The sequence below is a fragment of the Streptomyces sp. NPDC059355 genome (assembly GCF_042752335.1).
Lineage (GTDB): Bacteria > Actinomycetota > Actinomycetes > Streptomycetales > Streptomycetaceae > Streptomyces.
Genome location: NZ_JBHYXN010000052.1, coordinates 1 through 53,232, shown reverse-complemented (window position 1 = coordinate 53,232; position 53,232 = coordinate 1). Strand labels below are relative to the sequence as shown.

Genomic DNA, 53,232 nt, shown 5'->3' with positions numbered 1-53,232 from the left:
TGGCAGCAAGGCCACCGCCCCGAGCGCACCCGCACCACTCACTTACGCCGCCTCCTCGCACATCCCTCGAAATGAAAGATCAGCAACGGGGTCCTTCAGGACGGGGAGGTCTCAAAGCGACTGGAAGTCGATGCGTTCGGCGACGAGGTGGAGTTCCTCCATCGCGACCTCCCCGCCCCCCTTGCCCGTGAGGGTGGGGCCGACCCACTTCTTGGGCTGGGCGGCGCGCAGCACCCAGGCGCAGACCGGCTGGCGTCCCTCGTCGTGGAGGGTGACGGTGACGGTGCGGGCGTCGTACTCGCCCTCGCGGGTGGCCTTGATCCAGTTGAAGAGGCGCAGATCGCCGATGATGCCGCGCTTGAGGGTGACGTCGTTGGTCGTGTTGGTGTTGGCGATCTTGCGGACGTGGTTCTCGGGGTCGTTGCCGTTGCGGTACTCGGAGAACTTCACCTCGTTGCCGGCTCCGCTGAAGTCGGAGAAGCCCCCGGCGATCTGGTCCTCGCCGCCGGTGTCGCCGAGTTTGACGAGGAAGTTGAAGGCTCCGTAGGGGTTGTTGCGCGTGGCCATGGGTGGTGTCTCCCGTTCTGCGGGCGTCAGCCGCGCTGTGCGTCGGCCGTGAACTGTCCGATGCGGAACACGACGAACTCGGCCGGGTAGGTGGGGGCCACCCCGATCAGGCAGATCAACCGCCCGTTGTCGAGGTCGTTCTGGGTCATGGTGGTGCGGTCGCAGCGGACGAAGAAGGCCTCCTCGGGCTTGGTGCCGAGCAGGGCCCCGGTCCGCCAGACGGTGATCAGGAAGTCCTCGACGGTCTGCCGTACGGAGGCCCACAGCCGCTCGTTGTTCGGCTCGAACACCGCCCACTGGGTGGACTTCTCGATGGAGTGCTCCAGGTAGATGAAGAGCCTGCGCACGTTGACGTACTTCCACTCCGGGTCCGAGCTCATCGTCCGGGCGCCCCACACCCGCCGGGCCCGGCCCTCGAAGAAGCGCAGGGCGTTGACGCCCTCCGGGTTGAGCACGGACTGCCGGTCGTAGGTCACGTTGGCGGTGAAGTCGTTGATGCCGAGCAGGACTTCGTTGGCCGGGGCCTTGTGCACCCCGCGCTCCACGTCGCTGCGGGCGTAGACCCCGGCGACGTATCCGGAGGGCGGCACGTCGATCACGGGCGGCGGCGCTCCGGGGTCGGGGCGCCGGCTCGGATCGGTGATCCGTACCCAGGGGTAGTAGAGCGCGGCGTACTTGGTGTCGAACTGGGCCCGGAAGCGGCGCACTTCGGAGATCGAGCTGTCGCGGGGCGGATCGACGATCGCCATCCGGTAGCGCAGCCTCTCGCAGTGCCCGATGAGGAGGTCGACGGCGGTCTTCTGCTCGGCGGCGGGCAGGGTGACGGTGTCCGGGAGGGCGACGATGGCGATGTCGTCGATCTCGGCGAGCGCGCCGAGCCCGCGGGCGGGATCGGTGAGGCTGTCCGGATTGGCCTCCTTGCCGCCGAGGTCCTGCGCGGTCGGCTCCAGTCCGTCGCCGCCGCGGGTCAGGTGGACGCCGGGCTGCCCGAGGCCGAGCAGGGCGACGAGCCGGGCGCCGGGGAGCGTCGGCGGTGCTCCGGCCGCGGGCTTCACCGTCTCCAGCCAGACGAGGGAGAACTCGTCGGCCGGATCGGCGGCCTGCAGTACGTTGCCCACCGAGCGCGGGTGCCGGTCGTCGAGCTCCAGCTCGTTGTACACGTCGACGCGCTCGCCCAGGCGCACGGTGACGGCCAGCGTCAGGTGGAAGGCGGCGGTTCCGGCCTCGACGGGCTCGAAATCGCCCTGGCCCTTCAGGTATCCGAGGACCCCGTCGGCGCGGCGCACGACGGTCCTGACGGTGGTGGGCACCGGTGGCGTGACGTCGGACGGGGAGGGCGCGTTCCCGCCGCTCAGCGGGAGGACCTCCACGGCGGCGCCCGCCTGTACGCCGGTGAGCCGGGGCGCTCCGTCGGCGCCGGCGATCAGGATGTTCTTGCCGCGCCGGAAGGTCACCGCCACGGCGATCCGGGCACCGGCGGAGCCCGGCCAGCGAGCCCGCCAGTACAGCAGCGGGGTGCCCGCCGCCGGGACGGCCAGGGAGGCGAAGTTGGCGTCGACGGCGGGGGGCGCGTCCTCGGCGGCGCTCGTACGGACGAAGGGGAAGACCCGGGAGACGTAGAGGCGGCGCCCGCCGTTGGCGAAGAAGGCCCGGGCCGCCAGGGCGAGCTGGCAGTCCTCCTCGCCGATCTTCAGCCCGCCGAAGGCCCGTTCGTACTCGGTGTAGCTCGTCACCAGCGCCGGTCCCGGCAGCACGGTGGGGCCGCCCGGCAGGAGGTACGGCACCGGTCCGTACTCGGTGCGCCCCGCCATGCCGAACGTGCTGGTCGGCACTCCCTCGATGGACCGTGAACGGAAGCTGGTCTCCTCGACGTAGACGCCGGGGGTCAGGTACTCGGGCATGTACGGGTCTCCTCGGTCACGGGTCAGGCGGGTACGTGCGGCACGTCGGCGGCGTGGACCACCTGGCCGACGGTGAGGGCGCGGACGGTGTCGGCGGCGGCGGTGCGGTACCCGGCCGGGCGGGCGGTGCCGCGCAGCACCGCGTTGTCGAGGTCCTGCGGCCGGGGCGGGTTGGCGCTGCGCTCGACCGGCTCCGCGACGAGGTCGGCCGGCGGATCTGCCGACGCACCCGCCGGCGGGTCGGGGGCGTGGGTGCGCAGCGCGACGGCGAACCGGGAGGGCGGCGGGTACGGGAGCACCCCGACCCCGTCGATGAGCAGCAGCACCTGGCCGTGCTCGTCGCCGTGGGCCCAGCCGAGCGGGACTCCGCCCGGCCCGAAGGCGTCCACCCGCGGCCAGCGCACGGGGGTGGCGGCGGCGTCCGGGCGTACGACGCGCAGCCGCAGGCCGGTCGTGCCCTGTGGGACCGGGTAGGCGGGGCCGGGCAGCAGCCAGGGGACCAACAGCCGGGCGTCGGCGCGGACGTGGGGGGCGGTGGGCGGCCGCTCGTCGGCGCCGGAGACTTCGGCGCGGGTCCACAGCGGTACGGTGAAACGGCGCGGTATCCAGCGGCGGGCGGGATCTTCGATCCGTACGGTGACGGCGGCCGGGAGGACGCCCGCGGTGGTGTGGCGCAGGACGTACCCGGTGGCGCCGTGCCCTTCGAGCGGGCGGACCAGGTCCTGCGGGCGGCGCTGCCGGCGGCCCGGTACGGGCTCGCCCTCGCAGCCCACGCGCAGCCCCGGCCCGGCGGCGGCCCGGCTCCTGGCGTCCAGGGGCCGTACGGCCAGCGCGAGCCGGTGCAGTACGTCGACCGGACCGGCCTCCACGGCGATCCGCCGGTCCGCCCCGCCGGAGCCTCCCGTCCCCGGCGTCATCGGAGCGGCTCCGCCGACGATCCGGCCGACGACCCGGCGGTGACCACGGTGACCTCGCCCGCGGCGGGGCCGGCCGGCCCGTCGATCCGGACGACCCGGGCGACGTACGGCAGGCAGAGCCGGTAGTCGGTGGTCATCGCCTGGAAGGCCTCGCTCATCGAGTCCATCGCCAGCTCGTCGGGGACGATCTGCACCGAGTCCCCGGCGAGCCAGTCCCCGCTCGGGTGCAGCAGCGGCCCGGTGAGCACTCCCTCGCACTCCAGGATCCGGGCGGCCAGCCCCAGCCATTCGAGCTCCGCCTCCACGAACCGGTCCCAGGCGGCGATCATCAGGTGCATCCGCAGCGGCAGCCGGGGCAGCCCGTCCTGGGCGGCCATCGCCGCCAGCGCGGGCCGGGTCTCGCGGTCGATGCTCAGGCGGTAGCAGTAGACGGACACCGCCGGATTGCGGATGACGGAGCCCGGGGTGTCCACCTTGTCGAAGTCGACAGGTCCGGCGAGGACCGCCTCCGGGCGGCGCCCTGCCGGGATCTCCTCGGCGAAGCGCCGGTTGAGCAGCGCGACGACGCTGCGCCCCACGGCGGCGAGTGCCCGGTATCCAGCCATGGGCCGATGCTGCGGCCCCTCCCGTCACCGGCGCGTTGCGCGGGCGGCGGGCGGCGATGGCCGGGCGACGAACCGGTGACACCAACCGGCCCACACTCGGGTGCGCCTGCCCCCTCACCCAGGAGAGCCCACCATGAGCAGCACTGCGCACCACCCCCCGGCCGCCGGCACGGGCGGCTGCGATCCCGGCGCGATCGACGAGCTCGCCTGCGTCGCAGCGGGCATCCAGCGCCGGGCCGAGGTCACCCAGCAGCACCTGCCCCAACTACGCGAGTTCCAGGAGAAGTTCAACAGCGCGCGGACCGAGTACACCAAGGCCCGGCTGGCCGCGAAGACCGATCTGGACGAGGCGGCGGCGACACTCGCCAAGGTCCGCGAGCAGATCCGCTGCCGGGTCACCCACGAGCAGCGCCACTGCCTGCAGCAGGCCGTCGACAAGGTCTTCGACGAGATCCGCCGCTGCACGGGCGGCCGGGGCTGCTGCGTGGACGACTGCGGGTGCGATGTCGACGACACGGTCGGCCGGGAGGACACGGTCGCCACCCTGGCGGCGCGCATCGCCCGGTACACGGCGGACACCTCGAAGGCCGCGGCCTGCTTCACCGACCTGGACGGGGAGCTGACGGCGCTGCCGGAGCGCGCGGCGAAGATCAGGACGGACGCCGCCCAGCTGCTGGCGGACGTCTGCGACGCGGTCCTGGGCAAGGACGTCGTACGCCTCTACGCGCGCCTGCTGGTGCTGCTCCGCCGCAGCGCGGAGGCCTGGCGGGGCTTCACCACGGTCTCCGAGTTCGTCGACTGCCTCTGCAAGGCCCTGCTGTGCGTGTTCAAGGGCTGGCAGGCGATCGCCGTGCTGGAGGGGGCCCGCGCCGAGCTGCTGTGCAAGGAGGAGACGCGGAAGAAGGCGTGCGAGCGCAAGCAGAAGGAGACGGTCGAGGAGGTGATGGCGGAGTACACCCGGCTGTGCCCGCCGTGCGCCGCGCACTCCGACGAGGCCGAGGAGGAGGATCCGGACGAGGACCGCACCGCCGACGCGGCCTAGGTCGTGTCGTCAAAGTCCCGTCTGGCCGGCGGGGCCTGGCACGCACGCTCGCCGCGTTGTCGTCGGTCACCGACATCCCCCAGCTACCGCTGGGAGGTGCCCCCACCGCGTCGATTCCCTCCTCCGCCTTGCGATCGCACGCACCAGACCCCGCCGGCCCCGCCCTCCCGGGCGGCCGACGCCACTTTGACGACACTCCCTAGGCTCCCCTGACCCGGGGTCTCAGCCGTGCGGGCCCGCAGGCCCGGGCCCCGGTGCGGGGGCTGGGGCGGGGGCTGGGGCGGCCGCGGCCGCCAGCAGTTGGCGCAGCGCCGGTCCCGGAGGCCCCGGCAGCACCGCCAGGTACGTCGTCAGGGCCGGCCGGGTCAGCGGCCGGATCGCGGTGCGCGGCAGCCTCGGCAGCGGCCCCACCTCGTAGAACACCGTCCAGGACGGGGCCAGGGGGCTCTCGCCGATCGACGTCAGTGTGGCGAGCAGGTCGGTGAAGGGCGGCCCGGCCGGTGCCGCGGCCAGCGGGGCGACCAGGTCGTGGAAGGGCGGGTTGTCCTCGCGCGCGGCCAGCCGCAGCGGCAGGTGCGCCAGCTGCTCCGGGCCGAGCTCCTCGGCGGCGGCCAGCGGATGCCCGCCCGGCAGGGCCGCGTACAGCCGGTCCCGCCACAGCGGCAGCAGCTCCAGGCCGGGGGCGTCGGGCCGGGCCCGGACCAGCGCGGCGTCCAGCTCGCCCGAACGCACCGCCGCGAGCCGCTCGGTCACCGGCAGCCGGACCGGCCGCACCCGCAGCCCCGGTGCGCGGTCGGCGAGCTCCTCCAGCAGGCGGTAGACCCGGTCCCCCGGACCGTGCACCGTACCCAGCCTGAGCACTCCGGTCGCGCCCGCCGCGACCTCGGCGGCCACCTCCCGCGTGCGGGCGGCCGCGGCGAGCACCGCCCGCGCCTCCGGGAGCAGCCGCTCCCCGGCGCCGGTGAGGCCCACCCTGCGGGTGGTGCGGGTGAACAGGACCAGGCCCAGTTCCCGTTCCAGCAGGCCGATCTGACGGCTCACCGCCGACTGGACGGTGTGCAGCCGCTCGGCGGCCCGGCCGAAGCCCCCTTCCTCGGTGACGGCCACGAAGTACCGCAGCTGCCGTAGTTCCATCCGCGGTCCTCCCGGCGGCCCGACCCATCACGATCGGAGATGACTGTACGTGCGAAACGGCGCTGGTTCGGCGGCTGTCGCCCTGCTCGAATGGAGCGGTCGGTACGACGGACCGGAAGCGGCGGAAGGACACGGATGGGACACCAGGGACGGCTCGCGGGTACGGGCGGCGGCGCGACCGCGCTCGTCGTGCGGGCGGCGGACGCGGAGGAGGTGCCGCTGCCCCACTCGGGGGCCTTCCGGCTGCTGGCCGACGGCGGCGCGGCCGGGGTGAACCGGCTGAGCCTGGGCGCGGGTTCGGCCGGGGCGCCGAACCACTTCCACACCCGGTCCACCGAACTCTTCTACGTGCTCGGCGGCGCCGCCGACTTCCTCCTCGGCACGGAGGCAGTGCGGGTGGCCGAAGGCGGGCTGGTCCTCGTGCCGCCGGGGCTGACGCACGCGTTCGGCGCGGCCCCCGGCGGGGGCGCCGAACTCCTCGTCGTGCTGACCCCCGGGGTGGAGCGCTTCGGCTACTTCCGGACGCTGGGGCGCATCCAGCACGGGCTGGCGCCGTTCGAGGAGCTGCTGCCCCACCAGGACCGCTACGACGTCCACTTCCCCGGGGCCTGAGTGCCCGGCCCCGGGGTGGGCGCCGCGGGGGGGCGTACGGGCCGGCCTACTCCCAGTCGTCCCAGGGCGGGTCCGTGTCGTCGAAGTCGAAGGGCGGTTCCTCGTCGGCGTGCGGGGCCGGGGGCTCCGGGTCCGCAGCCCGGGGCGGGGACGCCGGGGACCCCAGGGACCCCGGGGGCGGGGAGGCCGGGCCGGCGGCGGCTCCGGTCCCGGCCAGCGCGGCCAGGATCCCCTCCGCGTACTTGGCCAGCTTCGCCTCGCCGACACCGCTGATCGTGCCGAGCTCCTCGGCCGTGCCGGGCAGCCGGGTCGCGATCTCCCGCAGTGTCGCGTCGTGGAAGACCACGTACGCCGGCACGCCCTGCTCCTTCGAGGTCGCGGCCCGCCAGGCGCGCAGGGCCTCGAAGACCGGCACGGCCGCCGCAGGCAGATCGACCGGGACCCGCCCGGCCTTCCCCGAGCCGGAGCCCGAGCCGGAGGACTTGCGGGCCGCGGGGGCCGGCGCGGCCTCCTTGCGCATCGGCACGCTGCGGCGCCCGCCCAGCACCTCACCGCTGGCGTCGGTCAGCACCAGCGTGCCGTAGTCCCCCTCGACCGCCAGCAGCCCCGAGGCCAGCAGCTGCCGTACGACCCCGCGCCATTCCGCGGTGCTCAGGTCCGCGCCGATCCCGAAGACCGACAGCGCGTCGTGGTCGAACTGGATGACCTTGGCCGTCTTCTTGCCCTGGAGGATGTCGATGATCTGGCCGGCGCCGAACTTCTGCCGCCGCTCCTTCGCCAGCCGCCACACCGTGGACATCAGCTTCTGCGCGGCGACCGTGCCGTCCCAGGACTCGGCGGGGGTCAGGCAGGTGTCGCAGTTGCCGCACGGCCCGGCCGCCGCCTGCCCGAAGTACGCCAGCAGCCGCACCCGGCGGCACTCGACCGTCTCGCACAGGGTGAGCATCGCGTCGAGGTGCGCGGCCAGGGAGCGGCGGTGCGTCTCGTCGCCCTCGGAGCCCTCGATCATCTTGCGCTGCTGCACCACGTCCTGAAGCCCGTACGCGAGCCAGGCCGTGGCCGGCTCCCCGTCGCGTCCGGCGCGGCCGGTCTCCTGGTAGTAGCCCTCGACCGACTTCGGCAGGTCCAGGTGCGCCACGAACCGCACGTCCGGCTTGTCGATGCCCATGCCGAACGCGATCGTGGCCACCACCACGACGCCGTCCTCCCGCAGGAAGCGCGCCTGGTTCGCAGCGCGCGTCCGGGAGTCCATGCCCGCGTGGTACGCGACCGCGTCGATGCCGTGCTCCACCAGGAACGCGGCGGTCTTCTCCACCGAGGCCCGCGACAGGCAGTAGACGACTCCGGCGTCCCCGGCGTGCTCGGTGCGGATCAGCTCCAGCAGCTGCCGGGTCGGGTTGTTCTTCGGGGCGATCCGGTACTGGATGTTGGGCCGGTCGAAGCTGGCGACGAAATGCCGGGCCCCGCCGTCCTCCGCCAGCCCCAGCCGGGCCGCGATCTCGGCGTGCGTGGCCTCGGTGGCCGTCGCGGTCAGCGCGATCCGCGGCACCGTCGGCCAGCGCTCGTGCAGCATCGACAGCGCCAGGTAGTCGGGCCGGAAGTCGTGGCCCCACTGGGCGACGCAGTGCGCCTCGTCGATCGCGAAGAGCGACACCGTGCCCCGGTCGAGCAGCCGCTGGGTGCCCTCGGTGCGCAGCCGCTCGGGGGCCAGGTACAGCAGGTCCAGCTCACCGGCGAGGAAGGCCTGCTCGACGGCCTGGCGCTCGTACGGGTCCTGCGTCGAATTCAGGAACCCGGCCCGCACCCCGAGCGCCGTCAGCGCGTCCACCTGGTCCTGCATGAGCGCGATCAGCGGTGAGACCACCACGCCCGTACCGGCTCTGACCAGCGCCGGGATCTGGTAGCAGAGCGATTTGCCGCCGCCCGTCGGCATCAGGACCAGCGCATCCCCGCCGCCGGCCACGTGCTCGATGATCTGCTGCTGCTCGCCGCGGAAGGAGTCGTATCCGAAGACGCGGTGCAGCACCTCGAGGGCATCGGGGGTCTCGGTGGGGGCGTCGACAAGGCTCATCCCAGAAGCCTATCGACCCCCACCGACACATCCGGACGCATCGGCCTCGTCCCCCGCCCCGGCGCTACCCCAGCGCCGTCGCGAAGACCGCGTACGCCTTCTCGTCGAAGAGGACGAAGCGGACTTCCTCCACGGGCTCCGCGGCGGCCGCGCGGACCGTTTCCACCGCGATCCGGGCGCCGTCGTCCATCGGCCAGCCGAAGATTCCGGTGGAGATCGCCGGGAAGGCGACCGTACGGGCCCCCAGCTCGGCCGCGACCCGCAGGGACTCGCGGTAGCAGGAGGCCAGCTGCGCCGAGCGGTCCTCGTCCCGGGACCACACCGGGCCCACCGTGTGGATCACCCAGTCGGCCGGGAGCCGGCCCGCCGTCGTGGCCACGGCCCGGCCCGTCGCGAGGCCCTTGCCGTACCGGGAGGCGCGCAGCGCCCGGCAGGCGTCCAGGATCTCGGGGCCGCCGCGCCGGTGGATGGCGCCGTCCACTCCCCCGCCGCCGAGCAGCGAGGAGTTCGCCGCATTGACGATCGCGTCCGCTTGCTCGGCCGTGATGTCGCCTTGCACGAGGGTGATGCGCACCATCAGGAGGCCCTTCTCAGATGGCGCCAGACCGCCTTGGCCGCGTTGTGCCCGGACATGCCGTGCACTCCCGGGCCGGGCGGTGTGGCGGAGGAGCAGAGGAACACGGCCGGGTGGGCCGTCGTGTACGGGAACAGGGACAGCTTGGGCCGCAGCAGCAGCTGGAGTCCGGAGGCCGCGCCGCACGCGATGTCGCCGCCGACGTAGTTGGGGTTGCGGGCGGCCAGTTCCGGCGGGCCGGCGGTGGCGCGGGCCAGCACCAGGTCGCGGAAGCCGGGGGCGAAGCGCTCGATCTGCCGCTCGACGGCTTCGGTGAGGCTGCCGCCCCAGCCTGCGGGGACGTGCCCGTACGCCCAGAACACGTGCTTGCCCTCGGGCGCCCGGCCGGGGTCCACCAGGCTGGGCTGGGCAGTGATCAGGAAGGGGTTGCGCGGGGCCCGCCCGCCGGTGGCCAGCTGGAGGGCGGCGTCGATGTCGCGGGCGCGCGGGCCGATCTGTACGGTGCCGGCCCGGCGGGGGGCCTCGGCGGTCCAGGGCACGGGGCCGGACAGGGCGTAGTCGAGCTTGAACGCGGCGGCGCCGTACTTGTAGCCGTCGTACGCGCGCCCCAGCCGGGCGATCCGGGCCAGCGCGGTCGGCGAGGTGTCGAAGACGTACGCCCGGGCGGGGGGCAGGTCGTCGAGGCGCTTGACCTCGAAGCCGGTGTGGACCACGCCGCCCAGGTCGCGCAGGTACCCGGCGAGGGCGTCCGAGATCGACTGCGAGCCGCCGCGCGGCACGGGCCAGCCGCCGGCGTGCGCGGCGAGGGCGAAGACGAGGCCGACGGCGCTCGTGCCGATCCCGCCCAGCGGGGCGATCACGTGCGCGACGAGCCCGGCGAACAGGGCCCGCGCCCGCTCCTCGTGGAAGCGGTTCAGCAGCCAGGTGGAGGGCGGCAGTCCGGCGAGCCCGAAACGGGCCAGGGTGACGGGGTCCCGGGGCAGGGCGGTCGAGGGCAGGGACATGAAGTCCCGGGCCAGGGTGTCCCATTTGCCGAGGAAGGGGGCCACCAGCCGCCGGTACGTGCCCGCGTCGCGCGGGCCGAGGGAGGCAGCCGTCTCGGAGACGGAGTGGGAGAGCACGGCGGCCGTGCCGTCGTCGAAGGGGTGCGCCATGGGCAGCGGGGCGTGCAGCCACTCCAGCCCGTACCGCTTCAGCGGCATGGTGGAGAACACCGGCGAGCCGATGCCGAGCGGGTGCACGGCCGAGCAGGGGTCGTGCCGGAAGCCCGGGAGCGTGAGCTCCTCGGTGCGGGCCCCGCCGCCGACCGTCTCCGCGGCCTCGAACACGGCCACCGAGAAGCCGCGCCGGGCCAGCTCGACGGCGGCGGTCAGCCCGTTGGGCCCCGCCCCCACCACGACCGCATCGAGAATCGACGGCACCTTGAGACTCCTTCGTCCGGCGGCGGCTGCGCTCCCAGGATATTCGCCCCGTCCACACCGGCCCCCGCCAGCGCCCGGTTCGACCGGACGGGGGCGCTCACGCGCCGCGCAGCAGCTCGCGGATCCGGACGGCCGTGGCCTCGTCGCGCCCCACGGCGAACGGCAGCTCGTTGTCCCGGTCCACCCGGAAGGGGACCCCGGCGACGGTGCTCTGCGCGCCGCCCGCCTCGGCGACGAGCAGCAGTCCGGCCGCGTGGTCCCACGCCGAGGGCCAGGTGAAGGCGAGCCCGTCCATCTCCCCGCGGGCCACCTTCAGGTACTCCAGGCCCGCCGAGCCGCAGGGCCGGGCCGCGACCCCGGGCACGTCGAGCCGGGACAGGGTCGCCTTGTCCTCGTCGGATGTGTACAGCGGGTGGGCCATGGCGACCCGCAGGTCGGCGCCGGGCTTCGGCGAACCGCTGCGGATCCGCTCGCCGTTGACGTACGCACCCTGCCCGCGCACGGCGGTCGCCAGCTCCTCCAGCGCCGGGGCGAAGGTCCAGGAGGCGAGGATCTCGCCGCGGTGGGCCAGGGCGACCAGGGTGCAGAACTCCGGGTCTCCGGCGACGAACTGCCGGGTGCCGTCCACCGGGTCGACGATCCACACCGGCGCGTCGGCGCGCAGTGCCCCGTACACGGCCGGGTCCGCGTGGACCGCCTCCTCGCCGACGACGGCGGAGCCGGGCAGCAGGTGGGTCAGGGAGGCCGTGAGGTGCTCCTCGGCCTTGCGGTCGGCGACGGTCACCAGATCGTGCGGACCGCTCTTCTGGTCCACCTCGTGGTCGGCGAGCTGCCGGAATCTCGGCATGATCTCGGCCGCCGCCGCCTTGCGGATCGCTTCTTCCACTGCGGACAGGTCTTGGGCCAGGAACTCTTCGATCATGCCCCCATCACACCACGCCCGGCTGACAAACCCCACCGCCCATCGCGTCCATTCGCCGACCTCCGGGTGGACTGCGGGTGCCGCCGGTCAGCGGGTGGGACGCCGGCGGATCATGAGGGCCGTGTACAGGAGGAAGGACGAGGCCACGCCGACCGCCCAGCCGTAGTCGGCGAGGGGCTTCAGGAAGGGGATCAGGCCCTCCTCCGGGAAGGGGCCCTGGCCGGGGGCCGAGTGGGAGCCGCCGATGGCCAGGACGCCGCCGACCACGAAGGCCGCCACCGCACTGATGTTCCAGCCGCCCGTGTACCAGTACGGGCCGCCCTCCCGGTACAGGTCGGGCAGTGACAGCCGGGTGCGCCGCACGACCCAGTAGTCCGCGATGAGGATGCCGGCGACCGTGCCGAGCAGTCCGCCGACCAGGCCGAGCCAGGTGTAGATGTACAGCTCGGGGGTGGAGGTCAGCTTCCACGGCATGATCAGGACGCCGACCACGCCCGTGATCAGCGCGCCCCGGCGGAAGTTGATCCTGCGGGGGGCCAGGTTGGCCAGGTCGTACGCCGGGGAGACGACGTTGGCCGCGATGTTCACCGAGATCGTCGCGACGAGCACCGTGACCAGGGCGTAGAGCAGCCCGAAGACGCTGTCGGTCTTGGAGACCAGCTCCACCGGGTCCCAGATCGGGGCGCCGTACACCGCTTCCGACCCGGAGGTGACGAACACCGACAGCAGCGCGAAGAGGGTCATCGTCGTCGGCAGCCCGAGTGTCTGTCCGAGGATCTGGCTGCGCTGGCCGGCGCCGAAGCGCGTGAAGTCGGGGATGTTGAGCGAGAGGGTGGACCAGAAGGCGATCATTCCCATCAGCGACGGGAAGAAGACCTGCCAGAAGTCTTCGCCCCAGCCGAGCTTGGACGGCTGGTCGAGCAGCTCGCCGAAGCCGCCCGCCTTGACCCCGATCCACACCAGCAGCGCCAGCGCGCCGACGATGACGAAGGGCGCGGCCCAGTTCTCGAAGCGCCGCAGGGCTTCCATCCCCCGGTAGATGATGGCGAGTTCGAGGGCCCAGAAGAGGATGAAGCACAGCCACAGCGGCCAGGGCTGGCCGGCGATCTCCGCGGCGTCCTCCCAGCCGCCGAAGACCTTGCCGAGCAGGACGAAGATCCCGGACCCGCCGATCCAGGTCTGGATCCCGAACCAGGCGCAGGCCACGGCCGCCCGGATCAGGGCGGCCAGGTTGGCTCCGCGCACCCCGAACGGGGCCCGGGCCAGCACCGGGAACGGGATTCCGTACTTGGGCCCGGCGTGCCCGATGAGCAGCATCGGCGCCAGCACGATGAGGTTGGCCAGCGCGATGGTCAAGACGGCCTGTTTCCAGTCCATCCCCAGGGCCACCAGCCCGGAGGCGAGCAGCCAGGAGGGGATGTTGTGCGCCATGCCGACCCACAGGGCCGTGAAATTGTACGTCGTCCAGCGCCTGGCCTCGACCGGTACGGGGAGGAGGTCGGGGTTGGCGAAGCGGCCGTCGGAGGGGACCTCGCCGGGAGCGAGCTCGACGCGGTCCCGGGTGTCGCCGATCGTGTGGTCCGGCATGTGCGCGCGTTCCTTCGGGTCGGTGGGGGGCTCGGTCAGGCTCTGAGCGCCGGGATCACGTGCTGCCCGTACGCGTCGATGGTGGCTTCCTGCGCGTCGTGCATGTCGTACACGGCGAACTGGTCGACGCCCAGGTCGCGCAGGGCCCGCAGCTTCTCGATGTGGGCCTCGGGCGGGCCGAGCAGGCAGAAGCGGTCCACGATCTCGTCGGGCACGAAGTCGGCGGACGGGTTCCCGGCGCGGCCGTGGTGGCTGTAGTCGTAGCCCTCGCGGGCCTTGATGTATTCGGTGAGGGCGTCCGGCACCATGCCGGAGTGCTCTCCGTAGCGGCCGACGAGGTCGGCGACGTGGTTGCCGACCATCCCGCCGAACCAGCGGCACTGGTCGCGGGCGTGGGCCAGGTCCTCGCCCACGTACGCCGGGGCCGCGACGCAGATGGTGACCGCGTCCGGATCGCGCCCGGCCTGTTCGGCGGCCTGCCGGACGGAGCCGACCATCCACTCGGTGAGGTAGGGGTCGGCGAGCTGGAGGATGAACCCGTCCGCCTTCTCCCCGGCCAGGGCCAGCGCCTTCGGCCCGTACGCGGCCATCCAGACGGGAAGTTTCCCGTCCCGGACCCACGGGAGCCGCAGCGCGTTCCCGTCGACCTCGGCCTCCCGGCCCTCGGCGAGGTCACGGATGACGTCGATGGCCTCGCCGAGGCGGGCCAGGGTGTTCGGTTTGCGTCCGGCGACCCGCATCGCCGAGTCCCCGCGGCCGATCCCGCACACCGTGCGGTTGCCGTACATGTCGTTGAGGGTGGCGAAGGTGGAGGCGGTGACCTCCCAGGTGCGGGTGCCGGGGTTGGTGACCATCGGCCCGATGTGCAGCTTCTGGGTGTTCGCGAGGATCTGGCTGTAGATGACGAAGGGTTCCTGCCACAGGACCGCCGAGTCGAAGGTCCAGCCGTAGCGGAAGCCGTTGCGCTCGGCGCGCGTCATGAGGCTGACGACCCGGGAGGCGGGCGGGTCGGTCTGGAGGACGAGGCCGAAGTCCATCACGGCTCCTTAGAGGTACTGGCAGGTGGAGCGGGGGATGAACACCCCGTGGCCGGCCCGGCCCGTGTACTCGCGCCGGTCGATGACGAGTTCGCCGCGGGAGAGCACGGTGTCGACGCGTCCGGTGATCCGCTTGCCCTCGTACGCCGAGTAGTCCACGTTCATGTGGTGCGTCTCGGCGGAGATGACCTGCTCGGCGTGCGGATCGTAGAGGACGATGTCGGCGTCGGAGCCCGGCGCGATGGTGCCCTTCTGCGGGTAGAGGCCGAACATCCGGGCCGGGCTCGCGCAGGCGATCTCGATCCAGCGGCGGCGGCTGATGTGCCCGTCCAGGACGGCCTGGTGGAGGAGATCCATCCGGTTCTCCACCCCCGGCAGCCCGTTCGGGATCTTGGAGAAGTCCCCGCGGCCGAGTTCCTTCTGGCCGCGGAAGCAGAACGGGCAGTGGTCGGTGGAGACCACCTGGAGGTCGTTGGTCCGCAGCCCCCGCCACAGCGCCGCCTGGTGCTCGCGCGGCCTCAGCGGGGTGGAGCAGACGTACTTGGCGCCCTGGAAATCGGGCTCTTCGAGGTTGTCGGTGGACAGGAAGAGGTACTGCGGGCAGGTCTCGCCGAACACCGGCAGGCCCTTGTCGCGGGCGGCGGCGAGCTCGGCCACCGCCTCGTCCGCCGAGACGTGGACCACGTACAGCGGGGAGCCGGCGACGCGCGCGAGCTGGATCGCCCGGTGGGTGGCCTCGGCTTCCAGGACGACCTTGCGGACCTCGCCGTGGTGGCGGGGGTCGGTCTCGCCCCGGGCCAGGGCCTGTTCGACGAGCACGTCGATGGCGATGCCGTTCTCGGCGTGCATCATGATCAGCCCGCCGTTGCCGGAGGCCCGCTGCATGGCGCGCAGGATCTGCCCGTCGTCGCTGTAGAACACCCCGGGGTAGGCCATGAACAGCTTGAAGGAGGTGACTCCCTCCCCGATCAGGTGGTCCATCTCCTTCAGGGTCCCCTCGTTGACGTCCGAGAGGATCATGTGGAAGGCGTAGTCGACGGAGCACTTGCCGTCGGCCTTGTCGTACCAGGTGTCGAGGCCCTGGCGCAGGGCCTGGCCCATGCTCTGGACGGCGAAGTCGACGATGGTGGTGGTGCCGCCCCAGGCGGCGGCCCGGGTCCCGGTCTCGAAGGTGTCCGAGGCGGCGGTCCCGCCGAAGGGCAGCTCCATGTGGGTGTGGGCGTCGACCCCGCCGGGGATGACGTACTTCCCGCTCGCGTCGATCGTGCGGTCGGCCGTCCAGGCCTCGGCGGCCGCCGAGCCGTGGGCCGCGAGGGCGGCGACGCGGCCGTCCTCGACCAGTACGTCGGCGTGGAGTTCGTCGGCGGCCGTGATGACGAGGCCGCCGCGGATGAGGGTGCGGATGGACATGTGCGGCGCCTCCCGGTCACGCGATGCTGTGCAGGGCCTTTGCGAGGATCTCGGCGCCCTCTTCCGCCTCGGCGACGGTGAGGGAGAGCGGCGGCGCGATGCGCAGCACGCTCGTGTCGTGTCCGCCGCCCTTGCCGAGCAGCAGGCCGCCTTCGCGGGCGGCCTCCAGGACGGCGGCGGCCGCGTCCGGGTCGGCCACGTCGGTGCCGGGCTTCGTCAGCTCCAGCGCGGCCATCAGGCCCCGGCCGCGGACCTCCCGTACGGCGGGCACGGTGGCGGCGATGGCGCGCAGCCGCTCCAGGAGCAGGCCGCCGACGCGGCGGGCGTTGCCCTGGAGGTCGTGCTCCAGCAGGTACGCGAGGTTGGCGACGCCGGCCGCCATGGTGACCGGGGAGCCGCCGAAGGTGGAGATGGAGTTGGTGTCGATGCAGTTCATGATCTCGGCGCGGGCCACGACCCCGCCGATGGACATGCCGTTGCCGATGCCCTTGGCGAAGGTGAGGATGTCCGGCGGCCCGTTCTGGGCGTGGGCCTGCCAGCCCCAGAAGTTGTCGCCGGTGCGGCCCCAGCCGGTCTGCACCTCGTCGCTGATCCAGAGGATGCCGTGCCGGTCGAGGACCTCGCGGAAGGCCCCGTACAGCCCGTCGGGCGGGGCGGTGAACCCGCCGACGCCCTGGATCGGCTCGGCGATGAGGGCGGCGACCCCGCCGCGGGCCTGGCCGAGCACGTCCTCCAGGTCGGCGACGGCGGCCGCGGTGAAGGCGGTGTCGTCGAGGTGCGCGAAGGGCCCGCGGGTGCGGACGGCGCCGTGGACGTAGTACGTCTGCAGCGGCGAGAGGCTCGTCGGGGACCAGCCGCGGTTGCCGGTGATGGAGACGGTCGAGAAGGACCGTCCGTGGTAGCTGTTGCGCATCGCCAGGATCTGGTTGGAGCGGCGGTACGCCGTAGCCAGCAGCAGGGCGGTGTCGTTGGCCTCGGTGCCGGAGGTGGTGAAGAAGACCCGCGCCTCGGGGATGCCGGACAGCGCGGCGACCCGCTCGGCGAGCTCGATCATCGGACGGTTGAGGTACAGCGTGGAGGAGTGGATGAGCCGGCCGGCCTGTTCGGAGACGGCCTTGGTGACCTCGGGCAGGGCGTGGGCGGTCATCGTGGTGAGGATGCCGCCGAAGAAGTCGAGGTAGCGGTTGCCGCCGGCGTCCCAGACGTGGCGGCCCTCGCCGTGCGTGAGCTCGATGGGGCGGCGGTAGTAGAGCGCGAGCCAGTCGGGCATGACGGCCTGGTGGCGGCTGTGCAGGGGAATCGGGTTGGTCACGGCTGAACGAGCCCTCCGTAGGCGTCGGGGCGGCGGTCGCGGTAGAAGGCCCACTGATCGCGGACCTCCTTGATCAGGTCGAAGTCGAGGTCCCGGACGAGGAGTTCCTCGTCCTTGCCGCTGGCGACCTCCCCGACGAACCGGCCGCGGGGGTCGACGAAGTAGCTGGTGCCGTAGAAGTCGTTGTCGCCGTACTCCTCCTGGCCGACGCGGTTGATCGCGGCGACGAAGTACTCGTTGGCGACGGCCGCGGCGGGCTGTTCCAGCTGCCAGAGGTAGGAGGACAGGCCCCGGTGGGTGGCGGAGGGGTTGTAGACCAGCTGGGCCCCGGCCAGGCCCAGGGCGCGCCAGCCCTCGGGGAAGTGGCGGTCGTAGCAGATGTAGACGCCCACCCTGCCGACGGCGGTGTCGAAGACGGGCCAGCCGAGATTGCCCGGGCGGAAGTAGTACTTCTCCCAGAAGCCCTTGACCTGGGGGATGTGGTGTTTGCGGTACTTGCCGAGGTAGCTGCCGTCGGCGTCGATGACGGCAGCGGTGTTGTAGTAGAAGCCCTCGGATTCGAGCTCGAAGACCGGTACGACGATGACCATGCCGGTCTCGCGGGCGAGCGCCTGCATCCGCTGGACGGTGGGGCCGTCGGGGACGGGTTCGGCCCAGCGGTAGTGCTCGGGCTCCTGGACCTGGCAGAAGTAGGGTGCGTTGAACACCTCTTGGAAGCCGATGATCTGTGCGCCGTCGGCGGCCGCCCGCCGGGCGTGCTCCTCGTGCTTGGTGATCATCGACTCGGTGTCTCCGGTCCAGGTGGCCTGGACGAGTGCGGCGCGGACGACTTGGGCCATGAGCTGCTCCTCGCGACGGGAACGCCGAGTTCTACGCACGTAGACAGTGTGCGTAGGGAGTAGAACGTAGGCCCCGTCACACCGTGGGGCAAGACCGCCGTGCGCGGTTGGGTGAGTCGATCAAGCTAGGGCAACGGATGATCGAATCCGCTCATTGGACGGGCGGTTTCGCAACCCGCAGGGCGTGTACGAGGTCACGGTGGTGCGTGTCGGAGAGCGCCTCGGCGGCCCGGAGGAGCCGGGGGGTGAACCACTGCGGATCGCGGCGGGCGAGGCGGACGGCCTCCTCGGCGGTGCGGACCTTGACGAAGGCGCCGAGCAGGGCGTCGGCCTCGCGGGTCCGGCCGGACCCGGCCAGGGCCAGGGCGGCCTCGGCGATCTCGGCGGCGGGGCGGGCCGCACCCTGGCGCAGCAGCGCCTCGCAGTCGGCGTACCGGCCGGCCTCGCCGAGGGCGGCCGCGGCCGCGGCGAGCCGCTCGGGCGGGAGCGAGGCCGCCTCCCAGAGCAGCGTGGCCCAGTCGGCGGCGAGCCCGGCCCGGACCAGCTCGTCGGCCAACCCTGGCAGCCGGCCGGCGGGCCAGGCCGCGGCCTCGCAGAGCAGCGCGTGGGCCTCGCCGCCGCGCCCCTGGGCCCGCAGCCCCAGCAACTCCCCGATCACCGCGGCGATCCCGCCCGGGACCGGCCCGGCCGCGAGGGGCGCGGCGCCCCGCGTGTCGGGCTCGGGGGCGGCGGGCATCTCCGGCGCCGGCGGGGCGAAGCGGGCGCGGCCGAGCGTTTCGGCGCGGGAACGGCGGGGGGCCCGGGGCTCGGGGCGGGTCTCCGCACGGGGCTCGGGGCGGGGCTCCGGGCGGGGCTCGGCGTGGGACTCGGCGTGCGGATCGGCGTGGGCGAAGCGGGCACCGCGGGGTGCGGCGGCCGCGTCCGGGTGTGCGGGCGGTGGGGTGAAGGGTGCGGGGGCCGCAGCCGCGGCGCCCGCGTACCGGGCCCCGCCGGCCCGCCGCGCACCGCGCAGCCACCGGCCCTCGGCCCGCCCCACGGGCGGCTCGGTCCGCTCCTCCCCCGCCTCACGCTGCCGCGGCACCCCGGACGCCGTCCCGCCCTCCTCCGCCCCGGCCCGCGCCCCGGCCCGCGCCCCGGCCGGGGTCTCTGCCGGGGTCTCTGCCCCGGCGGGCCCGGGCGCGGCGGACCACCCCGGCTCGGGCGGGGTGCCCAGGGCCCTGAGGCGGGACATGAGGTCTTCGTGGCGGGAGGCCGCCCTGGCGGTGTCGTCCTGGGTCCAGGCCAGTTCGCGGGTCAGGGTTTCCGCCACCGCCGGGTCCGGAGCCGAGCCGAGACGGGCCGCCAGCGTGCGGGTCGCCGCCTCCGATACGGAGCGCTGGTCGGCGGCCGCCGCCAGCAGGGTCCGGAGCTCCTCCGCCCCGCCCGGCAGCCGGTCCCACACCGCGACCGCCGCGGCCCGCAACCGGGCCGCGTACTCCCTCTCCCGCGCCGCGAGCTCCGTGCCCCGGGCCCCCGCGAGGTCCCCGAGCAGCGACTCCACCACGTCCCACGGCGGCATCGCGGCGCCGTCCAGGCAGGCCCGCAGGCCCTCCGGATCCCGGCGCAGGAACTCCCCGTACCAGCCCGTCCCCGGATCGAGTCTCTGCGCCAACCCGTGTAAGTAGCCCGAGAGTTGACCGATCGCCTGCGAAGTCGCGGTCTCCATGCCCGCATTGGATCCCACCGGTGTTACGGGCGGGCTACGGGAATCTCAAAGCTTGACGGCGATCGCGGTGTGCGGACGCTTCCCCCGCCGCACCAGGGCGGCCGGTACGTCCAAGGCCCAGAACTGCCACGTGTACTTCCGCGACATCAGCTTCCGCACCCGCGCCAGCCCCGCCTCGTCCAGCAGCCGCGCCTCGCCCTCCAGCACCTCCGCCCCTTCGGCGACCCGCCCCCGTACGTCGCAGGCACTGACCGCGACCCGCCCGTTGTTGCGGATCCGCTTCACCTTCCAGGAGTCGCTGCGCGTCCACACGTACAGCTCACCCCCGTCGGCAACCGCCCAGACCGGCGTCGCGACGGGGGTGCCGTCCTTGCGGAACGTGGTGAGGCTGACGTACTTGCCCTGGTTCAGCTCGTCGAGAGTCATCCCCGGAGCCTACGACGGCCCCCGGGGCGCGGCAGGCCGCGTACCCGGATCCCGGGCGGAGGCACGCCCGCCCGGCGCCGCGCACGCGGCAAGCAGCAGACCGGCCGCGAGCAGGGCGCCGAGGAGTGCGAAACCGAGTCGTTGGGAAGCGTTCGAGGTCGACACGCCTTCACGCCTGCCCCGCTCCCGGCCGCCCCCACCGCCGATTGGGCCGTTCGGCCCGCCGGCCCCGCCCGAAAGAAACCGCAGGTCCGCGGCCCCGACAGGACCTCGGCACAAAACTGCCGGAGCCTCAGGCCGGTACGAACACGCAGCGGCGCAGCACATCGTCCAGGGACAGTCCGAGCGCCTCGCTGAGGGCGGCCACCGTGAAGAAGGCCGGGGTCGGCGCGCGGCCGGTCTCGATCTTGCGGAGGGTTTCGGCGGACAGCCCGGCGCTCGCCGCGACCTCGACCATGCTGCGCCCGCCGCGGGCTTCGCGCAGCAGCGCGCCGAGCCGCTCGCCGCGCTCGCGCTCTTCGGGGGTGAGGGGGGTACGGACCATGGCCTCATCCTACCCCCTCCCCCAATAACTATCCCGTTAAAGTTATACCGGTATAGTTATTGGCATGGTGGAACTGAAGACAGAAGAGTCGATCAACGCGATGCGCGCCCCGGGCCGGGTCGTCGCCCATGCCCTGGCCGCCGCACGGGAAGCGGCGGCCGTCGGGGCGTCCCTGCTGGACCTGGACCGGGCGGCCCGCGCGGTACTGGCCGAAGCCGGAGCGAGCTCGCCGTTCCTCGGCTACCGGCCGCACTTCGCGCCGGTGCCCTTCCCGGGGGTCGTCTGCGCCTCGGTCAACGACGCGATCGTGCACGGCATCCCCGACGACTACCGGCTCCGCGACGGAGACCTGGTCAGCATCGACTGCGGGGCCGAGCTGGGCGGCTGGGTCGGGGACGCGGCGGTCAGCTTCACCGTCGGCCGCCCCCGCCCCGCCGACCTGCGGCTGATCGAGACCGCCGAGGCGGCCCTCGCGGCCGGCATCGCCGCCGCGCGGCCCGGCAACCGGATCGGCGACATCGCCTACGCCATCGGCACGGTCTGCCGCACCGCCGGGTACGGGATCATGGAGGACTTCGGCGGCCACGGCGTGGGCCGCACCATGCACGAGGACCCGGGCGTGCCCAACGAGGGCCGGCCGGGGCGGGGCATGCAGCTGCGCCCCGGCATGGTCCTCGCGATCGAGCCGATGCTGATCGCGGGCGGTACGGACGAGTACCGGTGCGACGGGGACGGCTGGACCCTGCGGACCGTCGACGGCAGCCGCGCCGCGCACGTGGAGCACACGGTCGCGATCACCGCCGACGGCCCGAGGATCCTCACCGCCCTCTGAACATCGGGAGCGGTCGTTCCCTACGGCTTTCCGTACGGGTGGACCACCATGGCCGATCCCCCGCCCCGCCGGGTCGTCTCGGCCGCGGCCAGCCAGCGCCCGTCCGGGAGCCTCTGGACCCCGGTCGCCGCGCCGATCTCCGGATTCTGCCGGAACCCCTGGCCCAGCGCCTCCAGTCGGCCGCGCAGCGGGCTGTTCCACAGACCCGGCTCCAGCTCGGTGGTGGTCTGGTTGCGCTGGCTGGCGCGCGGCGCCGCGATCGCGTCGACCAGCGGCAGCCCCCGGTCCAGGTGCCCGATCAGGGTCTGCAGGACGGTGGTGATGATGGTGGCTCCGCCCGGGGAGCCCACCGCGAGCACCGGGCGCCCGTGCTCCAGCACGATGGTCGGGGACATGGACGAGCGCGGCCGCTTGCCGGGGCCGGGCAGGTTCGGGTCCGGGACCCCGGGGGCCGCCGGCGCGAAGGAGAAGTCGGTCAGCTCGTTGTTGAGGAGGAACCCGCGGCCCGGGACGGTGATCGCGCTGCCGCCGGTGGACTCGATGGTCAGGGTGTACGAGACGACGTTGCCCCAGCGGTCGGCGACCGTCAGGTGCGTGGTGTTCTCCCCCTCGTACGTGGTCGGGGCGGCCTGCCCGGAGCCGCCGCAGGCCGCCGGGTGGCGCGGATCGCCGGGGGCCAGCGGGCTGGTCAGCGTACGGTCCGGGGCGATCAGGCAGCCGCGCGAGTCGGCGAACCGCTGCGAGAGCAGTTCCCGCGTGGGGACGTTCTGGGCGGCCGGGTCGCCGACCCAGCGGCCGCGGTCGGCGAAGGAGATCCGCGAGGCCTCGATGAACCGGTGGAGGTACTGGGTCTCGGACAGCTTCGACAGGTCGGTGCGCTCCAGGATGTTGAGCGCCTCGCCGACGGTGGTGCCGCCCGAGGAGGAGGGCGCCATGCTGTACACGTCGAGGCCGCGGTAGCCCACCTCGGTCGGGGCCTGGCGCTTGGCCCCGTACGCGTGCAGGTCGCCCGTGGTCAGGTCGCCGGAGCGGACGATCCGGGTGGCGGCCGGGTCCACGGGGGGCTTGCGGACGGCCCGGACGATGTCCTCGCCGATCGGGCCCCGGTAGAGCGCGCCGGTGCCCTTGCGGCCCAGCTCTGCGTAGGTGGCCGCCAGGTCGGGGTTCTTGAAGGTGGAGCCGACGACCGGCAGGGCCCCGCCCGGCAGGAACAGCTTCGCGGTGTCCGGGAAGTCCTTGAAGCGGTCCTGGTTGAGCTCGGTCTGGGCCCGGAACGTCGGGTCGACGGTGAATCCGTCGCGGGCCAGCTTCTCGGCGGGCTTCAGCATCTGGCCGAGCGACCGGGTGCCCCAGGCGTCCAGTGCGCTCTTCCAGGTGGCCGGGGTGCCGGGGACGCCGACGCCGCGGCCGCTGGTCTGGCCCTGCTCGAAGGGGATGGGGACGCCGTTCTCCTGGAACAGGGTTTCCGTCGCCGTGGCGGGCGCGGTCTCGCGGCCGTCGATGGTCTGCACCCGGCGGGACTGGGCGTCGTAGTAGACGAAGTAGCCGCCTCCGCCGATGCCGGCCGAGTACGGCTCGGTCACCCCGAGCGCGGCGGCCGTCGCGACGGCGGCGTCCACGGCGTTGCCGCCGGAGCGCAGCACCGCGATGCCGGCGGCCGAGGCGTCGGCGTCGACGCTGGCGACGGCCCCTCCGTACCCGGCGGCGACCGGAACCTTGGCGGCAGTGCCGGGGCCGCCGCCGGCCGCCTGTGACGGCGGGGCCGCCGCGCCGGTGGACACCAGCGCTCCGGCGAGGGCGGTGAGTACTAACTGACGTGCGGCCGAGCGACGCATCCGAACCTCCAGTCGACGGCCTGTCACACCCCACCGGACAGGCCTGAACCCTGAACTCGGCACTGTAACTTCACCGCACCCCCCGCGTCAGGAAGACGACGTGCGGGCTAGCATCCGGCGCATGAACGACGACGTGCGCAACATCGTGCTCGGGGTGGTGGCCACCGCGATCAGCGGCGGCTTCGGCTGGTTCTCCCGGACCTATCTGTGGCGCCGTACGCTGCGCCGCAAGCAGGCCTTCTTCGGTCTGCCCACCGGCTCCGACTGCCTGTTCGTGGTCAACCGGCAGATGGGCGGCACGGAAGGGTCGGTGCACCGCAACGACGCTTTCGCGCTGCTGGAGATATCCGCCCTGATCAAGGACTGCGGGGCCAACCTCCAGATCGTCTCCCACGACTCCGTCCGTCAAGGCTTCGGCGAGCGCGCCGAGTTCTGCGTGGGAGGGCCGGTGTCCAACGCGCGGACGGCGGCGCACCTGGCCTCCATGCTGCCGGGCGTCCGGGTCGACCTGTCGAGGGATCCGGGGCCGGACCGCGGGGCGATCCACGTCGGCGGGGAGACGTACCGCTGGGAGAAGGGCCAGATCGACCACGTACTGCTGGCCCGGCTGACGACCGGGCCGGGCAGCCGCCCGGTGTTCCTCGTCTCCGGGCAGACCGCGATCAGCAACCAGGCGGGCGCCCGCTACCTGGCGCGCCACCACAAGGACCTGGCGCGCCGCTACCGCGGGGACTCCTTCTGCGTGGTGCTGAAGGTCAACAACTCCGACGCCTACGGCCCGGACGTGGTCGACCTGCTGGCCGACGTCACCCGGCAGGCCCGGACACCCGCAGCGGCAGCCGTGTGATCCCGTTGATGAAGTTCGAGACCAACCGGCGTGGCGGGCCAGCGAGTTCGGGGGCCGGCATCGCCGCGCGCCACTCCTCGTGGAGCACGCGCAGCTGGAGCCGGGCGAAGTGGGCGCCGAGGCAGACGTGCGGACCGTCGCCGAAGGAGACGTGCGGGTTGGGCGTGCGGCCGAGGTCGAGGCGCCCGGGGTCGCAGAAGACGCGCTCGTCGTGGTTGGCGGAGGCGTGGAAGACCACCACCTTGTCCCCGGCGCGGATCGGCCGCCCGGCGAGCTCGGTGTCGACGGCGGCGGTGCGGCGGAAGCTGAGCACCGGCGGGTGGACGCGCAGGAGTTCGTCCACCGCGCGGTGCACCGGCACCCGGCCGTCGGCGAGCGCCCGGTACGCGTCCGGGTCGCGGGCCAGGGCCAGCAGGCCGCCGGGGGCCGCGCTGCGTACGGTGTCGTTGCCCGCGACGGTGAGCAGGAAGAAGAACATCTCCAGCTCGGCCGGTTCCAGTCCGGCCTCCGCGAGGGCGGTCATCACGTCGTCGCCGGGGTGCGCCCGCTTGTGGGCGGCCAGTTCGCAGGCATAGGCGAACATCTCGCCGAGCAGGGCCGGGGAGCGCGGGTTCAGGGGCTTGCCGTCGGGGCCGAGCAGGGGCGCGGGCGCGTCCTCGGGATCCTGGTAGCCGATGATCCGTACGGTCCACTCCAGCAGCAGGCCCCGGTCGGCGGCCGGAACGCCGAGCATGTCGGTGAGGTTGAGCAGCGCGTACTCGTCGGTGACCGCGGCGACCAGGTCGGCGGCGCCGTCCTCGGCTCCGTCCCGGGCGGCGGCCAGCAGCGTACGGGCGCGCTCGCGGACCCGGCCCGTGAAGGCGTCGACGCGGGCCGGGGTGAAGGCGCGGGAGACCAGCCGGCGCAGCCGCCCGTGGTCTCCCGCCGCTCGGCGCGGGTCCTGGTTGAGCATGGTGCGCCGCAGGAACGGCAGGTCGGCCGGGTCCGGATCGCGGATCTGGGTGGCGCCGAGCCAGGAGGAGTACGCGGCGTGGTCGCGCAGCACACGGACCACGTCGGCGTGCCGGGTGACCGCCCGGAATCCGGGGCCGGCGGGCCAGCCGGCGATCTCGGGCTCCTCCTGCCAGGCCACCGGGTGGTGGTCGCGCAGCATCCGGTAGCTCTCGTACGGGATCCCGGCCCCGTAGATCCGGGGGTCGAACACGTCGGGCACGTACGCGGCGGGGTCCATGGGGCCACGGTGGCCGGAGCCCCCGCCCCGCCGCAAGGGGACGATCAGTCGCCGAGTTCGCAGCGGGCGGGGCCGATGTCGGTGTCCGGGCCGAGCAGGACGACCCGGTACCGCGGTTCGGTGGAGGCCACCGTGCACACCAGCTGCTGGCGGGCCGTCTCGGACAGGGTGGCGACCTTGAACGGCACGCCGACCCCGATGGTGTCGGCCGAGATCATGGTCGTCCCGGCGCTGGCGCCCTGTTTCTTGATGTCCAGCACGGGCAGCCGGGTCTCCAGGCCCGCGGCCTTCTGCGCTTCGCTGGGGCCGACGAGCAGCCGCACGAGGAGCAAGGTCTCCGACACCGAGGGCTGATCCCTGTCGGGTATGGGGAAGAGCCGCCCGTCGGACGTCACGAGGTAGACCGTCCCCTTGGTCCCGGGCCCGGGCACGACGACCTTCGCGGCGGCTCCGCTCTCGATGACCCCGGTGGGCTTGATCCCGCAGCCGGTGAGCAGCGGTCCTCCCAGCAGCAGGGCGACGGCGGCAGCGGCCGCCCGTGTCCGGGTCATGCGTCGGCCTCCAGGGGCATGTCGAGGGTGAACACCGCTCCCCCGGCGGCGCCGTTCGCGGCGCGCAGGGTGCCGCCGTGCAGCCGGACGTTCTCCAGGGTGATGGCGAGCCCGAGGCCGCTGCCCGCTGAGCGGGTACGGGCGGCGTCGGCCTTGAAGAACCGGTCGAAGATGTGCGGCAGCACCTCGGGGGCGATGCCGGGCCCGCTGTCGGCGACTTCGATCAGCAGCCGGGGGCCGTCGGGCCGCGGCTGCGTGCGCACGCCGACGCGGACCGGGGCGCCGCCGTGCCGGAGGGCGTTGCCGACGAGGTTGGCGAGGACCACGTCGAAGCGGCGCGGGTCGAGCCGGGCGCGGACCTTCGACGGGAGGTCGGTGAGCACCCGCTCGTCGTCCCAGTGGCGGCGCTCGAGGGTCTTGCGCACCGCCTCGGCCACGTCCACGTCGTCGAGGTTGAGCTCGGCCGCGCGGGCGTCGAAGCGGGATATCTCCATGAGGTCCTCGACGAGGACGGCGAGCTTTCCGGTCTCGGCGCTGACCAGCCGCAGGGCGGCGGCCGTGTCGGGGTCGAGACGCTCGGCCTCCTCGTCCAGGACCTCGGTGACGGCGAGCATGCCGGCCAGCGGGGTGCGCAGTTCGTGGGAGACGTCGGAGGCGAAGCGGCGGGCCCGGGCCTCGGCCTCGCGCAGTTCGTCCACCGACTGTTCGAGGGCGCCTGCCGTCTCGTTGAAGGTGCGGGCGAGTCCGGCGAGCTCGTCGGAGCCGCGGACCTCGATCCGGGTGTCGAGGCGGCCGCTGCCGAGCCGCTGGGCGGCGCGGCGCATGTCCCGTACGGGGCGCAGCACGCTGCGCGCGGCGAGCAGGGCGGGGATGACGGCGATGGCGAGGCCCGGGACGGCGCCGCGCTTGGCGGCTTCGACCATCGCCTCGACCGTCTTGCCCTCGGTGGTCAGGGGCATCGTCGCGAAGAGGATCAGGCCGGTGGGTTCCCGGACGTCGTGGTGGAGCCAGACGGCGGGCATCCCGACGGCGAGGTACGGTCTGCCGGCCGGATCGGTCACCCGTTGGAAGGCGCCGTGCGGATGGGCCGTCACCTGGCGGCGGAGCTCCCCGGTGACCACGGTGGAGGTGGGCGCGCTGGTGCTGGAGGCCCGCAGGGTGCCGTACTCGCCGAAGACGTTCCAGGGGTTCGGCTTGCCCTTCTTCCCCAGCTCGGTGACGATCCGCTGGAGCTGTTCCTGGTCCAGCGGCAGGTCGAGCGGCTGGGTCTCGATCTGGTCGCGCAGGGTGCTGACCGCGGTGTCCTGGCTCTGCTTGAGCACCGCGGTGCGGGCCTGCTGGTAGGTCAGCGCGGCCGTGGTCACCGCGCTGATCGCGGCGACCAGCAGGAAGGCCGCGATCAGCCGGGTGCGCAGCCCGAGCGGCGCGATGCGCCTCACAGCGGGCCGAAGCGGTAGCCGAAACCGCGCACGGTCTGGATGTAGCGGGGGCTGCCGTCGGGGTCCTCGACCTTGGTGCGCAGGCGGCGTACGCAGGCGTCCACGAGCCGGGCGTCGGCGTGGTAGCTGTGCTCCCACACGTACTCCAGGAGCTGCTGGCGGGAGAAGACCTGCTCGGGCGAGCCGGACAGGTGGAGCAGGAGTTTGATCTCGCTGGGGGCGAGGGGGACGCGTTCGCCGTTCTTGGCGACGGCCAGCCCGGCCCGGTCGATGGCGAGCTCGCCGTGGAACTCGACCTCGGGGCGGCTGCCCGCGGGGGCGCCGAGGCGGCGGAGCACGGCCCTGATGCGGGCCTCGATGACCTCGGTGCGGGCGGGTTTGACGATGTAGTCGTCGGCGCCGGCTTCGAGGCCGACGACTATGTCGAAGTCGTCGCCGCGGGCGGTCAGCATGATGATCGGGAGCTGGCTGGTCTCGCGGATGCGGCGGCAGACCTGCACGCCGTTCATCCCGGGCAGCATGAGGTCGAGCAGGACCAGCTCCGGAAGGAAGGTTCCCATCAGCGCGAGGCCCGCCTCGCCGGTTTCGGCCGCGGCCACCTCGTGGCCGCGCCGGCGCAGGCCGAGGCCCACCCCTTCCCGGATGGAAGGGTCGTCCTCGATCAGCAGTACGCGTGGCATCCGGTCATTATCCAAGGTGCTCGAAGGCTTGTTCTCTCTCTAGCGGCTGATCTTGCGCCGCGCGGAGTCCAGCAGGTCGGTGATTTCCGTGAGGCCGAGCGGCCTGGCGAGGAGGACGACGACGAGCGCGAGCGCCGCGGTTCCCGCGGCGACGGCTGCGAAGTCGCCGAGGCCGTCGGCGGCCCGGGCGGCCGCGTATCCGGCGGCGGCCCCGGGCAGGCAGGCGGTCAGCAGCCGCAGGTGGGTGCGGACCGCGGTGGCGCGGCGCTCCGTACGGGTTCCGGTGCGCGGGCCGAGCCTGCGGGCGAGGGTGTACGCGGTCACCGCGAGGCCCGCGGACAGTGCGACGGAGTAGGCGCCGGCCATGCCGGTGACCGCCCAGCGCGGGGGCAGCAGCAGGTAGGCGGCGGCGGACAGTCCGGCGTTCAGGGCGGCGATGACCAGGTTCAGGAAGAAGGGGGTCCGGGTGTCCGAGAGGGCGTAGAAGGCGCGCGAGAGGACGTACTGGCCGGAGAAGGCGATCAGGCCGGGGGCGAAGGCGACGAGCATGCCGGCCATGAACTCGGTGTCGGCGGCGCCGGTGCGCCCGTACCCGAAGACGCTGCCCATCACCCAGGGGGCGAGCGCCGCGAAGAGGGCGGCGGCGGGGACGACGAGGGCTGCGCTGGAGCGCAGCGCGTAGGAGACGTCGCGGCGGAGCGCGCCGAGGTCGCCGTCGGTGGCGGCAGCACTCATCCGGGGCATCAGGGCGGTCACGAGGGAGACGGTGATGATGCCCTGCGGGACGATCCACAGCTGGTAGGCGTTGCTGTAGGCGGTGTACCCGGCGCCGCCCGCGAGCCCGGCCTCCACGGCCCGGTGTCCGGTGGCGGTGGAGAGCCGGGTGACGACCCAGTAGCCGATCTGGTTGGTGAGCACGAGCATGACCAGCCAGCCCGCGTTGCGCAGCGGGCGGGCGAGGCCCTGGCCCCGCCAGTCGAAGCGGGGGCGCCAGCGGAAGCGGGCGGCGCGCAGCGAGGGGATGAGCGCGAGGGCCTGGATGACGATGCCGGCGGTGGTGCCGAGGCCGAGGAGGCGGGTTTCGCCGGCCGTCAGGCCGTCCGCCGAGCCGTGGGAGACGTACAGGAAGAGCCCGAAGACGCCGATGATCACGAAGTTGTTGAGGACGGGGGTCCACATCATCGCGCCGAACCGGCTGCGGGCGTTCAGCACCTGGCCGAGCAGGGTGAACAGCCCGTAGAAGAGGATCTGCGGCAGGCAGTAGCGGGCCAGGGCCACGGTGGTGCTCGCCTGGCTGCCGGTGTACGGGGTGTACGCGGCGACGATGAGCGGCGCGGCCACCACGGCGACGGTGGTCAGTACGACGAGCGCCGCGGTGCACGCGGTGAGCAGCCGGTCGGTGTACGCGGCCCCGCCGTCCTCGTGCTCCTTCGCGGCCCGGACCAGCTCGGGGACGAAGACCGCGTTGAGCGCGCCGCCGATGAGCAGCATGTACAGGATGTTCGGGACGGTGTTGGAGACGGCGTAGCCGTCGCCGAGCAGCCCGGTGCCGAGCGCGGCGACGACGACGGCGGAGCGGACGAATCCGGTGGCGCGGGAGACGATCGAGCCGGCCGCCATGAGGGCGCCGCTGCGCAGCACCGAGGTCTTCCCCGGTGCCGCGTCGGCGGCTCCGTCGGCGGTGGGGCCGGTGGCCGGTCGGGTGTCGGTGGTGGTCACCGGCGGGCCAGGTAGGCCTGGAATGCCTTGTGGAGCGCCGTGTTGGCGTATCCGTCCATGGGGGTCTCCCACTCGCCGAGCGTTTCGACGACCTGCCCGCCGGTGCCGAGCTTCCAGCGCAGCAGCCCGAAAGAACGTTCGTCGGGGTCAAGGGTGGAGGGTACCCCGCGCATGTCGTACTCGTCGGCTCCGAGATCGAGGGCGTCGCACATCATCCGCCACTGGAGCGCGTTGCTGGGGCGGACCTCACGGCGGTGGTCGGCGGAGGCGCCGGTCTGGTACCAGACCCGGTTGCCGGCCACGATCATGGTGTGCGCGGCGAGGATCTCGCCCTGGTGGACGCCCAGGTAGAGGCGCATCCGACCGGGCGCCTCGGCGTTGAGGACCTCGTACTGCTGCTGGTAGTACGAGAGCGAGCGGCCGAGGCGGAAGCCGTCGCGCTCCTCGGTGATGCGCAGCAGCCGGTAGAACTCGGGCAGGTCGGCGGCGGAGCCGACGACGGTCTGCACTCCGGCCTTCTCGGCCTTGCGGACGTTGCGCCGCCACTCCTGGTTGAGGCCGGACCACAGCTCGTCCCGGGAGCGCCCGGCGAGCGGTACGCGGAAGACGTGGCGGGGCTGGGCGTCGCCGTCGTCCTCGCCCCCGCAGCGCTTCCAGCCGCGGGTGCGCAGCCGGTCGGCGAGGGCTGCTCCGACCGGGTCGACCTCGGTGGCGAGCACGTCGGATATCTGCCGGCCCGGCCCGGTCCCGGACTTGACGGCGGCGGCGTCCCAGCGGCGATAGGCGGGCGTGGGCCCCATCCGGACGGCGAAGGCGCCCGCGGCGCGCAGGTGACGCTTCAGGGGGTCCAGCCACCGGTCGATGTGCGGGTCGGACCAGTCGGCGACCGGGCCTTCGGGGAGGTAGGCGAAGTATTTTCGGGTGCCGGGGAATTGGCGGTAGAGGACCAGCCCGGCACCGGCCGTCTGCCCGTCGGGGTAGTGCCATGCGACCCTTTCCGAGCGCCAGAGGTCCTTTACCTCGGCCCAGGACGGGTACTGCAGAAAGCTCGCGTTCCGGTTCCGGAAAAGGAAACCCTGGTATTCCGGTACGGACATGGGACGCACACTCAGCTCCCGCTCCGGGGACTGGTGTCGCTGGGCGGGGTTCACGAGCAGTGCGCACACGGCAAATCGGCCTTCCTGTACGTCCGGGGATGCGGGACACACAGGACTCTCACAGGAGTCCGTGACCGGCGTGCGCGGCGATTGTGACCGGACGATGACCGTTTCGCTGCGGCCCACGTCACAACAGAAAGTCGGATCTTTTCGGCGGTTTGTGCAACCTAAAGTCATGCCGTCCGCATCTCCATTTGCGAACGATCATTACTTGGAGGGGTTTCGTTGAGCCGCACACGCCGTACCGCACGCAGTCGCCACGCCATGCTGGCCGGGACCGCACTCATGGCCGCCGCGCTGACCGCCTGCGGGGGCGGCTCGGGCGGTGACGCGAAGGGCTCCGGCGCGGCGGACGCCAAGAAGAAGCCGGACATGGCGATATCCGTGAACCTCACGGGCGATCAGGCCAAGCCCGGCGAGCCGGTGAAGGTGACCCTCCCGGAGGGGAAGCTGGCCACGGTGAAGGTGTCCGACGGCAAGGGCGGCGAGCTGCCCGGGAAGATAGCCGACGACGGCAAGTCCTGGACGTCCGAGCGCAACGCCTCGCCGGGCACGGACTACAAGGTCGAGGCGCAGAACACCGACAGCCAGAGCGCGAGCGCCCAGTTCAAGACGGTCGCCGCGGACAAGGTGAACAAGGTCACGATCAACCCGGGCAAGGCCACTCCGGTGGTGGGCATCGCCCAGCCGGTCTCGATCGTCTTCGACAACCCGGTGAAGAACAAGGCCGAGGTGGAGAAGCACCTGAAGGTCACCACCTCGAACAACACCGAGGGTTCCTGGGGCTGGTTCAAGGACTACAGCGGGAACGACCGGGTGGACTGGCGGCCGAAGGAGTACTGGAAGTCCGGCACCGACGTCAAGGTCGAGATGAACCTCAACGGGGTGGACTCGGGCCAGGGCGGCGGGATGTTCGTCAAGGACTACAACACCGAGTTCAAGATCGGCAAGGACCGCCGGCTCCAGGTGAACCTCGACACCCACAAGATGACGGTGACCGAGGACGGCCAGGCGGTGAAGACCATCCCGGTCTCGGCGGGCACGCCCGGCGGCCAGAAGGCCTCCTGGTCCGGGAAGATGGTGCTGATGGCCAAGGAGGGCACCATCCGGATGGACTCCCAGACGGTGGGCCTGGGCGACTCCTACGACAAGATGGTCGACTACTCGATGCGGGTGACCTGGTCGGGCATGTACATCCACGCCGCGCCGTGGAACTCCGGCAACTTCGGCCGCGCCAACACCAGTTCCGGTTGCGTGGGCATGAGCGACGCCAACGCGAAGGACCTGTTCGCCGAGACCCAGCCGGGCGACCTGGTCGAGGTCACCGGGGACGGGTCCAAGGGCAAGGCCGACATCGGCAACGGCTACGGCGAGTGGAACCTGTCCTGGGACGAGTGGAAGGCCAAGAGCGCCCTGGCCGGCGGCGCGGGCGCCACTCCCCAGAACGGCTGATCCGCGCACTTGACACACCTTCAATCGTTACCAGCGCGTAGCTCACCGACGGGTTACCCCCGGTAAGCCCCTCCCGTTACCGTCGGGTCGCTTTGACACCGGCGCACGCGAGGAGCGATCGATGGTCCGTACCGCCCGCACCACCAGCAGCACCGCGGCCGCCGTGGCGGCCGTACTCGCGGCAGCCGCCCTGGGCCTGGCCCCCCACCAGGCCCGGGCGGCGACCGCCCCCGCCGCGGCGGCTTCGTCGGCCTCGTCCGACCTCCGCTTCCACGACATCCCCGGCTCCGGCGGAATCACCCTGAAGGGCAACGTCTTCACCCCCGCCGACGCGCGGCCCGGCCGGACGTACCCGCTCATCGTGCTCCCCACCAGCTGGGGCATGCCGCAGATCGAATACGTCGCCCAGGCCGAGAAGCTCGCCGACGACGGCTACGTCGTCGTCAGCTACACCTCCCGCGGCTTCTGGCTCTCCGGCGGCCGGATCGAGGTCGCCGGCCCGCCCGACGTCGCCGACGCGTCCGCCGTCATCGACTGGGCGCTCGCCAACACCCCGGCCGACGCCGCCCGCATCGGCCTGGGCGGGGTCTCGTACGGGGCGGGCATCAGCCTGCTGGCCTCCGCGCACGATCCCCGGATCAAGGCCGTGGTCGCGCTGAGCGGCTGGGCCGACATCATCGAGTCGATCTACTCGGGCCGCACCCAGCACCTGCAGGCCGCGGCCCTGCTCGGCGGCGCCGGCTACCTGACCGGCCGCCCCGGCCCCGAACTCCGGCAGATCCTCGGCGACTTCGCCGGCTCCCGGCTGGACCGGGAAGAGCAGATGATCGAGTGGGGCAAGAAGCGCTCAGCCGGGGAGCGGATCGACGAGATCAACGCCAACGGCGCCGCGATCATGCTGGGCAACGCCTGGGGAGACACCATCTTCCCGCCCAACCAGTACGCGGCCTTCTACGAGAGGCTGACCGGCCCCAAGCGCCTGGAGTTCCGGCCCGGCGACCACGCCACCGCCGAGGGCACCGGCCTGCTCGGGCTGCCCAACGACACCTGGACCAACGCCCACCGCTGGTTCGACCGCTACCTCAAGGGCGAGCGCAACGGCGTGGACACCGAGGCGCCGGTGCAGATCAAGTCCCGCAGCAGCGAGGGATACGAAGGCTACGCGGACTGGAAGTCGGTCGGCTCCGGCGGCACCGAGAAGCTGCCGCTCTCCGACAGCGAGCACGTCTTCACGGGCGTCGACTCGGGCGCCGACGGCGGCGTCGTCCTGCTCTCCGGAATCCTGGACCAGTTCGCCAAGGCTCCCCCGACCGTCTCCGTCCCGCTCCTGCCGCGCGCCTTCGCCGCCGTCTGGCAGTCCCCGCGCCAGGACGCCGACCGCCGCATCCGCGGCACGGTGAAGCTGCACACCACGGTCACCCCCACCGCCCCGGACGGAACGTTCGTCGCGTACCTCTACGACGTCGGCCCGCTCGGCATCGGCAAGCTCGTCAGCAACGCCCCGTACACCTTCCACGGCAAGCCCCGGGGCCAGTCCTTCGGCGTGGACCTGGACCTGTTCTCCACCGCCTACGACGTGCCCGAGGGCCACCGGCTCGCCCTCGTCATCGACACCGTCGACCCCCTCTACATCGAGCACAACCCCACCGGCGCACAGCTGACCTTCTCCTCGCCGCGCACCGATCCCTCGTACGTCTCGGTACCTCTGCGCGAGCAGTGATCTGCGGCTGCTGCCGGGCGGGGCGGCTCTTCGGAGCTACCGTGAACCGCCCGGCAGCACCGTTCCGGGTTCCGCCTCGACCACGTCGACCGCCCCGGTCTTCGGGCTGCGCCGCTCGAACCGCGCCACCCAGCCGGCGAACCAGGAGAGCAGCATGCACATCCCGATGTAGATCGGGGAGATGATCATCACGACGGGGATGAACGGCAGGTCGTAGTCGAGGTTCGAGGCGATCAGCTTGCCCGCGTGCAGGAACTCCTCGTACGTGATCAGGTAGCCGAGCGAGGTGTCCTTCAGGGCCACCACCAGCTGGCTGATGATCGCGGGCAGCATCGCCCGCACCGCCTGCGGGGCGAGCACGAACGTCATCACCTGGGTCTTGCGCATGCCGAGCGCGTACGCCGCCTCGCGCTGGCCCCGGTCGACGGAGTTGATCCCCGTACGGAAGACCTCGGCGAGCACCGAGCCGTTGTACAGGGTCAGCCCCGCCACCAGCGCGGGCAGCGGCTGGACCTTCAGGGCGACGAAGATGAAGAAGATCATCACCAGTACCGGCATGGCCCGGAAGAACTCCACGCACAGCGTGGCCGCCCAGTGCACCGGCCGGTGCACGGAGAGCCGCCCGGCCGCGAGCACCGCGCCGAGGACCAGCGAGAACACCGAGGCGTACAGGAAGGCCTTGAGGGTGTTCCCCAGCCCCTTGAGCAGCAGTTCCTGGATCCCCTTGTACGTGAAGGGGCTCCACTTGGCGGCGGTGAACTGCTCGGTGTCGAACAGGAGGTAGAGGATCCAGGCGAGCAGGGCGAGGATCACCACCGTGGCGGCGATCCCGTAGAGGAAGTGCCGGCGCCGGGTCCGCGGGCCGGGCAGGTCGTAGAGGGCGGTGGACTCCAGGTCCCCATGGAGCGCGTGCGCGGTCATCGGGTGATCCCCCAGCGCTTCTCCAGCACGTTGAAGAGCGCGCTGATGGACAAGGTGATGATCAGGTAGCCGACGGCGATCCAGACGAAGGTCCAGATGATGTTGTAGCCCAGCTCGCTGAGTGTCTTGTACGTGCCCAGCAGCTCGGTGACGCTGAAGGCGCCGGCGATCGCCGAGTTCTTGGCGAGGGCGATCAGCGTGGACCCGATGGGCGGGATGACGCTGCGGAAGGCCTGCGGCAGGACCACCGAGCCCAGGGTCTGGGTGAAGGTCATGCCCAGGCTGCGGGAGGCCTCGCCCTGGCCCTTGGGCACGGTGTTGATGCCCGAGCGCAGTACCTCGCAGATGAAGGCGGAGGTGTAGCAGCCCAGGGCGAGGACCGCGAACATCTGGAAGGGCAGGACCAGACCGAAGCGCGGCAGGCCCAGCAGCACGGCGAAGAAGAGCAGGGTGAGCGGGGTGTTGCGGAGCACGGTGACCCAGACCGTGCCGAAGACCCGCAAGGAGCCGACGGGCGCGACACGGAAGGAGGCCATCACGAAGCCGAGGACCAGGGCGAGGAGCGAGGCGTAGACCGTGAGCTGGACGGTTCCGAGGAAGCCCTGCCAGTAGAGCGAGAAGTTCTGTGTGAGCACGTACATGGTGGTGGCTCTCCCCTCAGCTCGCCGGGTAGCGGTCGATGGCGGGCGGTTTGGGGGCCGGGACGCCGGACAGGCCGAGCGTGGCCTCGTACGCCTTCTTCCAGTTCCCGTTCCTCTCCTGCTCCTCCAGGGCGTCGTCGAGGGCGAAGCGCAGGGCGTTGTCGCTGCGCGGGACGCCGATGCCGTAGGGCTCCTTGGAGAAGGGCTCGCCCACGACCTTCAGTTCCTCGGGGACCTTGGCCGCGTAGCCGAGGAGGATGGAGTCGTCGGTGGAGACGGCGTCGACCTGGTAGGTCAGCAGGTTGTCCACGCAGACCGAGTAGGTGTCGTACGCGACGAGGACCGCCTTGGGGTACTCGCGCCCCAGCCGCTGGTAGGGGGTGGAGCCGGCGGCGGAGCAGACCTTCTTGCCGGCGAGGTCGCCCGGCCCCTTGATGTCCTTCTCGTCCTTGCGCACGAGCAGGGACTGGCCGGCCATGAAGTACGGGCCGGCGAAGCCGACCTGCTTCTTGCGGTTGTCGTTGATCGTGTAGGTGCCGACGTAGTAGTCGATCTGGCCGTTCTGGAGGGCCGTCTCGCGGTTGGCGGAGGCGATCGTCTTGAACTCGATCGTCTTGGGATCGAAGCCGAGCGAGGCCGCCATCATCTTGGCGATCTCTACGTCGAAACCGGAGTAGCGGCCGCTCGCCGGGTCCTTCTCGCCCAGGTACGGCTGGTCCTCCTTGACCCCGACCACCAGGTGGCCGCGCTTCTTGGCGCGTTCCCAGGTACGGGACTGCGGCAGCTCGAAGCCGGTCGCGACCTTGTACACCGGAAGGTCCTCGGGCTGGGGGCCCTTGACCGGCGGGCTGCCCTCCTTGCCGCAACCGGAGAGGAGCGCCAGCAGGACGGCGACGAGGAGGAGCGGCAGGAGACGCAGGGGACGGCGGGACGGGCGGGACGGGCGGGGACGGCGGCGGGCGCGCGGGCGCGCGCCGTGGGTGCGCTTCATCGGCCCGCCCTCAGTGCTTGAGGATCTTGGAGAGGAAGTCCCGGGCCCGCTCGCTCTCCGGGGCGGTGAAGAACTCCTCCGGCGTGCGGTCCTCGACGATCCTGCCGTCGGCCATGAACACGACGCGGTTGGCGGCGGACCGGGCGAAGCCCATCTCGTGGGTGACGACGACCATGGTCATGCCGTCGGCGGCGAGCTGGCGCATGACCTCCAGCACCTCGTTGATCATCTCCGGGTCGAGGGCCGAGGTGGGCTCGTCGAAGAGCAGCGCCTTGGGGTTCATGGCGAGGGCCCGGGCGATCGCGACGCGCTGCTGCTGACCGCCGGAGAGCTGGGCGGGGTACTTCGGGGCCTGGTCGGCGAGGCCCACGCGGCCGAGCAGCTCCCGGGAGCGCTTGTCGGCCTCGTCCTTCTTGCGCTTCCTGACCTTGACCTGCGCGAGCGAGACGTTGGCGAGGACGGTCTTGTGCGCGAAGAGGTTGAAGGACTGGAAGACCATGCCCACGTCGGCGCGCAGGGCTGCCAGCTCCTTGCCCTCGTCCGGCAGCGGCTTGCCGTCGAGCCGGATCGTGCCCGACTCGATGGTCTCCAGGCGGTTGATCGTCCGGCACAGGGTCGACTTCCCGGAGCCGGAGGGGCCGATGATCACCACCACCTCCCCGCGGCCGACAGTGAGGTTGATGTCCTGCAGAACGTGCAACGCCCCGTAGTGCTTGTTGACGTCCCGCAGCTCGATCAACGGATCGACGGCCATACGCTGCCCTGCCCACCTGTCGGAGTGTCGAGGTCAGCGCAAACTATCCAGCGGCGGAAGGGCACTTCCGCTCGACACGCCTAAAGGCGACATAAAGATCAATCAGGTCAGCCTTCGGAGGCTTCGGCGTACGCCTGGGAGAGCTCCGGGGAGCCCGTCATCGCCCAGGACACCCCCGACTCCACCACGTTCAGCTCGCGGCCCGAGGCCAGGCGGATCACCGGCTGACCGTTGGGCCAGACCTGCCAGGTGGAGCCCAGCTTGGTCCGGATGATCACCGTGCCGAGGTAGAAGCCCGCGTCGTTGCCGAGCCAGGGCACGACCTCGGGGTCCCGGCGCCAGCGGGGCATCAGCTGGTCGAGCGCCTCCAACGAGGCCGGACTCCCGTCGAGTTCCAGCCCTGCCGCGCGCGCCTGGACGCGCAGCATCTCGCATTCCGAGAACAACTCGTTGACGCCCTCGGAGTCGTCCGTGAGGGCGGCGGCGAGTCCCGCACCCCGTTCCGTTTCGTGCCGGTTCAGCCAGTGGTCCAGGAAGGGGATGTTCATACCGACCAGCCTGGCACCAGGATCCCGCGCTGACCACAGGGCGCGCGGGATCCGTCCGGGGACCGGCTACGCGTCCAGCGACAGGTCGACGACCACCGGCGCGTGGTCCGAGGCGCCCTTGCCCTTGCGCTCCTCGCGGTCGACGTACGCGTCGGTGACGGCCTTGGTGAAGGGCTCGTTCCCGTAGACCAGGTCGATGCGCATGCCCCGGTTCTTGGGGAAGGCGAGCTGGCGGTAGTCCCAGTACGTGTACGGCCGGTCGTACTTGAGCGGGCGCGGCAGCACGTCGGAGAGGCCCGCGGCACGCAGTGCCTCCAGGGCGGCGCGCTCGGCGGGGGTCACGTGGGTCAGGCCGGCGAAGACCGCCGGGTCGTACACGTCCTCGTCGGTCGGGGCCACGTTGTAGTCGCCGAGCACCGCGAACGGGCGCGGGCCGGCCGCGTCTTCGGCGACGGCGGTGGTCAGCGCGCGGAACCAGTCCAGCTTGTACCCGTAGTGGTCGTGCTCGACCTCGCGGCCGTTCGGCACGTACACCGACCACAGGCGCACCCCGCCGCAGGTGGCGGAGACCGCCCGGGGCTCCTCGACGCCCTCGTAGTCGGGGCCGCCGGGCAGACCCTTGACCACGTCTTCCAGGCCGACCTTGGAGATCAGTGCCACCCCGTTCCACCTGCCGGTGGCGTTGACGGCCGACTCGTACCCCAGCTCGCGCAGCTGCTCGTGCGGGAACTGCTCCGCGGAGCACTTGGTCTCCTGGATGCACACGACATCGGTGCCGGAGCTCTCCAGCCAGGCCAGCAGCCGGGGCAGCCGGGCGGTGATCGAGTTGACGTTGAACGTGGCGATACGCATGCCGTCCAACCTACCGCCCGGCACCGACAGTCACAGCTGGGCGGCGTCCCCGGCGGCGAGCCGCCCGTGGTCGGTGCCGCCCAGGGCCGCGAGGGCGTTGTCGTAGATCGGCCGGGCGATGTCCGAGAGGTAGGCGTCGTGGATGTCGATCGCCCGGCGCGGCTTGACCTCGCGCAGGTAGTCGATCACCTCGGCGACCTTGTTCCAGGGCGCGTGCACCGGCAGCATCAGCGTGTCCACGGGCACCTCGGGCACGGTCAGCGCGTCACCGGGGTGGAAGAGCGAACCGTCCACGAGGTAGCCGACATTGGTGACCCGCGGGATGTCGGGGTGGATCACGGCGTGCAGCTCGCCGTGGACCTGGACCTCGAAGCCGGCGGCGCTGAAGGCGTCCCCGTGGCCGACGGTGTGCACCCGGCCCGGATAGGCGGGGGCCATCCGCTCCGCGACGCTGCGCAGCGTCCAGAGCGCGGCAGCCGGGTTGGCGTCGAGGGCGGCGCGCAGCCGGCCCTCGTCGAAGTGGTCGGGGTGCTCGTGGGTGACGAGCAGGGCGTCCGCCCCGAGCCCGGCGTCGGGTTCGCTGAAGGCGCCCGGGTCGATGACGAGGACGCGCCCGTCCTTCTCCAGTTGGACACAGGAGTGCAGCCGCTTGGTGAGCTTCATGGGAGCAGGCTATCGGCGGGCCCCGCCGGGCCGCCGTCGCTACGGCGTCGCCGTGGAGACCACGTAGACCCTCGGCTTGGCCGGGTCGGTGAGGTCGACCGTGACGTCCCGGGTGGGGCGCGGGTTCGGCTGCTCCAGGGTGGTGCCGTACCAGGTGTTGTGCGGGCCCCAGCTCCAGCCCGCGATCGCGGCGTCGTGCGCCCCGACGGAGACCTCGCGGCTCAGCCCGGACCGGCTGGTGCCGATCTCGGCCAGGAAGGTGTCCAGGTCGGCGGGGGTGACCGCGAACTGGACGTACAGCCGGCTGGTGCGCCAGTTGTTGGTCTCCAGGAACCCGACCCGCCAGGCCTTCGGCGGGATCGGCACCTCGTAGATGCTGCGCTGCACCTTGGAGGGCCAGCCGGGGCGCACCTTCGTCGCGCCGACCTTGGCGGCCTTGTCCCGGCCGCTCTCACGGCTCTGCCGGGCGGAGACGGCGAGGTAGCCCGCGGGCACGCCGACCAGCAGCAGGATGATGATCGCGGTGATCCAGCGGCGCCGTACGACGTGCCGCCGGTCCTCCACCGGGAGGGGGGTGCCGGGGGTGCCGCCCTCGTCGGGGGCCGGCGCCTGGCGGGGCAGGGAGGGCGGGGTCACTGCGTGCCCCCCTCGGGGAGGTCGGCGGCCTTGGGGTCCCCGGCCCCGGAGCCGGCCGCCCCGGCCCCGTCGGCTTCGAGCTCCGCCGCCCTGCGCTCGGCGGCCTCGGCCTCCGCGGCCTTGGCCTCGGCGGCCTTGCGCTCCACGGTGGCCGGGGAGTCGATCAGGCCCCACTGCGCGTAGCGCTCGTACCGCTCGACGCGCCGGCGCGTGGCGCGGCGGAAGCGGCGGGCGACGAGCCGGGCGAGGTCGGCGGCCCCGACCATGCCGGCCTCGGGGCCGAGCTCGGCCTTGGCGATACGGGCCTCGGGGCGGTAGCCGCGACCGGTGAGGTGGCGCCGGAAGGCGTCCCGCGCGGGGCCGATGAGCAGGTCGTCGGCGGCGCTGACGCCGCCGCCGATGACGAAGCAGGCGGGGTCGAGGGCGGCGGCGAGGTTGGCGATGCCGACGCCCAGCCACTGGCCGATGTCCTGGAGGAGCTCGACGCACATGGCGTCACCCTCGCGGGCCAGCTCGGTGATGAGCGGCCCGGTGATCTCCGCGACGTTGCCGCCGACCTTGGCGATGATGTTGTACGCGACCGGCGAGTCGGCGGCGGCCAGCTCGCGGGCCTCGCGGACCAGGGCGTTGCCGGAGCTGTACTGCTCCCAGCAGCCGCGGTTGCCGCAGGGGCAGCGGTGGCCGCCGGGCACGACCTGCATGTGGCCGAACTCGCCGGCGACCCCGAAGCGGCCGCGCTTGACCTGGCCGCCTTCGAGGATCGCACCGCCGATGCCGGTGCCGAGCGTGATCATCACGAGGTGGTCCTCGCCGCGCCCGGCGCCGAAGCGCCATTCCGCCCAGGCGGCGGTGTTGGCATCGTTGTCCACCATGACCGGGACCGCGAGCCGGGACTGGAGCGCGTCGCGCAGCGGCTCGTCGCGCCAGGCCAGGTGGGGTGCGAAGAGCACCCGGGAGCGGTCGGCGTCGACCCAGCCGGCCGCGCCGATGCCCACGGCGTGGACGTCGTGCCGGTCGGACAGGTCGAGCACCAGCTCGACGATGGTGTCCTCGACGACCTTGGGGCTCTTGGACTTGTCGGGGGTCTCGGTGCGGATCTTCTCCAGGATGACCCCGTCGGCGTCGACGACGCCGGCCATCACCTTGGTGCCGCCGATGTCGATGCCGACGGTCGGGACGCGCGGGGCGGTCAGGTGCGACCGGCGCTCACGGGTCCCGATGGTCCGCAGGACGGTGCCCCGCGCCGACCCCCGGTGGGTGAGCGCAAAGTCCCGGTACGTGCTCATCGAGTCGTGTCGTCCCTCAGGGTGCGGTGGTTCCGGACGCCGGATCGGCTGCTCCGGACGGGTGGTCCGGTCCTGATTCTGCCACCCGCTCCAGTTCGTGGCTCAGCTCGTCCAGCTCGGAGCCGCCCGCCATCTGGCGGGTGAGCTCGTCCAGGGTGATCGAGTCACGGGTGTGGCTGCCCGCCATCGTGCCCCGCTTGAGCAGCACGAACCGGTCGCCGACCAGGTAGGCGTGGTGCGGGTTGTGGGTGATCAGGACCACGCCGAGGCCCGCGTCACGGGCGGCGGCGACGTACTTGAGGACCACGCCCGACTGCTTCACCCCGAGGGCGGCGGTGGGCTCGTCGAGGACGAGCACCTTGGCCCCGAAGTAGACGGCGCGGGCGATGGCCACGCACTGCCGCTCGCCGCCGGACAGGGTGCCGATCGGCTGGTCGACGTCGCGCAGGTCGATGCCCATGCGCAGCAGCTCGGCGCGGGTGGTCTCCCGCATGAGGTCGACGTCGAGGCGGCGGAAGGGGCCGCGGCCCCTGGTGGGCTCGGAGCCGAGGAAGAAGTTCCGCCAGACGGGCATGAGCGGGACGACGGCCAGGTCCTGGTAGACGGTGGCGATGCCGTGGTCGAGGGCGGCGCGCGGGTTGGCGAGCACGGTCTCCTCGCCCTCGATCTCGAAGCGGCCGGCGTCGTGCCGGTGCAGCCCCGCAATGATCTTGATGAGGGTGGACTTGCCGGCGCCGTTGTCGCCGAGGACACAGGTGATCTCGCCGGCGCGGACCTCCAGGGAGACCCCCTGGAGCGCGCGGATGTTGCCGTAGAACTTGCTGACGTCGGTCATCTCCACGAGCGCCGGCGCGGAGGACTTCTCGTACGGGGTCTCGGACACGGCCTTGGTCATCACTTCGCCTCCGCCCGCTTGCGGACCCATGCGTTGAGCAGCGTCGCCAGCAGGAGCATGGCGCCGAGGAAGAACTTGAACCAGTCCGGGTTCCACTGGGCATACACGATGCCGTTGCTGGTCATGCCGAAGATGAAGGCGCCGACGGCCGAGCCGATCGCCGAGCCGTAGCCGCCGGTCATCAGGCAGCCGCCGATGACGGCCGCGATGATGTACAGGAACTCGTTGCCGACGCCCTCGCCCGACTGGACCACGTCGAACGAGAAGAGGATGTGCTGCCCGGAGATCCAGGCGCACAGGGCGACGCCCATGTACAGGCCGATCCGGGTCTTGACGACGGGGACGCCGGTCGCGCGGGCCGCGTCCGCCCCGCCGCCGACCGCGAAGATCCAGTTGCCGGCGCGGGTGCGCAGCAGGATCCAGGTGGCGACGGCGACCAGGGCCAGCCACCACAGGATGGTGACCTTGAGGGTGACCGAGCCGACGTTCCACTGCGAGGCGAAGAGCGCGCGGGCGGAGGAGAAGCCCTCCATGTCGGCGATCGTCTTGGTCGAGACGGAGCCGCTGATCAGCTTGGTGAAGCCGAGGTTCAGGCCCGTCAGCATCAGGAACGTGCCGAGCGTGATGATGAAGCTGGGCAGCCGGGTACGGGTCAGCATGAACCCGTTGAAGAACCCGATGGCCAGGGTGACCAGCAGGGACACCCCGACGCCCACCCACACGTTGGCGGTCATCCGGTAGCTGAACATCGAGCTGACCAGTGCCGAGGTGGTGACCATGACCCCGGCGGAGAGGTCGAACTCGCCGCCGATCATCAGCAGGGCCACGGGGCACGCCATGATCCCGATGGTGGAGGCCGAGTACAGGATCGTGCTGAGGCTGGAGGCCTGCAGAAAGCTCGGCGCGGCGAAGGAGAAGAAGACGAAGACGGCGGCCGCGCCGACGACCGCGCCCAGCTCGGGGCGGCCGAGCAGCCTGCGGACCAGGGAGGTGGGGGCGAGCCGCTCGTCGACGGCCGTTGCCGTGCTCATCGGCTGCCCCGCTTGATGAACTCCTCCAGCTTGCCGGCCTCGTCGGCCGTCACGATCTGCGGTCCGGTCAGTACGGGGCGGCCGCCGCCGAGCACGTTCGCGTTGTAGCGGTAGAGCCAGAGCAGGTCGATGGCCTCGTAGCCCTGCAGGTAGGGCTGCTGGTCGACGGCGAAGCCGAGGGCGCCGGACTTGAGGTCGCGGGCGACGGACTCGTTGAGGTCGAAGGTGTCGACCTCGGCCTTGCTGCCCGCCGCGTCCTTCGCCTTGACCGCCGTCGGCGCGAAGGGGGCGCCGAGCGTGACGATCGCGTCGACGGAGGGGTCGGCCTGCAGCTTCGCCTGGATGGCCGCCTGCACGGAGGGCATGTTGGTGCCTTCGACGTACAGGTTCTCCATGGTCCCGCCGAACGTCTTCTTCGCCCCGGCGCAGCGCTGCTCGTGGCCCACGTTGCCCTGCTCGTGCAGGACGCAGACGGCCTTCTTCTTGCCGCGCTTGGTCAGCTCGGTGCCGACCGCCTCGCCGGCGATCTGCTCGTCCTGGCCGATGTGGGTGAGGGCGCCGTACTCGGCGGACTGCGCGGATCCGGAATTGACCGTGATCACCGGGATGCCGGCCTTGACCGCCTTGCCGATGACGTCCTTGAGCGCCTCGGGCTTGGCCAGACTGACCACGATCCCGTCGACCTTCTGGTCGATGGCGTTCTGCACGAACTGGGCCTGCTGCTGAGCCTGGTCGTCGTGGGCGTAGACGAAGTTGATGTTGTCCTTCGCCGCGGCCTCCTTGGCGCCCTTCTGGACGATGTCCCAGAAGGTGTCGCCGTCGCCCGCGTGCGTGACCATCGCGAAGGTCCAGCGCGGGGTGGACACGGCGGGCCGGCCCGCCTGCGCGGCCTTCGCCCGGTCCTCGGCGCGCTTGCCGCCCGTGCTGCTGCAGCCCACGAGGGAGGCTCCCAGCACCGCCGCGAGCACGGCGCCCACGACGCGTACCCCTGTCCGAACCCTAGCCACGTCTGCGTGCCCTTCCCTCGTCCTGCGTCTGCCGCCGCCGTCTGGGGCTGCTGCTGCCGCCAAAGCGGTCATTACGGTTCCAGCCGCTCAGTATCCGCCACAGTGGACCATGTGTGGTCATCGGGGCCTTAGAGCCCATCCGGGCCCAACTTTGCCATCGAAGGCCTCTCCGGGCGGATTGACAGCTTCCGGTGACAGGGTCACGTTGATTGCATGCGCATCGGGGTGATCGGAACGGGCCGGATCGGCTCCTTCCACGCGGCGGCACTGGCCCGCCACCGGGACGCCGGCTCGCTGCTGCTCGCCGACGCCGATCCCGCACGGGCGGCGCGCCTCGCCGACCGGCTGGGGGCGACCGCCGCCCCGTCCGTGGAGCAGGTCTTCACCTGGGGCGTGGACGCCGTGGTCGTGGCCTGCGCCACCGACGGGCACGCCGAGCTGGTCCTGCGGGCGATCCGCGGCGGGCTCCCGGTGTTCTGCGAGAAACCCCTGGCCACCGATCTGGCCCGGACACTGAGCGTGCTGCGCGAGGTGTCCGCCGCGGACGGGGTGCTCCAGCTGGGCTTCATGCGCCGCTTCGACGCGGGCTGCCGCACCGCGCGGGAGCTGGTGCGCTCCGGGGCCCTGGGGCGGCTGCACACCGTACGGACCATGACCGCCGATCCGGCGCCGCCGCCCGCCGCGTACCTGGCGACGTCCGGCGGCCTGTACCGGGACTGCCTCGTGCACGACTTCGACATGGTCCGCTGGGTGACCGGGCACGAGGTGAGCGAGGTGTACGCGACCGGCTCCGACGCGGGTGGGCCGGTCTTCCGGGAACTCGGCGACGTGGACACCGCCATCGCCCTCCTCACCCTGGACGACGGGACCCTGGCCACCTGTACGGGCACCCGGTGCAACGGCGCCGGGTACGACGTCCGGATGGAGCTGGCCGGGACGCTCGACCAGGTCTCCTCCGGGCTGGACGACCGGACCCCGATCGCCTCGACCGAACCGCACGGCCCGCCCCCGGCGAGCAAGCCCTGGACGGGGTTCCTGGAGCGGTTCGCCCCCGCGTACGAGGCGGAGCTGGCGGCCTTCGTCAAGCTGGTGCGCGGCGAGGGCCCCAACCCGTGCGACGGCCGGGAGGCCCTGGCCGCGCTGCGCATCGCGGAGGCCTGCGAGGTGTCGCGGCGGGAGCGGCGCCCGGTCCGGATGGCGGAGCTCCCGGACCTGTAGGGGCGCCGGGGGCCGCGGCGGGGGCGGTACGGGATCGGCCACGGGCGGCGCTACCAGCGCACCGGCAGCCGGGTCACGCCCCGGATCAGGCTGCCCCCGATGTACGTCGGAGCCTCCTCTGCCGGGTCCTCGGCCAGGTCGGGGAAGCGCTCCAGCAGCCCGCGGAGCGCGATGCGGCCCTCCATGCGGGCGAGCGGGGCGCCGATGCAGAAGTGCAGCCCGTGCCCGAAGGCGAGGTGGCCCTGCGGTGAGCGCCGGATGTCGAAGGTGTCGGGGGCCTCGTACCGCCCGGGGTCGCGGTCCGCGCCGGCCAGCGAGACGAGGACGGTGGCCCCGGCCGGGATGGCGGTGCCCCCGAGCTCCATGTCCTCGGGGGCGTAGCGGTAGGTGGTGTTCTGCACCGGGCCGTCGTAACGCAGCATCTCCTCGACCGCGCCGTCGAGCAGGCCGTCGTAGTCGGCGCGCAGGGCGGCCAGTTGGTCCGGGTGGGCCAGCAGGGCGCGCGTGCCGTTGGATATGAGGTTGACGGTGGTCTCGTGGCCGGCGATCAGCAGCAGGAAGGCCATGCCGATCAGCTCGTCGGGCGACAGCGCGTCGCCGTCCTCGTCGCGGGTCCGGATGAGGGCGCTGAGCAGGTCCTCGCCGGGCTCCTCGGCCTTGGCCTCGACGAGCTCCGCGAGGTAGTCGCCGAGCTTCTGGTGCGCGGTGGTGCTCGGGGTCACGGAGGTGGGGGCGAGTACCTCCTTGGACCAGTGGCTGAAGCGCTCGCGGTCCACGTCCGGGACGCCGAGGAGTTCGCCGATGACGGTCATGGGAAGCGGGAAGGCGAGAGCCTTGATCAGGTCGGCCGTGCGCTGCGGGCGGGCGGCCATCGCATCGAGCAGTTCGTCGGCGGTCCGCTGGACGCGGGGGCGCATGGCCTGCACGCGGCGCAGGGTGAACTCGCGGGCGACCAGACGGCGCAGCCGGGTGTGGTGCGGCGGGTCGGCCTCCAGCATGTTGCTGTTGGCGGCGGTGGTCACGATGCCCGGCAGGACCTGGCCGCGGGTCCAGTTCTTCAGCAGACCCGGGTGGTTGAGGGCCCGGCGGGACTCTTCGTACCCGACGACCAGGAACGTGGGCGTGTACGCGGCGGCCGTGACGTCGACCTGGTGCACCGGGCCCGCCGCGCGCAGCCGGGCGTAGAACGGGTAAGGGTCCGCGTGGAAGTCGGCGTCGTTCACGCTGATGTCCGGTTGTGGCATGCCGGTCAGATTAATTGCGACCGCTGAGTGCTGGAACCATCAATTTCCGGCCACGGCGCGGCGGCCCCAGGCGGTGCCGCCGAGGACGAGCGCGGCGCCCAGGACCCCGGCCGGGCCGAGGTGTTCCCCGCCGATGGCGATGCCGGCGGCGGCCGCCCACAGGGGTTCGGTGCCGAGCAGCAGGCTGACGCGGGAGGGCGAGGAGCGGCGTACGGCCCACATCTGCACGAAGAAGGCGAAGAGCGTGCAGAAGACGGAGAGGAAGGCGAGTCCCGCCCATTGGGCCGGGCCGAAGGCCGCGGCCGTCGCCCAGGGGCTGTCGCCGGTGCCGGGTACGGCGGCCAGTGCGGCGAAGACGAGGACCGCGCCGCCGAGTTGCACGGTGGTCAGCGACAGCGGGTCGGCGCCCCGGACCGACTTGATCCGCGCCATCAGGAGGACGTGCAGGGTCCGGGCGAGGGCCGCGCCGAGGATGAGCAGGTCACCGGCGCCGGGGACGGTGAGCCCGGCGCCCTGGGTGAGCAGGACGACGCCGGCGACGGAGGCCGCGGCGCCCGCGAGGAAGGCGCCCGGGGGAGCCTCGCGCCGTACGGCGGCCTCGGCGAGCGGGGTGAAGATCATGGTCAGGCTGATGATCAGGCCGGCGTTGGTGGCGGAGGTGCGCACGATGCCGTACGTCTCCAGCAGGAAGATCCCGCCGAGTACGAGGCCCAGCAGGCCTGCGCCGGACAGCTGCCGGGCCGTGAGCGCCCGCAGCCTCCGCCGGCCGGCGACGACGAGGACGGGCACCACGAGCGCGAAGCGCAGGACGAGGACCGCGATCACGGTGTGGGCCGTGGTGAGGCCCTTGGCGGCGAGGTAGCTGCCGCCCCAGACGGCGGCGACGGCGAGGACCGGCAGGTCGGCGGCGAGCCGGGCGCGGCGGGGGGCGGCGGGTGCGAGCAGGGCGGACGAGCTCACCGGGGACTCTCCATCGGCGTGGGGCGGGTGGAGACTGCGGCGGCTCCCTCGGGCGCGGCTCACCGTACCGGAGCCGATCATGGCGGTCGAGCGGGTTCGCCGGGGCCCGCCGGAGCCCGCCGGAGCCCCGGCCGGTGCCCGCGCCGCCCCTTCCGGAGCCGTCGCTTCCGGAGCCGTCCTTTCCGGATCAGCCGAAGGCGGCGAAGGTGGCCCGGCCCGTCGGGCGGTACGTGAGGATGGCGGCGCCGTTCGGCGTCGTGCGCGAAGCCACCAGGTCGTAGGCCGTGGGCAGGCCCCCCGTCGGGAACAGCCGCCGGCCGGCGCCCAGGAAGACGGGGTACACCTCCAGGTTCAGCTCGTCCACGAGGTCCCGCGCCAGCAGCCACTGGGCCAACTGCCCGCTGCCGTGCACCTGGAGCTCCCGGTGCCCCTCCAGCCCGTCCTTGATCCGCATGATCTCGCTCTGGAGCTGTTCGCCGTCGATGACGGTGGTCCCCGCCCAGGCCGGATCCTTGAGGGTGGTCGAGGCCACGTACTTCGGCAGGCCGTTCAGCCGGCTGGCGATCGGGTCGGTGGGGTCGGTCCTCTTCGGCCAGTAGTCGGCGAAGATCTCGTACGTCCGGCGCCCGAGCAGGAAGGCCGCGGCCCGGTCGAACAGCTCGATGGTGAACGCGTGCACGCCCTCGTCGTGGAAGGGGGTCAGCCAGCCGCCGTAATCGAACCCGCCGCCGGGGTCCTCCTCCGGCCCTCCCGGGGCCTGCATCACGCCGTCGAGGGTCACGAAAGTGGTGAGGGTCAGCTTGCCCATGGCTCTGCACTCCTTGTGTCCGGTGTCTCCTGCGCGGGTTCCCCTGCCCGGGTTCCCCCTGCACGGGTTCAGACTCCCCGCCGCCCCGGAACTCATCCCCGCGGCGCGCGCGAACGCGAGGTCCGATTCCCGCCAGCGCCCGCCCCCCTCCCCCGATTTCATTGAACCCGCAACGACTTGTCGGGCAACGAGAAAGAGGGAGTACGACCATGGGCAGCAAAGACGCGGTGGTGGCACTGGTGACCGGCGGCAGCCGCGGAATCGGGGCGGCCACCGCCCTGCGGCTGGCGCGGGACGGGGCCGATGTCGCCCTCACGTCGTCCACGGCGCGGAGGCCGCCGCCGGGGTCGTGTGCGGGATCGAGGCGCTCGGCCGGCGCGCCCTGGCGGTCCGGGCCGACGTGGGCGACCCGGCGCAGGCGGTCGCCGCGGTGGAGGAGACCGTACGGGGCCTGGGGCGGATCGACACGCTCGTGAACAACGCGGGCATCGGCGTACTCGGGCCGCTTGACGCACTGACCCCGGCCGATGTGGACCGGGTGCTGGCGGTCAACGTGCGCGGCGTGTTCCTGACCACTCAGGCCGCGGCCGCCCGGATGGGCTCCGGCGGGCGGATCGTCACCATCGGCAGCTGCATGACCGCGCGGGTCCCCGGCCCCGGCGGCACCCTGTACGCGATGAGCAAGGCCGCTCTGACCGGCCTGAACAAGGCGCTGGCGCGGGAGCTCGGCGAGCGCGGCATCACCGCGAACCTCGTGCACCCGGGCCCGGTGGACACCGACATGAACCCGGCGGACGGTCCCTACGCCGCCGCGCAGAGCGCACTGACGGCCCTCGGGCGCTTCGGGACCGCGCAGGAGGTGGCGGGCCTGGTGTCCTTCCTCGCCGGTCCGGACGCCGCCTATGTGACGGGCGCCGAGTTCGCGGTCGACGGCGGGCACGCGGCGTGACGAACGCGGGATACGCCGATGGGGCGCACCGCTCGCGGTGTGCCCCATCGGGCCGTGCGGGCCCCGTGCGTGTCGGCCCCCGGGGCGGTCACGGGGGCGGGATCAGCCGCCCAGCTCCTGGTTGCGGGTGGTCAGCGCGGCCGCGCCGGCCTCCGTCAGCGAGCCGTACAGGCGCAGGCGGGAGAAGCCGCCGTCCGGGAAGATGTCGATCCGCACGTGCGTGCCGACCGCCGGGGTGTCCAGTACGAAGCGGTGGTTGGTGTCGGGCTGCAGGCGGGTCCGCGGCAGGAACTCCGTCCAGTCGCCCTCCTCGCCGGACTTGACGGACAGCGAGGCCCAGCCGGCCGAGTTGCCCTTGAGGTAGGCGGTGTCGATCTCGACGGCGCGGATCGCGGAGTCGGCCACCAGCTGGTAGCGGATCCAGTCGTTGCCGTTGTCGCGGCGGCGGGCGGTCTCCCAGCCGTCGTCCATCTTGCGGGAGCGGCCCGGGTTGATGGTGTTGGTCGGCGGGGAGTAGAAGCGGTTGGAGGCGTCCTGGACGGAGCCGCCGTTCTCCAGGGCGACGACGTCGAAGGAGCCCAGCGCTTCGAGCCACTTCGGGTCGGGCAGGACCTCGCCGTAGACACGCAGGCGGGCGCTGCCGCCGTCGGGGTGCTGGTTGACACGCAGGTGCGTGAAGCGCTGCTCCACGTCCACCTCGAAGCCGTTGGCCGCGTGGCCGCCGACCGGGGTGCGGGCGACGATCGTCGTCCACTTCACGTCGTCGCCCTGGAGCTCCTCCGGGGTGGGCGCGAGGGCGCCCGCCCAGTTGGTGGCCTCGACGGAGACGGCCTGCGGCATGTTGCCGCGGAAGTGGGCGGTGTCGACGACGATGCCGCGGATGACGCCCGGGGCGCCCAGGCGTACGAGCGCCCAGTCGTGGTCCTCGGGGGTCGGCCAGGGCCGGGTGGCCGAGACGCCGCGGCGGCGGCGGGTCTCCCAGCCGTCCATGACCTTGCCCTTGTGACCGAAGTCCTCGGGGTCGAAGTGCGCGGCCTCGGAGATCAGCAGGTTCTCGCGCTGGGCGAAGAACTCGTCGTTGGCGGCGATGACACCGGCGCCCAGCTCACGGGCGGCGAGGTTCGCGTACTGGGTGAACGGGAAGTCCGCGGTGCGGTAGTCCGCGTACGGGTCGCCGCCTCCGTACGGGTTCGCGTTGCCGGTGAAGGATTCAATCGCCACTGGTCAGTTCTGCCTTTCGAGGAGTCGGCCCGTGGGCTCGGTCGGGGTGCCGTGGTCGGCGATCTGCGCACCGCGCAGCCAGGTGGACTTCACGACGCCGTGCAGGGTCTTGCCCGCGTACGCCGTGACCTGGTTGCGGTGGTGGAGTTCGGCCGGGTCCACGGTGAACGTTTCTTCGGGGGCGAGCACGGCGAAGTCGGCGTCGCGGCCGGCCTCGATCGCGCCCTTGCCGGCGAGGCCCGCGAGGGCGGCCGGGGCGGCCGACATCCAGCGCACGACGTCCTCGAGGGTGCGTCCGCGGCGGCGGGCCTCGGTCCAGATCGCCGGCAGGCCGAGCTGGAGGGAGGAGATGCCGCCCCATGCGGTGGCGAAGTCGTCCGTCTTCAGGTCCGCCGTGGAGGGCGAGTGGTCGGAGACGATGCAGTCGATGGTGCCGTCGGCGAGCGCGTCCCACAGGAGGTCCTGGTTGGCGGCCTCGCGGATGGGCGGGCAGCACTTGAACTCGCTCGCCCCGTCCGGCACTTCCTCGGCGGTGAGGGTGAGGTAGTGGGGGCAGGACTCGACGGTGATCTTGACACCCCCGGCCTTGGCGGCGGCGATCAGCGGCAGCGCGTCGGAGGAGGACAGGTGCAGTACGTGGACGCGCGCGTTCAGCCGCTTGGCCTGGGCGATCAGGTTGCCGATCGCGGTGTTCTCGGCGTCGCGCGGGCGGGAGGCCAGGAAGTCGGCGTACTTGGGTCCGGGGACGACCGGGGCTGAGTCCAGGTGGTGCGGGTCCTCGGCGTGCACGATCATCAGGCCGCCGAAGCCGGTGATCTCGGCGAGGGAGGTGGCCAGTTGCTCCTGGTCGAGCTCGGGGAACTCGTCGACGCCGGAGGGCGACAGGAAGCACTTGAAGCCGTAGACGCCGGCGTCGTGCAGCGGCGCCAGGTCCTTGACGTTGTCCGGCAGGGCGCCGCCCCAGAAGCCGACGTCCACGTGCGCCTTGGTGCGGGCGACCTCCTGCTTGACGCGGAGGTTGCCGACCGTGGTGGTCGGCGGCAGGGAATTCAGCGGCATGTCGAGGATCGTGGTGATGCCTCCGGCCGCGGCGGCGCGGGTGGCCGTCCAGAAGCCCTCCCACTCGGTGCGCCCCGGGTCGTTCACGTGTACGTGGGTGTCGACCAGGCCGGGGAGCAGGACGTCGTCGCCGAAGTCCTCCAGCCGGGCGCCGGCCGGCACCTCGGCGTCGTGCGGCAGTACGGCGACGATCTTCCCGGCGGCGACGGCGACCGAAGCGGCGCGCGTCCCCCCGGGGGTGATGACGCGAGTCGAGCGCAGTACCAGTTCCACGTCGTCGGACACGCCGGAACCTCCCCATCTACTTCCACAGAGCGAAATTCAACGTTCTGTTGACGGAGTCTCGCCGCCGATCCGGGACCAGTCAAGAGCCGCCGGACAGAGCACCGACACACCGGTATCGCAATTGGATGTTTCCACAGGATGGAATTAAGATTTCACTATCCAGAATGTAGCTACCACCACCGGGGGCGGGCGGGTAACTTCCCGAGGACGTCCGCGACCCGGACAAACCCCCTCTGACCGGCGGGTACGGCTTCGACCCGGCTCTAGGGCCGACGCCGACCGACCGGTAGGCTGCTTCCTTGCCTGCCAGCACCGAAAGGACCGCGCCGTGCCGACGTCCAGCGCCAGCACCACCGACGCTTCCGCGAAGCCCACCGCCGCCAGCGGTGGCGTTCAGTCCCTTGAGCGCGCCTTCGATCTGCTCGAACGCATGGCCGATGCCGGGGGCGAGGTCGGCCTCAGCGAGCTCTCCACCGCCAGCGGTCTGCCGCTGCCCACCATCCACCGCCTCATGCGCACCCTGGTCGCATGCGGCTACGTCCGGCAGCAGCCCAATCGACGGTACTCCCTCGGCCCCCGCCTGATCCGCCTCGGCGAGTCCGCGTCGCGCCTGCTGGGGACCTGGGCGCGGCCGTACCTGGCCCGCCTGGTCGAGGAGACCGGCGAGACGGCCAACATGGCCCTGCTCGACGGGGACGAGATCGTCTACGTCGCCCAGGTGCCCTCCAAGCACTCCATGCGCATGTTCACCGAGGTCGGCCGCCGGGTGCTGCCGCACTCCACCGGCGTGGGCAAGGCGCTGCTCGCGTACACGCCCGCCGACGAGGTACGGGCGCTGCTGGCGCGCACCGGGATGCCGGCCGCGACCGAGAAGACCATCACCACGCCGGAGGGCTTCCTGGAGGCTCTGGAGCAGGTCCGCAAGGCGGGCTACGCGGTCGACGACAACGAGCAGGAGATAGGGGTCCGCTGCCTCGCCGTGTCGGTGCCGAACTCGCCGACCGCCGCCGCGATCTCCATCTCGGGTCCGGCGGGCCGCGTGACCGAGGCCGTCGCCGAGTCCTTCGTGCCGATCCTGCAGAACGTCGCGGCGGAGCTGTCGGTGGCGCTGCAGAGCCAGAACCCCGTGTAGGTCCGCTCCGTACGCCAGGGCCCCGGCCCCCTCCGACGAGGG

The 53,232-nt window shown here is 72.4% G+C and carries 48 protein-coding genes and 3 pseudogenes; 10 read left to right on the top strand and 41 right to left on the bottom strand.

Annotated elements, in window-relative coordinates; translation table 11 throughout:
• Positions 1–111 precede the first annotated feature (111 nt).
• Genes ACFXGI_RS33560 through ACFXGI_RS33545 form a run of 4 tightly spaced genes read right to left on the bottom strand, consistent with a single transcriptional unit; the run spans position 112 to position 3,990 of the window.
• Positions 112–567, bottom strand: a complete 456-nt coding sequence (locus ACFXGI_RS33560; RefSeq protein ID WP_030858299.1) for a phage tail protein — start codon at positions 565–567, stop codon at positions 112–114.
• Between the two features lie 26 nt (positions 568–593).
• Positions 594–2,468: a phage tail sheath family protein gene (locus ACFXGI_RS33555; protein ID WP_384715086.1), complete on the bottom strand. Its 1,875-nt coding sequence runs from the start codon at positions 2,466–2,468 to the stop codon at positions 594–596.
• A gap of 23 nt (positions 2,469–2,491) precedes the next feature.
• The gene (locus tag ACFXGI_RS33550; RefSeq protein ID WP_384715083.1) at positions 2,492–3,385 is read right to left on the bottom strand and encodes a hypothetical protein; all 894 of its coding nucleotides are present in this window, start codon (positions 3,383–3,385) and stop codon (positions 2,492–2,494) included.
• Positions 3,382–3,990: a DUF4255 domain-containing protein gene (locus tag ACFXGI_RS33545; protein ID WP_384715080.1), complete on the bottom strand. Its 609-nt coding sequence runs from the start codon at positions 3,988–3,990 to the stop codon at positions 3,382–3,384. The genes ACFXGI_RS33550 and ACFXGI_RS33545 overlap by 4 nt, the downstream gene beginning before the upstream one ends.
• A gap of 133 nt (positions 3,991–4,123) precedes the next feature.
• On the opposite strand from ACFXGI_RS33545, the gene ACFXGI_RS33540 reads away from it, so the two are divergent.
• A complete protein-coding gene (locus ACFXGI_RS33540; RefSeq protein ID WP_384715077.1) occupies positions 4,124–5,032 on the top strand; it encodes a hypothetical protein in 909 nt (302 codons plus the stop codon).
• 222 nt (positions 5,033–5,254) lie between these two features.
• Here the strand turns inward: ACFXGI_RS33540 and ACFXGI_RS33535 are convergent, their stop codons facing one another.
• Complete coding sequence (locus tag ACFXGI_RS33535) at positions 5,255–6,166, bottom strand: LysR family transcriptional regulator (protein WP_384715074.1); 912 nt, start codon at positions 6,164–6,166, stop codon at positions 5,255–5,257.
• Positions 6,167–6,301: 135 nt separating this feature from the next.
• Between ACFXGI_RS33535 and ACFXGI_RS33530 the strand changes: the two genes are divergently transcribed.
• The gene (locus ACFXGI_RS33530; RefSeq protein WP_384715071.1) at positions 6,302–6,778 is read left to right on the top strand and encodes a cupin domain-containing protein; all 477 of its coding nucleotides are present in this window, start codon (positions 6,302–6,304) and stop codon (positions 6,776–6,778) included.
• 46 nt (positions 6,779–6,824) lie between these two features.
• Here ACFXGI_RS33530 and recQ read toward each other — a convergent pair whose 3' ends face one another.
• The 12 genes from recQ to ACFXGI_RS33470 all read right to left on the bottom strand — a co-directional run bounded on the left by recQ (position 6,825) and on the right by ACFXGI_RS33470 (position 20,626).
• Positions 6,825–8,849, bottom strand: coding sequence for a DNA helicase RecQ (gene recQ / locus ACFXGI_RS33525; protein WP_384715068.1), 2,025 nt, complete (start codon positions 8,847–8,849; stop codon positions 6,825–6,827).
• Positions 8,850–8,913: 64 nt separating this feature from the next.
• A complete protein-coding gene (locus ACFXGI_RS33520) occupies positions 8,914–9,426 on the bottom strand; it encodes an O-acetyl-ADP-ribose deacetylase (RefSeq protein WP_384715065.1) in 513 nt (170 codons plus the stop codon).
• Positions 9,426–10,844, bottom strand: coding sequence for a phytoene desaturase family protein (locus tag ACFXGI_RS33515; protein ID WP_384715062.1), 1,419 nt, complete (start codon positions 10,842–10,844; stop codon positions 9,426–9,428). Before ACFXGI_RS33515 ends, ACFXGI_RS33520 begins: the two co-directional genes overlap by 1 nt.
• Before the next feature lie 97 nt (positions 10,845–10,941).
• Positions 10,942–11,766, bottom strand: coding sequence for an inositol monophosphatase family protein (locus tag ACFXGI_RS33510; protein WP_384715059.1), 825 nt, complete (start codon positions 11,764–11,766; stop codon positions 10,942–10,944).
• 87 nt (positions 11,767–11,853) lie between these two features.
• Positions 11,854–13,353, bottom strand: a complete 1,500-nt coding sequence (locus ACFXGI_RS33505) for an NCS1 family nucleobase:cation symporter-1 (protein WP_384715057.1) — start codon at positions 13,351–13,353, stop codon at positions 11,854–11,856.
• Positions 13,354–13,388: 35 nt separating this feature from the next.
• Positions 13,389–14,390 (bottom strand): TIGR03842 family LLM class F420-dependent oxidoreductase, encoded by a 1,002-nt coding sequence (locus tag ACFXGI_RS33500; protein ID WP_384715054.1) that lies wholly within the window; start codon positions 14,388–14,390, stop codon positions 13,389–13,391.
• Between the two features lie 9 nt (positions 14,391–14,399).
• Positions 14,400–15,800: a dihydropyrimidinase gene (gene hydA, locus ACFXGI_RS33495; protein WP_384715051.1), complete on the bottom strand. Its 1,401-nt coding sequence runs from the start codon at positions 15,798–15,800 to the stop codon at positions 14,400–14,402.
• 16 nt (positions 15,801–15,816) lie between these two features.
• On the bottom strand, positions 15,817–17,070 hold the full coding sequence (locus ACFXGI_RS33490; RefSeq protein WP_384715092.1) for an aspartate aminotransferase family protein: 1,254 nt from the start codon (positions 17,068–17,070) through the stop codon (positions 15,817–15,819).
• Positions 17,071–17,108: 38 nt separating this feature from the next.
• The gene (locus ACFXGI_RS33485; RefSeq protein WP_030858274.1) at positions 17,109–17,951 is read right to left on the bottom strand and encodes a nitrilase-related carbon-nitrogen hydrolase; all 843 of its coding nucleotides are present in this window, start codon (positions 17,949–17,951) and stop codon (positions 17,109–17,111) included.
• 151 nt (positions 17,952–18,102) lie between these two features.
• Positions 18,103–19,602 (bottom strand): UL36 very large tegument protein, encoded by a 1,500-nt coding sequence (locus ACFXGI_RS33480; protein WP_384715048.1) that lies wholly within the window; start codon positions 19,600–19,602, stop codon positions 18,103–18,105.
• 99 nt (positions 19,603–19,701) lie between these two features.
• Positions 19,702–20,082 carry a PPOX class F420-dependent oxidoreductase gene (locus ACFXGI_RS33475; RefSeq protein WP_384715045.1) on the bottom strand — a complete coding sequence of 127 codons (381 nt, stop codon included), beginning with the start codon at positions 20,080–20,082 and terminating at the stop codon, positions 19,702–19,704.
• A 292-nt stretch (positions 20,083–20,374) separates the two neighbouring features.
• Positions 20,375–20,626 (bottom strand): helix-turn-helix domain-containing protein, encoded by a 252-nt coding sequence (locus ACFXGI_RS33470; RefSeq protein ID WP_384715042.1) that lies wholly within the window; start codon positions 20,624–20,626, stop codon positions 20,375–20,377.
• A gap of 64 nt (positions 20,627–20,690) precedes the next feature.
• On the opposite strand from ACFXGI_RS33470, the gene map reads away from it, so the two are divergent.
• Positions 20,691–21,458 carry a type I methionyl aminopeptidase gene (gene map, locus ACFXGI_RS33465; protein WP_384715039.1) on the top strand — a complete coding sequence of 256 codons (768 nt, stop codon included), beginning with the start codon at positions 20,691–20,693 and terminating at the stop codon, positions 21,456–21,458.
• A 20-nt stretch (positions 21,459–21,478) separates the two neighbouring features.
• Here the strand turns inward: map and ggt are convergent, their stop codons facing one another.
• Complete coding sequence (gene ggt / locus ACFXGI_RS33460) at positions 21,479–23,293, bottom strand: gamma-glutamyltransferase (RefSeq protein ID WP_384715036.1); 1,815 nt, start codon at positions 23,291–23,293, stop codon at positions 21,479–21,481.
• Positions 23,294–23,414: 121 nt separating this feature from the next.
• Between ggt and ACFXGI_RS33455 the strand changes: the two genes are divergently transcribed.
• Positions 23,415–24,140, top strand: coding sequence for a hypothetical protein (locus ACFXGI_RS33455; protein ID WP_030858262.1), 726 nt, complete (start codon positions 23,415–23,417; stop codon positions 24,138–24,140).
• Here ACFXGI_RS33455 and ACFXGI_RS33450 read toward each other — a convergent pair.
• From ACFXGI_RS33450 to ACFXGI_RS33425, 6 genes are read right to left on the bottom strand one after another with little or no spacing between them, the layout of a single operon-like run.
• Positions 24,100–25,371 carry a cytochrome P450 gene (locus tag ACFXGI_RS33450; RefSeq protein ID WP_384715033.1) on the bottom strand — a complete coding sequence of 424 codons (1,272 nt, stop codon included), beginning with the start codon at positions 25,369–25,371 and terminating at the stop codon, positions 24,100–24,102. The two genes, ACFXGI_RS33455 and ACFXGI_RS33450, sit on opposite strands and share 41 nt — an antisense overlap.
• A 44-nt stretch (positions 25,372–25,415) precedes the next feature.
• A complete protein-coding gene (locus tag ACFXGI_RS33445) occupies positions 25,416–25,922 on the bottom strand; it encodes a hypothetical protein (protein WP_384715030.1) in 507 nt (168 codons plus the stop codon).
• Entirely contained in the window at positions 25,919–27,361 is a 1,443-nt protein-coding gene (locus ACFXGI_RS33440; RefSeq protein ID WP_384715027.1) for an ATP-binding protein, read from the bottom strand. The genes ACFXGI_RS33445 and ACFXGI_RS33440 overlap by 4 nt, the downstream gene beginning before the upstream one ends.
• A complete protein-coding gene (locus ACFXGI_RS33435; protein WP_384715024.1) occupies positions 27,358–28,041 on the bottom strand; it encodes a response regulator in 684 nt (227 codons plus the stop codon). The genes ACFXGI_RS33440 and ACFXGI_RS33435 overlap by 4 nt, the downstream gene beginning before the upstream one ends.
• A gap of 39 nt (positions 28,042–28,080) precedes the next feature.
• Positions 28,081–29,760 (bottom strand): murein biosynthesis integral membrane protein MurJ, encoded by a 1,680-nt coding sequence (gene murJ, locus ACFXGI_RS33430; protein ID WP_384715021.1) that lies wholly within the window; start codon positions 29,758–29,760, stop codon positions 28,081–28,083.
• The gene (locus ACFXGI_RS33425) at positions 29,757–30,857 is read right to left on the bottom strand and encodes a lipid II:glycine glycyltransferase FemX (protein WP_384715018.1); all 1,101 of its coding nucleotides are present in this window, start codon (positions 30,855–30,857) and stop codon (positions 29,757–29,759) included. Before ACFXGI_RS33425 ends, murJ begins: the two co-directional genes overlap by 4 nt.
• Before the next feature lie 285 nt (positions 30,858–31,142).
• Here ACFXGI_RS33425 and ACFXGI_RS33420 point away from each other — a divergent pair, with 285 nt between their 5' ends.
• Together ACFXGI_RS33420 and ACFXGI_RS33415 are read left to right on the top strand one after the other, a co-directional pair.
• Positions 31,143–32,369 carry an Ig-like domain-containing protein gene (locus tag ACFXGI_RS33420; protein ID WP_384715014.1) on the top strand — a complete coding sequence of 409 codons (1,227 nt, stop codon included), beginning with the start codon at positions 31,143–31,145 and terminating at the stop codon, positions 32,367–32,369.
• 121 nt (positions 32,370–32,490) lie between these two features.
• Entirely contained in the window at positions 32,491–34,089 is a 1,599-nt protein-coding gene (locus ACFXGI_RS33415) for a CocE/NonD family hydrolase (protein ID WP_384715011.1), read from the top strand.
• Between the two features lie 36 nt (positions 34,090–34,125).
• Here ACFXGI_RS33415 and ACFXGI_RS33410 read toward each other — a convergent pair whose 3' ends face one another.
• From ACFXGI_RS33410 to ACFXGI_RS33355, 12 genes and pseudogenes are all read right to left on the bottom strand, one after another.
• Positions 34,126–35,010: an amino acid ABC transporter permease gene (locus tag ACFXGI_RS33410; protein WP_384715007.1), complete on the bottom strand. Its 885-nt coding sequence runs from the start codon at positions 35,008–35,010 to the stop codon at positions 34,126–34,128.
• Positions 35,007–35,651 (bottom strand): amino acid ABC transporter permease, encoded by a 645-nt coding sequence (locus ACFXGI_RS33405; RefSeq protein WP_384715004.1) that lies wholly within the window; start codon positions 35,649–35,651, stop codon positions 35,007–35,009. The genes ACFXGI_RS33410 and ACFXGI_RS33405 overlap by 4 nt, the downstream gene beginning before the upstream one ends.
• 16 nt (positions 35,652–35,667) lie before the next feature.
• Entirely contained in the window at positions 35,668–36,642 is a 975-nt protein-coding gene (locus ACFXGI_RS33400) for a glutamate ABC transporter substrate-binding protein (protein ID WP_384715002.1), read from the bottom strand.
• Between the two features lie 10 nt (positions 36,643–36,652).
• Positions 36,653–37,396: an amino acid ABC transporter ATP-binding protein gene (locus ACFXGI_RS33395; protein ID WP_030858240.1), complete on the bottom strand. Its 744-nt coding sequence runs from the start codon at positions 37,394–37,396 to the stop codon at positions 36,653–36,655.
• Between the two features lie 107 nt (positions 37,397–37,503).
• Complete coding sequence (locus tag ACFXGI_RS33390) at positions 37,504–37,944, bottom strand: DUF6278 family protein (RefSeq protein ID WP_384714998.1); 441 nt, start codon at positions 37,942–37,944, stop codon at positions 37,504–37,506.
• A gap of 66 nt (positions 37,945–38,010) precedes the next feature.
• On the bottom strand, positions 38,011–38,796 hold the full coding sequence (locus ACFXGI_RS33385; RefSeq protein ID WP_384714995.1) for an exodeoxyribonuclease III: 786 nt from the start codon (positions 38,794–38,796) through the stop codon (positions 38,011–38,013).
• Positions 38,797–38,826: 30 nt separating this feature from the next.
• Complete coding sequence (locus ACFXGI_RS33380) at positions 38,827–39,459, bottom strand: MBL fold metallo-hydrolase (RefSeq protein ID WP_384714992.1); 633 nt, start codon at positions 39,457–39,459, stop codon at positions 38,827–38,829.
• A gap of 39 nt (positions 39,460–39,498) precedes the next feature.
• The gene (locus ACFXGI_RS33375; protein ID WP_384714989.1) at positions 39,499–40,095 is read right to left on the bottom strand and encodes a hypothetical protein; all 597 of its coding nucleotides are present in this window, start codon (positions 40,093–40,095) and stop codon (positions 39,499–39,501) included.
• Positions 40,096–40,205: 110 nt separating this feature from the next.
• Positions 40,206–41,381 (bottom strand): annotated as a pseudogene (locus ACFXGI_RS33370) (ROK family glucokinase); the annotation flags it as partial.
• 16 nt (positions 41,382–41,397) lie between these two features.
• The gene (locus tag ACFXGI_RS33365; protein ID WP_384714986.1) at positions 41,398–42,276 is read right to left on the bottom strand and encodes an ATP-binding cassette domain-containing protein; all 879 of its coding nucleotides are present in this window, start codon (positions 42,274–42,276) and stop codon (positions 41,398–41,400) included.
• Entirely contained in the window at positions 42,276–43,307 is a 1,032-nt protein-coding gene (locus ACFXGI_RS33360; protein ID WP_384714983.1) for an ABC transporter permease, read from the bottom strand. The genes ACFXGI_RS33365 and ACFXGI_RS33360 overlap by 1 nt, the downstream gene beginning before the upstream one ends.
• A complete protein-coding gene (locus tag ACFXGI_RS33355; RefSeq protein WP_030858225.1) occupies positions 43,304–44,284 on the bottom strand; it encodes a sugar ABC transporter substrate-binding protein in 981 nt (326 codons plus the stop codon). Before ACFXGI_RS33355 ends, ACFXGI_RS33360 begins: the two co-directional genes overlap by 4 nt.
• Positions 44,285–44,527: 243 nt before the next feature.
• On the opposite strand from ACFXGI_RS33355, the pseudogene ACFXGI_RS33350 reads away from it, so the two are divergent.
• Positions 44,528–44,869 (top strand): annotated as a pseudogene (locus ACFXGI_RS33350) (Gfo/Idh/MocA family oxidoreductase); the annotation flags it as partial.
• A gap of 12 nt (positions 44,870–44,881) precedes the next feature.
• The gene (locus ACFXGI_RS33345) at positions 44,882–45,532 is read left to right on the top strand and encodes a Gfo/Idh/MocA family oxidoreductase (RefSeq protein WP_384715090.1); all 651 of its coding nucleotides are present in this window, start codon (positions 44,882–44,884) and stop codon (positions 45,530–45,532) included.
• Positions 45,533–45,582: 50 nt separating this feature from the next.
• On the opposite strand, the gene ACFXGI_RS33340 is transcribed toward ACFXGI_RS33345, so the two are convergent.
• The 3 genes from ACFXGI_RS33340 to ACFXGI_RS33330 form a co-directional block, all read right to left on the bottom strand.
• Entirely contained in the window at positions 45,583–46,776 is a 1,194-nt protein-coding gene (locus tag ACFXGI_RS33340) for a cytochrome P450 (RefSeq protein WP_384714979.1), read from the bottom strand.
• A 39-nt stretch (positions 46,777–46,815) separates the two neighbouring features.
• Positions 46,816–47,736 (bottom strand): DMT family transporter, encoded by a 921-nt coding sequence (locus tag ACFXGI_RS33335; RefSeq protein ID WP_384714976.1) that lies wholly within the window; start codon positions 47,734–47,736, stop codon positions 46,816–46,818.
• Between the two features lie 187 nt (positions 47,737–47,923).
• Positions 47,924–48,544: a dihydrofolate reductase family protein gene (locus tag ACFXGI_RS33330; RefSeq protein ID WP_384714972.1), complete on the bottom strand. Its 621-nt coding sequence runs from the start codon at positions 48,542–48,544 to the stop codon at positions 47,924–47,926.
• A gap of 209 nt (positions 48,545–48,753) precedes the next feature.
• Here ACFXGI_RS33330 and ACFXGI_RS33325 point away from each other — a divergent pair.
• A pseudogene (locus ACFXGI_RS33325) lies at positions 48,754–49,493 on the top strand (SDR family oxidoreductase).
• A 102-nt stretch (positions 49,494–49,595) separates the two neighbouring features.
• Here the strand turns inward: ACFXGI_RS33325 and alc are convergent.
• Positions 49,596–50,714 carry an allantoicase gene (alc, locus tag ACFXGI_RS33320; RefSeq protein ID WP_384714969.1) on the bottom strand — a complete coding sequence of 373 codons (1,119 nt, stop codon included), beginning with the start codon at positions 50,712–50,714 and terminating at the stop codon, positions 49,596–49,598.
• Between the two features lie 3 nt (positions 50,715–50,717).
• On the bottom strand, positions 50,718–52,058 hold the full coding sequence (gene allB / locus ACFXGI_RS33315; RefSeq protein ID WP_384714966.1) for an allantoinase AllB: 1,341 nt from the start codon (positions 52,056–52,058) through the stop codon (positions 50,718–50,720).
• 328 nt (positions 52,059–52,386) lie between these two features.
• Here allB and ACFXGI_RS33310 point away from each other — a divergent pair, with 328 nt between their 5' ends.
• The gene (locus ACFXGI_RS33310; protein ID WP_384714963.1) at positions 52,387–53,190 is read left to right on the top strand and encodes an IclR family transcriptional regulator; all 804 of its coding nucleotides are present in this window, start codon (positions 52,387–52,389) and stop codon (positions 53,188–53,190) included.
• The last annotated feature ends 42 nt before the right edge of the window (positions 53,191–53,232 follow it).

Bases quoted from the DNA above. Each gene is read 5' to 3' on its own strand.
- ACFXGI_RS33560 (WP_030858299.1), bottom strand. From the start codon at position 567: ATGGCCACGCGCAACAACCCCTACGGAGCCTTCAACTTCCTCGTCAAA.
- ACFXGI_RS33555 (WP_384715086.1), bottom strand. From the start codon at position 2,468: ATGCCCGAGTACCTGACCCCCGGCGTCTACGTCGAGGAGACCAGCTTC.
- ACFXGI_RS33550 (WP_384715083.1), bottom strand. From the start codon at position 3,385: ATGACGCCGGGGACGGGAGGCTCCGGCGGGGCGGACCGGCGGATCGCC.
- ACFXGI_RS33545 (WP_384715080.1), bottom strand. From the start codon at position 3,990: ATGGCTGGATACCGGGCACTCGCCGCCGTGGGGCGCAGCGTCGTCGCG.
- ACFXGI_RS33540 (WP_384715077.1), top strand. From the start codon at position 4,124: ATGAGCAGCACTGCGCACCACCCCCCGGCCGCCGGCACGGGCGGCTGC.
- ACFXGI_RS33535 (WP_384715074.1), bottom strand. From the start codon at position 6,166: ATGGAACTACGGCAGCTGCGGTACTTCGTGGCCGTCACCGAGGAAGGG.
- ACFXGI_RS33530 (WP_384715071.1), top strand. From the start codon at position 6,302: ATGGGACACCAGGGACGGCTCGCGGGTACGGGCGGCGGCGCGACCGCG.
- recQ (WP_384715068.1), bottom strand. From the start codon at position 8,849: ATGAGCCTTGTCGACGCCCCCACCGAGACCCCCGATGCCCTCGAGGTG.
- ACFXGI_RS33520 (WP_384715065.1), bottom strand. From the start codon at position 9,426: ATGGTGCGCATCACCCTCGTGCAAGGCGACATCACGGCCGAGCAAGCG.
- ACFXGI_RS33510 (WP_384715059.1), bottom strand. From the start codon at position 11,766: ATGATCGAAGAGTTCCTGGCCCAAGACCTGTCCGCAGTGGAAGAAGCG.
- ACFXGI_RS33505 (WP_384715057.1), bottom strand. From the start codon at position 13,353: ATGCCGGACCACACGATCGGCGACACCCGGGACCGCGTCGAGCTCGCT.
- ACFXGI_RS33500 (WP_384715054.1), bottom strand. From the start codon at position 14,390: ATGGACTTCGGCCTCGTCCTCCAGACCGACCCGCCCGCCTCCCGGGTC.
- hydA (WP_384715051.1), bottom strand. From the start codon at position 15,800: ATGTCCATCCGCACCCTCATCCGCGGCGGCCTCGTCATCACGGCCGCC.
- ACFXGI_RS33490 (WP_384715092.1), bottom strand. From the start codon at position 17,070: ATGCCCGACTGGCTCGCGCTCTACTACCGCCGCCCCATCGAGCTCACG.
- ACFXGI_RS33485 (WP_030858274.1), bottom strand. From the start codon at position 17,951: ATGGCCCAAGTCGTCCGCGCCGCACTCGTCCAGGCCACCTGGACCGGA.
- ACFXGI_RS33475 (WP_384715045.1), bottom strand. From the start codon at position 20,082: ATGACTCTCGACGAGCTGAACCAGGGCAAGTACGTCAGCCTCACCACG.
- ACFXGI_RS33470 (WP_384715042.1), bottom strand. From the start codon at position 20,626: ATGGTCCGTACCCCCCTCACCCCCGAAGAGCGCGAGCGCGGCGAGCGG.
- map (WP_384715039.1), top strand. From the start codon at position 20,691: ATGGTGGAACTGAAGACAGAAGAGTCGATCAACGCGATGCGCGCCCCG.
- ggt (WP_384715036.1), bottom strand. From the start codon at position 23,293: ATGCGTCGCTCGGCCGCACGTCAGTTAGTACTCACCGCCCTCGCCGGA.
- ACFXGI_RS33455 (WP_030858262.1), top strand. From the start codon at position 23,415: ATGAACGACGACGTGCGCAACATCGTGCTCGGGGTGGTGGCCACCGCG.
- ACFXGI_RS33450 (WP_384715033.1), bottom strand. From the start codon at position 25,371: ATGGACCCCGCCGCGTACGTGCCCGACGTGTTCGACCCCCGGATCTAC.
- ACFXGI_RS33445 (WP_384715030.1), bottom strand. From the start codon at position 25,922: ATGACCCGGACACGGGCGGCCGCTGCCGCCGTCGCCCTGCTGCTGGGA.
- ACFXGI_RS33435 (WP_384715024.1), bottom strand. From the start codon at position 28,041: ATGCCACGCGTACTGCTGATCGAGGACGACCCTTCCATCCGGGAAGGG.
- ACFXGI_RS33425 (WP_384715018.1), bottom strand. From the start codon at position 30,857: ATGTCCGTACCGGAATACCAGGGTTTCCTTTTCCGGAACCGGAACGCG.
- ACFXGI_RS33415 (WP_384715011.1), top strand. From the start codon at position 32,491: ATGGTCCGTACCGCCCGCACCACCAGCAGCACCGCGGCCGCCGTGGCG.
- ACFXGI_RS33410 (WP_384715007.1), bottom strand. From the start codon at position 35,010: ATGACCGCGCACGCGCTCCATGGGGACCTGGAGTCCACCGCCCTCTAC.
- ACFXGI_RS33405 (WP_384715004.1), bottom strand. From the start codon at position 35,651: ATGTACGTGCTCACACAGAACTTCTCGCTCTACTGGCAGGGCTTCCTC.
- ACFXGI_RS33400 (WP_384715002.1), bottom strand. From the start codon at position 36,642: ATGAAGCGCACCCACGGCGCGCGCCCGCGCGCCCGCCGCCGTCCCCGC.
- ACFXGI_RS33395 (WP_030858240.1), bottom strand. From the start codon at position 37,396: ATGGCCGTCGATCCGTTGATCGAGCTGCGGGACGTCAACAAGCACTAC.
- ACFXGI_RS33390 (WP_384714998.1), bottom strand. From the start codon at position 37,944: ATGAACATCCCCTTCCTGGACCACTGGCTGAACCGGCACGAAACGGAA.
- ACFXGI_RS33385 (WP_384714995.1), bottom strand. From the start codon at position 38,796: ATGCGTATCGCCACGTTCAACGTCAACTCGATCACCGCCCGGCTGCCC.
- ACFXGI_RS33380 (WP_384714992.1), bottom strand. From the start codon at position 39,459: ATGAAGCTCACCAAGCGGCTGCACTCCTGTGTCCAACTGGAGAAGGAC.
- ACFXGI_RS33365 (WP_384714986.1), bottom strand. From the start codon at position 42,276: ATGACCAAGGCCGTGTCCGAGACCCCGTACGAGAAGTCCTCCGCGCCG.
- ACFXGI_RS33360 (WP_384714983.1), bottom strand. From the start codon at position 43,307: ATGAGCACGGCAACGGCCGTCGACGAGCGGCTCGCCCCCACCTCCCTG.
- ACFXGI_RS33345 (WP_384715090.1), top strand. From the start codon at position 44,882: ATGCGCCGCTTCGACGCGGGCTGCCGCACCGCGCGGGAGCTGGTGCGC.
- ACFXGI_RS33340 (WP_384714979.1), bottom strand. From the start codon at position 46,776: ATGCCACAACCGGACATCAGCGTGAACGACGCCGACTTCCACGCGGAC.
- ACFXGI_RS33330 (WP_384714972.1), bottom strand. From the start codon at position 48,544: ATGGGCAAGCTGACCCTCACCACTTTCGTGACCCTCGACGGCGTGATG.